Consider the following 52047-nt stretch of genomic DNA (forward strand, 5'->3'; position numbering starts at 1 on the left):
AGGTCCCGGGGGTCGACCACGTCGACCTTCATCGGTGGCTCTCCTCGTGGAGGACGGGTGTGCGGGGAACGGTCATATCGAGGGCGATGCCCATGCCAGCCGCCACGGCGGCGACGACGACGATCCCGGCCGTCGGCCACCAGGAGTTGGCGGCGAGCATCGACTCGGCGACCAGCCCGTTGAGGGCGAGGCTGACCGTCACCGCGACGACCGCGCGGGCGAGTGGTGGTGCGGTCCGCCAGGGCAGGGCCACGGCGAGGGCCGGCGCGACGAGCAGGAAGACGGTGACGAGCGCGGCGGGAACGGACGGGAGCGCGGCGAGCAGGACGGCGGTCGCCAGGACGGCGAGGCCGAGAGGAAGGGAACGACAGCGGACCGGGAGGGACCGCGTCATCACGTTCCGCTCGGGGGCGCCGCCGGCAGGGCCGCCGGCTTCGTGGCGACACCGTGCCGGTGCGCGAACGCGCGAGCCCGCTGGACGGCGAAGCCGCTGATCCCAGTCTCGTGGGTGCGCAGCAGCGTCCGCAGCACCCGGGTGCCGTCGCGGACGACGCGCAGGTTCGACTTCCCGTACCGGCGCGGCATCTCCATGCTCGGCACCTCGGTCATCCGCAGCCCCGACTGCAGCGCGGAGATCACCAGCCGGGTCTCGACCTCGAAGCCCGTCGTCGTGAGGTCGACGTAGTCGAGGTACCGCCGGTGGAACGCGATGTAGCCGTAGCAGAGGTCGGTGAGCGGAGCGCCGTAGAGCCGGCTCGCCAGGCGCATGAGCGTCTGGTTGCCGGCACGGCGCAGCCGCGTGATGTCGAGCGACCCTCCGCCGGCCATGAACCGCGAGCCCTTGACGAAGTCGTAGCCGTGGGACAGGTAGTACAGGAAGTGCGGGATCTCCTGCGGCGCCATGCTCCCGTCGGCGTCGATCATGACGATCGCCTCGCCGGTCGACGCGAGGAAGCCGGCGCGCAGCGCGTCGCCCTTCCCGATGCCCTCCTGGCGCACGACCTTGATGTCGGGCCGCACGGAGAGGGCGGTGACGATCGTGGCGTCGGTCGAGCGTCCGTCCACCAGGACGATCTCGTCGACGCAGTCCGGGACCTGCTCGAGGACCCAGGCGATGTTGCAGGCCTCGTTGCGGGCCGGGATGATCAGCGAGACCTTCGGCTGCGTCCGGCTCTCGACCACCGGGCTCTCCGCGGCGAACGCGACCACCGCCTCGCCCCGCGTGGAGGTCGGCACCGGGCGGACGTCGACGCCGAGGACGGCGTCGGTCGCTGTGTGGCCGTTCCGGTAGGTGACGTCGGCTGGTTGCTGGGACAAAGGGTGCTCCTCGGGCTGTGGGTCCGCCCGCGCGGATGTCGACTCGTTCGGTCTCGACGCGTGTCCGACGATCCGCGCCGGGCCCGACTCGTGACAGGACTCCCCCCGCGGAGCACCTGACCGGCACACGGAGTGCCGGTGTCGACGCTAGGGAAACGCAGTGCGATCTGGATCGCGCGAGCGTGCGAGTACCCCTACGCCCGATGGAGGAGGAATGGGCCCTACGGGCGGGCAGCGACCGTTCACGTTGGGTAATCAGCGTTCGGAGGAATGGCGTGCACCGTGATCAGAACTGCTCGTCGGTCGGGGGTACGGAGCGCAGCGCTCCCGCGGAGCCACCGGTCGTGCCGGCGGCCGTCCGGGCGACCCGGACGGCCTCGAGCCGGCTGTGCACCCCGAGCTTGCGGAAGATGTTCCGCACGTGGGTCCGCACGGTGTTGCCGGACATGGAGAGCGAGCGGGCGATCTCCTTGTTGCTCTGACCCTCGGACAGGCAGTGCAGGACGTCGAGCTCCCGCTCGCTGAGGAGATCCAGCGGGCCGGTGGGTGTCCGGGCCCGCCCGGCGTCGCGGCGGAGCTCCCGCAGCACGGCGGTCAGCTGCTCACCGGGGTAGTGCGCCCTCCCGTCGGCGGCAGCCCGGACGAGCTCCACGAGCTCGGCGACGCTGACCGACATCGGGACCCAGGTGATGGCTCCGGTGCGGGCCGCGGCGACGGCGTGGTTGCCGTCCGCGGAGGGCGCGAGCACGACGAGGTTGAGGCCGGCCCGGATCTCCAGCACGGCGCGGCCGACGGCCAGATCCGAGACCACGACGACCGAGGGTCGGACACGATTGATCGTCTGCTCGAGGAGGGCGCGGTCGCCGCCGTCCTCGGTGAGCACCACGAGATCGGACTCGTCGGCCAGACGGTCCGAGAGTACGTCGACGAGCAATCGCTCCTCCGCGACCACGAGGACGCGGACGGCGGACACGACGACCGAGAGTAGTTGCGCGTGGTTGATCGGTCCTCCTACAGATGGAGGAGCCAGGGCGCGGGAGATTCGGTCCGTTCCTGACTCGGCGTGCTCGTTCACGTACCGAAGAATCAAGCGGTCCGGGTTCTCACGGATCCACCTGATCGGGCTCACGTTCCGAGGGTCATTTCCGTCGATCATGACAGTTGGTTATTGACGGGACGGCCCTGTTACCTCGATCGTGTGATGCGTCGGGGAGCCGGTGACTCACCGCTACCGGTTCCGTGGGGGGAGTGCGGGAGGACTGCGCTGATGCTCGTGGTGATGGGAGATGGTCATGTCGTCTTTGCGGAGCTGCTCAGCTCTGTCCTCATGAAACGCGGCTGGCAGGTGGGCGTGCTGGCGGCGACGCCCGCTGCGGTCGTCGAGGCGGTCGAGCGTCATCGGCCGGACCTCTGTCTGGTCGATGAGGACTCGCTCGGCGCCGGGTCCGACCTGCTCGGGTCGCTGGTGTCCCGCGGCGAGGGGAGGACGAAAGTGATCGCCCTCAGTTCGGACGCGTCCCCCGAGCGCGCGGCCCGGGCGTTGCGGGCGGGCGCGGCGGGCTTCGTGACGAAGAGGGGCGGCGTCGACGACCTCCTCGCCGTGGTCGACCGCGTCGTCGTCGGCGAACGGGCCGTCGAACGGGCGGACCGGTCCGCACGCCGTCGGTGCTCCGAGAGTGCGGCGGCGGTGGCGATGGCCGCCTATCTCACGACGCGGGAGCGGCAGTGCCTCACGCTGCTCGTCGACGGCGCGAGCACCGCGCGCATGGCGGTGGAGCTGGACGTCTCCACGCTGACGGTGCGCAGCCACATCCGATCCGTGCTCGCCAAGCTCGGCGTCCACTCCCGGCTCGAGGCCGCGACGCTCGCCGTCCGCCACGGGCTGCTCCGCCACGGCGCCGAGTCGGCGCCGATGATCTCGCCGCGCTCGGCGGCACACGCCGGCTGACCCTGCCGGCACCACCCCGCAGGACCTCCAGAGCCTCAGTCGAGGGGAACCTATGTCTGTCACATCCGTGCCGCTTGCCGCCCTGACGGCGGTCATCCGCGAGCCCGACACGATCCGCCCCGTCTACGACGCCGCCCGCCGGCGCGTCCACAGCGACGTCGAGGCCTATGGCCTGCGGCGAGACCTCACCCTCGAGCACACCCCGCCCAAGGCGAAGATCGAGATCGGGGTGCGGCCCATGGAGGACCGGGACGTGGCCGCTGTGCTCGACGCGACGGCGGAGCTCACGCCCGCCGAGAAATGGGACCGGGCGACCCGGCGGCGGCTGCTCGAGGCGCAGATCGGCCGCCCGCACGTGGCGGTGACCGAGGACGACGAGGCCTGCTACACGCAATGGCTGTTCACCTCGGCCGACAACGAGGACCTCGCCCAGCACTTCGGCGGGATCTTCCCGCGCCTCGACGACGAGACGGCCCTGCTCGAGGGTGCGTTCACCCCGGTCGCGTGGCGCGGCAAGGGCGTCATGAGCGCGGCGATGTCGCGCATCGCCGAGAAGGCCGGCCCTCTCGGCGCGCGCGACGTCATCACGTTCGTGGGCCTCGACAACCCGGCGTCGCTGCGCGGCTGCGAGAAGGCGAACTTCTTCCCGTACCTGGTGCGCACGCAGCGGTTCCGCCTCGGCCGACAGCGTGTGGACTTCGAGCTCCTGGAGGGCAGCGAGAGCTCGAGCGGGTGACCGCCGCGTCGGCGTTCGGAACGATGCTGCGGGAGCGCGGTGTCGTCGAGACGTCCCGCGCAGTGGTCAACCGGACGGTCGACGCGTGGTTCGACCTCAGGCACGGAGTCGACACCGTCGGGCACCTGCCCGTCGGCGACCTCGGGTTCGAGGGTCCGCGCCGCGCGTCGGCCGTCCACTACGAGCCGACCGGACGGCGCGAGGTCCAGGACATCCTCCACCGGGTCGCCCCCGCCGGCGGCGCCTTCGTCGACTACGGCTGCGGGAAGGGCCGGTGCCTGCTCGTCGCGGCCGAGGCGCGGTTCGACCGCGTCGTCGGGGTGGAGCTGTCGCCGCACCTCGTTGAGGTCGCGCGGCGCAACGCGGCGCGGTACCGGCGTCCGCGCCTCGCACCGATCGAGGTCGTCCACACCGACGCGGCGGCGCACGTCCTCGCCGGCGACGAGACCGCGTTCTTCCTCTACAACCCGTTCGGGCCCGACGTGCTGGGCCTCGTGCTCGACGGGATCGAGCGGTCCCTCGCCGCGGCACCGCGTGCGGCGCAGGTCGTGTACGTCAACCCGGTCCACGCCGGGATGCTCGACGACCGGGACTTCCTGCGTCGGACGTCGACGATGCGCCTCCCGCGGGCTGAGGTCGCGATCTACGCGTGCCGGTGAGCGACGGGCTCGTCCCTCGCGCTGCCGCGGAATGTCCACGTCCCGGTGTCGGTACGGACCGACCTCGTCGCGCCACGCACGCACGGTGCGCGCGTCGACGGTGCCGCGCCGGGCGATGCCGATCACGGGCGCCACGGCCCCCGTGAGGACCGTAGCACCGATGACGAGGACGGCGACTCTCCTCATAGCCGTTCCCCCGGTGCGCCGCCGACACCCGAGGCGCACGCATCGTGAGGGACGGTTGTGATCGACGGGACGAACGAGACCGAACCGTGAGCCGGGATCCCTCGTTCGGCCCGCTGGGCCGACGTCAGGGGCGGGCGGCACGCTGTACCGCCTCGCTGGTGCGCCAGGACGAGGATGACGACGGGGATCATCGTGGCACGAAACTGTCGAGATCGCCGTCGATGAGCCCCTCGAACCAGATGGCCAGCGGCGCCTCGAGTACCAGAGCGAGCACGACGACCTGGAGGAGCAGCACTCCCTCGACGGCTCGCGGCCGGACGACGACCCACAGCACCAGGAACCACGCGGCGGCGAAGTAGGCGGCGAACACCATCGATTCGCCGTCGTAGCCCGACGCGGTACGGAACAGGGCGATGGCGGCGGGCGGCGTCGCGACGAGCGCGACGAAGAGCCAGGTCGTCCAGGCCCGCAGGGCGGGGTGACGCAGCCAGGCGCGGAACGGGAAGAGGACCGACAGGTCGGGCAGGCGCGGGGCGGGCGGGTTCATCGGGTTCTCCGGGCGTCGATCAGAGGCTCAGGTCGGTTCACGCCGTCGATCGACCGAGGGCGGCCTCGCCGCGGGGACGCCGGCCTCCAACGGGCCGGGACGAACCTCGCTGACTCGATCGGCCTGGCTGGACGCGGTCTTGTTCTCCTCGTTCTCCGCACGTCGCGCGACGGCCGTCCGCCCGAGCTGGTCGAGGATGAGCGGCGCGGACACACCGACGCCCAGCGCCCCGATGCCGCCCGTGATCTCGCCGTTCTGACCGAGCGCCACCGCCAGACCGGCACCCAACGCGAGCCGGATCACGCCGGTGAGCGTGAGAGCTGAGAGCTGAGAGCTCACCGTCCTGTCTCCAGGGCAGTTTGCCGACACGCTTGGTGGCACCCAGGAGGTCCGCGCAGTGCGGCGGGAGAGCGTCGTCCGCCTATGTCGCTCGCTCGATCCGCCGGATCGTCTCCCGCCCGAAGGCCGCCCAGAGCATCCGGGGCGTCACGAGCGCGTGGGGGACCGGGACGTCGGTGCGGGCCAGGTCCGGATGCCCGGCGATCGGCTCGCGCAGCGGGGCGGGCGTCCGCACCGGCCCCTCGATCCTCCCCCGCAGCATGAACATCGCCGAGCGGGTCGACGCGCCGATGGCGTTGACGACGAAGTCCCAGTCCTTGCCGACCAGCGCCGAGGTGAGGCTCGCCCAGGCCCGTCCCCGCGGGTCGTCGATGTGTTCGAACCGGTCCGACAGCCGCTCCGCGAGCCGGCCCACCCACCACGACTCCTCGAGCGAGCCGCCGATCCCCGACGTGCCCGACGGCGGCACCAGGTCGGCGCGGAAGAAGGTCAGATCGTAGGCGGTGGCCACGAGCTCGGCGCAGTAGAAGCTCGGCTCCGCGTCCGTCGCCGCCCACGCGGCGGCGATCTCGCAGGCCGCGGCGTAGAGGTCCTCGGCGTGCCCGGGCTCGTCGACGGCGATCTCGACGGCCCGCAGCGCGACCGCGACGGCGACGAGCTTGACGAGCGAGAAGGTGCCCTCCTCACCTGGCTCCGGGCGGAACTCGCCGAGGTAACGCAGTGCCCGCGCCCGCACCTCGGGGGACATCGGGATGCAGTAGAGGTCGCGGTGCTTCTGCCACAGCTCGTGGAAGGGGTCCCATCGCACGCCGCCGACGTCGAAGCCCTCGCCGTCGAGCTTGGTGGCGAGCGCGCTGGCCAGGCCGTCGGCCGGCCCGGAACCACCGTCGAGACGCACCGCGATCCCCGAGTGCGAGAAGCGCGTCCCGTCCAGGGCCTCCATGAGCTGCCCCAGCGGCTCACCGGGGATCTGGGTCACCAGGAGTAGGTCTCCCTGCCGTACCTCCCTTGGATCGATACCCCGGAAGAACGTACCATCATCATTCTCGGTCACGGTGTGTGTTCCTGGAGGCTCGTTGTCATCGTCGGACGGCATCCGCATCCGTGTGCTGGGCGAGGTTGCCATCGAGGGCGCGTCCGGTGAGATCGGGCGTCCCGGACGACGGCTGCGGACCCTCCTCGCACTCCTCGCCGCGGCGTGCCGGGGCACCGTCGCGGTGCCCGCCCTGATCGACGAGATCTGGGGCGAGGATCTTCCCGAACGCCCCGAGGGCGCGCTGCAGGTGCTCGTCAGCCGCCTGCGCCGCGAGGCCCCCGACGAGGGGACGCGGCTGCCGATCCCGCCGATCGGCGAGACCTACCGCCTCGACCTCCCGCGTGACGCCGTCGACCTCCACCGCTTCCACGACGACGCCACCGCCGCCCTGGCCGCCGACGCGTCCCGCGACACCGTGCTCGAGAAGGGCCAGGCAGCACTCGCCACCTGGCGCGGCGAACCCTTCGCCGGCACGCCCGTCGGGTCGCGCCTCGACGCCGAGCGCACCCGGGCCCGCGACCGTCGGCTGCGTCTCCTCGAGCGGATGGGCGCCACGCTGCTCGACCTCGACCGCCCGGCCGAGGCCGTCGAGCTCGTCTCCACCGATCTCGCCGCCGACCGCTCCCGCGAGCGCCTCGCCGTCGTCGCCGCCTCCGGCCTGCACCGGCAGGGCCATACCGGCGAGGCCCTCGAGGTGCTCGCCGCCACCCGGCGGTTCCTGCGCGACGAGTACGCCGTCGCGCCCGGCGCGGAGATCGAGGACCTCACCCTCCGGCTGCAGGCCCCGGCGCCCAGCCGCCCGCCACGCGCCACGCTGCTCGGCCGCGAGGACGAGCTGGTCGCCGTCCGTGCGCTCGTCGACGCGCCCGGCCACGGCGCGATCCTGCTCGTCACCGGCGAGGCCGGCATCGGCAAGACCGCCCTGATGCGCGCCGCCCGCGAGGAGGCGCAGGCCGCGGGAGCGGTGGTCGGCGGCGGGACGTGCGACGCCGGCTCGCCGCCGTGGACGGCGTGGGCGGAGACGCTCGCCGACCTCGGCGTCGACCCCGTGCACCCCGCCGAACCCGCCCCCGGGCGGGCACTGCGCGAGCGCCTCGCCGGCCTGTCGAAACCCGTGCTCGTCACCCTCGACGACGCCCACGTCGCCGACTCGGTGACCCTCGCCGCCCTGCGCGAGCTGGCCCGCCTCGGGCTGCCCGCCGGGGTCGTCGTCCTCGTCGCCGCCCGCGAGCCCGACAGCACGGCCCATCCCGCCTGGAGCGCGACCCACGCCGCCCTCGCGCTCCTCGACGCCGTCAGCGACATGCGCCTGCCCGAGCTCGCCCGCGCGGCCGTGCGCGGCCTCGTGGTCCGGGACCTCTCCGGTCTCGCCCCCGACGGCGCCGAGCGGGTCGCCGCCGCGCTCTGGGAGCGCACCCACGGGCACGCCCTGCACGTCGCCGCGCTCATCGAGTCGCTCACCGGCCTCGACGAGCCCGACGGAGAGAAGGCGTGCGACGAGCTCGCCACCGCCATCCCCGGGCGCCTGCGGCCCCTGCTCGACCACCAGCTCGCCGGGCTCGGGCCCGACGCCCGGGAGGCCCTCGAAGCGCTGGCGGTGCTCGCCCCGCTGTCGTTGTCCGAGCTCGGGGTCCTGCTGGAGACGACGCCGCGGGTGCTCGCCCAGCACCTGCGCGTCGCCGCCGACCGCGGGCTGCTCGCCGCCACCGCCGACGGGTTCGCCTTCCGGCACGCCCTGACCCGCGACGCCGTGCTCGACGCCGTCCCGCCGGCGAGCGCGCAGACGCTGCACGACGCCCGGTACCGGATCCTCGTCAGCCAGATCTCGACGGCCGCGGGCGCCGAGCCGTTCACGCTGCTGCGCCACGCCGTCGGGGCCGGGCCGCTCGTCCCGACCCGCGAGCTGGGCGACGCCCGGCTCGCGGCGGGCACGGCCGCGTACCGCCAGGGCGCGCTCGAGGAAGCCCTCGCTCAGCTCGACGCGGTGCTCGAGACCTCGTGGCCCAGCACCGTCGCGCTGCACCGGGGGCTGGTCCTCGAAGCGCTCGGACGCCATGACGACGCCGACGAGGTGCTCGACGAGGTCGTCGAGCAGGCCGCCGCGCTGATCGCCGAGCTGATCGCCGAGCAGGGCGAGGCCACGGCGGACGCTGGCGAGGTCCGTGAGGTCGCCGACGCGGTGGTCGCCGCCGTCGGGCACGACGCCATGGGGATCAGCGTCGCCGGGCGCCCCCGACGCGCCCGGCGACTCCGGCGCGTTCGGGCGCTGCCGCTCTCGGAGAGGCAGCGCGCCGAGGTGCTGCGCAGCCTCATCCTGGAGGAAGAGCAGCTCCACGGCGACGTGGGAGACCCCACCGCCCTGCCCGAGCTGCTCGCCCTCGCCGCCCAGGGGCTCGGCGACCGCCGCCTGCTCGCCGGTGTCCGCGTCCTCGAGGCCAACCACCTCGTCGACGCGCCCGTGCCCGCCACCCAGCGGCTCGCGGTCTGCGAGCAGGCCTGCCGGCTGGCCGCCGAGACCGGCGACTCCCCCCACAATGCCCTGTGGTTCGAGGCCGAGGAGCTGCGCATCGCCGCCCTGCTCGCCACCGGGCGCCAGGACGAGGCCCTCGCCGCGCGCCGCGACCTCGAGCCGCTCGCCGTCGACCGCCATCGGCCGCGGACGATGTGGATGGTCTCGCTGCTCGACGCCGGCTTGACCCTCGCCCGCGGGGACACCGCCGAGGCCGACGAGGCCGCCCTCGCCGCCCTGCACCGCGGCCAGGAGCTCGGGCTGCCCGACGCCGTCGGCGCCTACGGGGTGCACCTGCTCGTCCGGCACCTGCTCGGCGGCACCCTGCCCACGCTGCAGGGCCTGCCCGCCGGCGCGGCGGCCATGTACCCGCTCGTCGCCGCGTGGTCGGCCGCCGCCTCGGTGGACGCCGCCGTCGCCGAGGACCTCGACACCGCGGCCGGGCATCTCGCCGACTGGCACCGCAAGCGGGAGGGACGCGAGGGCGCGCTGTTCGACCGGCCCGGGCTCTGCCTCGCCGCCTGCGCGGCCTTCGCGCTCGGTGACGTCCCGACCGCCGAGGTCGTGCGCCGCGACCTGCCGCCCGACGTCGGCGCCGTCGTGGTGGTCGGCATCGGCTCGGCCACCTTCGGCCCGATCACGCTCTACCAGGGCCTCGCCGCCGCGGTGCTCGGCGAGCGCGCCGAGGCCCGCAGGCTGCTCGCCCAGGCCGCGGCCCTCGCCGACGGTCTCGGCTGGGCGCCCTGGGCCGACGCCGCGCGATCGTTCGCCCGGGTCGTCCGGGCCGGCGCCGGGCGCCCGGCGGCCGGGGTCATCGCGACCCTGCCGCCGGACGCCCGTCCGCTCGGGCTGCTCCCGCCGTCCTGACGTACCCCCCTCGTCAGGACGGACCGGGCTGTCGCCCGTGGCCCCGGACCCCGCACGGCGGCGGCCCATCCGGGCTCGCGAGACGATCGACATCGAATCGAGACCTCCCACCACCGGACGCAGGGTCCGTGACGCACAGCAGAACCTGTCCCGCTTTCACACACCTTTCGTGAGCAGGCACCGGCGGCAGGAGTAGTTAGACCTTCTGGCTCAGCAATCGAAGATCGTTAGGGGCACTGAGCGTCGTCCGAGCGCGGCAAACGGAACAGAGGGCCCGAGCCCTCGTCGGTGGCGGCGAGCTGGTCGACCAGTTCGTCCTGCAGGTCGGCGCTCATGGCGGCGGTCGCTTCGCCTGCCACGGTTGCAGCGACATCACCCATTGAGGTGAACAGCTTCGTGTAGCAATCACGCATCGTGGCAACGATCTGTGCTTGACGGGGTTCACGAGGACCTCGGTGAGTGACAGGTCAGTGAGACCGGGGGGTTGGGCCATGAGCACGACGGAGTCGGGACGGGAACCAGGCGATCGGACGCCGGTGTTCGTCGACGCCAGCGGGCGGCGGCGGCGCGGGGTGCTGGTGCTGGGCTATCTCGGGGCGTCGGCCGCGACGGCGTACCTCGCCGCCTTCGGTCTCACGCTGGGCACGACGACGGTGGCGTTGCAGCCGGTCGGCGCGACGCTGGTGCCGACCCCGTCCGCACCCGACGACGAGGCAGACGGGGGCGACGACGACGCGCCCGACGAGCCCGAGGTCGGGCCGGCGTCCGCCGAGGCCGTGACGGTCGCGACCCACCACGCCGCGCCACGCGCCGAGCGGACCAGCAACCATCACGCCCGCGCCGAGCGCCCCCGCCACGTCGTCGCACCTCGCACCGAGCCCGCCCGTCGGGTGGAGCTGCGGGTGCTCGGGGCGCCGCAGCGGGTCGTGACGACCACCCACACGACGGTCGTCACGCGCGAGACCCCGCGTGTGACCACACAGCACCGCCAGCACCGGACGCACACCACGCACAGCCACACCTCCGCGCACGGGGCGTCGAGCCACGGCTCGAGCGGGACGACCGACCCGGCGACCACCGACGTGCTCGACACCGGGCACACCTCGACATCGACGCGGGCGTGACCGTGGCCGCCCACCGCGCCGTCGCGCCCACGACGAATCGTCGTCGCCTCCTGCCCCGATCCGGCGTGGTGTTCGTCGTCGTGGGCCTGCTGCTGTTCAGCTGCCTGCTCGTCGTCGACGGGCTCGCGCGCTCGCAGGTCGGCGTCGACGCGGTCACGCAGACCACCGAGCCCGGCGCGACCGACGGCGTCCCGCCGGCGATCACCGACGGCGGCCCGGTGATCGACGCCCGCGGGGCCACCCCGGCGAGCGCGCGGATGCCGGCCAAGACCGTCGCCCTGACCTTCGACGACGGCCCCGACCCGACGTGGACCCCGCGGGTCCTCGACGTGCTGCGCCGCCACCAGGTGCCGGCGACGTTCTTCGTCGTCGGCTCGAACGCCGCGCGCCACCCCGAGCTGCTACGCGACATCCGCGCGGCCGGGTCGACGGTCGGGCTGCACACGTTCACCCACCCCGATCTGTCGCAGGCCTCGGACCTGCGCATCGACCGCGAGCTCGCCGAGACCCAGCTCGTGATCGAGGGCGCGACGGGGGAGTCGAGCTACCTGCTGCGCCCGCCGTACTCGTCGACCGCCGACGCGGTGACTGCGGATGCCCTGCGCTCGTTCGAGGCGGCCGGCCGCGACGGGTACGTCACCGTCCTGTCCGACACCGACAGCCGCGACTGGGAGCGTCCCGGCGTCGACGCGATCGTCCGCAACGCGCAGCCCGCGAACGGCGCGGGCGGCGTCGTCCTGCTCCACGACGCCGGGGGCGACCGCTCGCAGACCGTCGCCGCGCTCGACCAGCTGATCCCGGAGCTGCAGTCGCAGGGCTACCGCTTCGTCGCCCCCGAGGTCGCGGTCGGGCTGCCCGCCGACAACCGCCCGGTGGCGGCCGCCGACCACCTCGCCGGCAAGGTCGCCATCAGCCTGGTCGCGGTGGCCGGTGTCGTCGTCGACGTCCTGACCTGGCTGCTGCTGGTGGTCGGGGTGCTGGTCGTGGTGCGCCTGGTGCTGATGCTGGTCGTGGCGGTCCGGCACCACCGGCAGCGGCACCGGCCCGGGTTCTCGTGGGGCCCGCCGGTGACCGAGGCGGTGTCGGTGATCGTCCCGGCGTACAACGAGAAGGAGAACATCGCGGCGACCGTGCGCTCGCTCGTGGCCAGCGAGCACCCCGTCGAGGTGATCGTCGTCGACGACGGCAGCACCGACGGCACCGCCGACATCGTCGAGGGGCTGGCACGAAATCAGGGGCTGCCCCGCGTGCGGGTGGTGCGCCAGGCCAACGGCGGCAAGCCGGCGGCGCTCAACGCCGGCATCGCGCACGCCCGTCACGAGCTGATCGTCATGATCGACGGCGACACGGTGTTCGAGCCGACGACGGTGGGACGGCTGGTGGCGCCGTTCGCGGACCCGTCGGTGGGGGCGGTCGCGGGCAACGCGAAGGTGGCCGGTCAGCCCCAGAGCAGAGTCTTGCGCAGCCTGATCGCGCGCTGGCAGCACATCGAGTACGTCATGGGCTTCAACGTCGACCGACGCGTCTACGACGTGCTGCGCTGCATGCCGACGATCCCGGGCGCGGTCGGGGCCTTCCGGCGCCGGGTGCTGCTCGAGGTCGGCGGGGTCAGCGACGACACCCTGGCCGAGGACACCGACCTCACCATGGCGATCTGCCGGACCGGGTGGCGCGTGGTCTACGAGGAGTCCGCCCGCGCCTGGACCGAGGCGCCGGCGACGCTGCCGCAGCTGTGGCGCCAGCGGTACCGGTGGAGCTACGGGACGATGCAGTCGATGTGGAAGCACCGCCGCGCGGTGCTGGAGTCCGGGGCGTCAGGCCGCTTCGGGCGGGCGGGGCTGGCGCACCTGGCGGTGTTCCAGGTGCTGCTGCCGCTGCTGGCGCCCCTGGTGGACATCTTCCTGGTCTACGGGCTGCTGTTCCTCGACCCGGCGACGACGCTGGTGGCGTGGTCGACGGTGCAGGGGGTGCAGCTCGTCGCCGCGGTGATCGCGTTCCGGCTGGAGCGCGAGCCGCTGGGCGTGCTGTGGCTGCTGCCGCTGCAGCAGATCGTCTACCGGCAGCTGATGTACGCGGTGCTGATCCGATCGATGGTGACCGCGGTCGGCGGCATCCGCCTGGGGTGGCAGAAGCTGCGCCGCGTCGGCGGGCTGGAGGCGCACCTCCAGGCGCCGGCGGTGTTCCCGACGCCGTCCGACGGGCCCGCGGCGCCCCGCAGCCGGCTGATCGTGCTCAGCCGGCGCTGAGGGGGTTCCGATCGAATACTGCCCGTGCCCCGCCGCGATCCTCACGGCATCCCGGCTCACACCGTGAGGCCTACGAGGGCTGCGCGGCCAGCCAGCCGAGGACACCGCGGCTGATGGCCTCGGCGTATCGCGCGCGGCCGGCGGGGTCGGACACCGTGGCGGCATCGGCCGGGTTGCGCATGTTCGCGCACTCGACGAGGACGGACGGGACGCGTGAGCCGTTGAGCCCGGCGAGATCGGCGCGGGGGGCGAGGCCCTGCTCGCCGATAGAGGTGGCCCGGGTGAAGCCCTGAGCGGTCAGGGCCTCGACCATCGCGTCGGCGAGCGTCCGTGACGGCGCTTCCTGTGACGGTGACAGCGGCGGGGACGAGTACGCGACGTGGAAACCGTGCCCGGCGCTCGCCGCTCCGTCGGCGTGGAGGGACACCACGGCATCGGCGCCGACCTCGTTGCCGATCTCGGCGCGACGGTCGACGCACGGACCGACACCGGTGTCGTCGGAGCGGGTGAGCACAACCCGGACTCCCCGGACGCGCAGGCTCTCCGCGACGCGCGTGGCGAGATCCCACGCGAAGGCGTGCTCGGGGTAGCCGCCGTCGGTGTCGGCGCCGGTCGTGTTGCACGGCTTGGTGCTCCCGCGACCGTCGGGGACGGGCGCGTCGACCTGCGCGGGATGGTCGGCGTTGCCGCCGTTGTGGCCGGGGTCCAGGACGACGACGCGATCGGCGAGCGTCGCCGGTGGCGCCACGGGAGCGGCCGGCGAGCTCGCCGCGACAGCGCTCGGCGGGGAGGCCGGCGTCGGGGACCCGGTGGCGGCGCAGGCGACGAGGACACCGGCGAGCGGTGCCATCGTCAGCATCCGTGCGCGACGGCCAGGCCGGCGCCACCGGGTGTCGTGCTGCTGAGTGTCCACGCGCTCGTCCTCCCTTCCGCACGGACCGGGTGAGCGAGGTCGTCGCTGGCGTCGGCCGGGCTCCTCGATCGTCCCCGTGAACGGCTTACTGCGGGGCGCGCCACGCCACCGTGCCGACATCACGCCCGCCGTGCGCGCGGTCTTCACCCTCTCGGACGCTGCCTGCCTCGACTGTCGCCGTGTGTGATAGCTGTCAGGTCGCATGCGGCCGTTGGGGGGATGCACGTTCCGGCGGGGTGGACGAGCGTGAGTGATGCGTCGCGAACAGTGAGATTCTCGGGTCGGACCGCGGGAGACCGCCCATGACCGGCACCGACGACGAGGCAGGGCCGCGCGCGGCGACCGGGACGTCGTCGGCGCCGGCGGCCGAGCCGCTGGACATCCCCGCGCAGCGCACCGACGAACCCGATCCGGCCATGCTCGCCGCCGTCGAGCAGGCTCTCGCCGCCAAGGCGTCCGCGCGTGCCGACCAGGCGTCGGCCGAGGCGCAGAGGGAGAGCGCCCGCTGGCAGAAGGTCACCGCCGTCATCCAGGCACTGGCCACGATGGTCGCCGCGATCGCCGCGTTCGCGGCCGTCTACGCGGTCCAGTCGCAGGCTGCCGGCATCGACCAGCAGCGGATGTCGAGCGAGAACAACGAGCGGGACCAGCGGCTCACCACCGCGATGGACGCGGTCGCCCAGGGCGACACCACGGCCCGCGTCGGCGGGATCACCCTGCTCGTCCGCAACGTCCAGGAACGCCTCCGGCTCGCCGAACAGCCCGTCCCCGAGGGTGGGACCGCTGCCGTCGCCGCCGAGCGCGAGGTCCGTGCCGGGCAGGCTCGCGACGCGGTCGCCCTCTACGGCAGCGTGCTCGACCTCATGGAGATCTACCTCCGGGACCCGAGACGCACCGACGGCAACCCCGGGCAGGGCGGTGAGAACAACGCCTTCGCGCTCGGGACCGGAAGGTACGTGCTCCCGCCCGACGTGGCGTACGTCGTCGCCCACATGCGCACGATGATCGGTGACGGGGACCGCGTGGTCGCCCTCGTCGACCGGTACGGACTCGAGCGTCAGAGGCTCCCGCAACTGAGTCTCTCGGGCGCGCAGCTCTACGGGCTGCCGCTGTCCGGACTCGACCTCTCGGCGTTCGGCAACGGGCGGTACCTCGCCGGAGCCGACCTGCGGGACGCGACGCTGCGCGGTGCCGTCCTCGACGGGGTCAGCCTCGACCGGGCTTTCCTGCAGTGCGCTGACCTCGCGCCCCGCTCCGTCGGGCCCGACAGCGCGCCGAGGCAGGTGCCGACGCGCCTGTCCGAGGCGTCCCTGCGCGGGGCCGACCTCCGGGGCGCCAACCTCGAGCGGGTGGACCTGCGCGACGCCGATCTCGAGGGGGCTGATCTCCGGGGCAGCAATCTCGAGGGCGCCGACCTCACCGGGGCGGTCGTGGCGGGCACCCAGTTCAGCGAGAGCTTCGGGACGCCGGTCGGTGTGAACATCGGAGCCGGGAAGCCGGGGGCCTATGCGCAGGAGGAGGCGACCTGCCCGTCGCAGCAGGCCTACTGGCACGACCGGACCGAGGCGTCGACGCCACCGCCGCGCCCGGCGCCGTGGGCCCGTGCCGTCGGGTGACGAGCGCTCTCGGGCTCCCTCCGTCCCGGCAGGCCGGGACCGCCGATCCCGGGACGGGTCTCAGCGTCCGGGCCGTCGTTGTCGGGGGTCTGGTCTATCGTCGAACACATGAGCGAACGAGCGCTGGGGGTGGTCGAGCGGGAGGCGCTCGAGCGCGCCCGGATCGGCGAGGAGGATCGCCGACGGGCGGCGTTCGCTCGTCTCGAGCAGGTCGCCGTGCTGGAGCATCTCCGGGTGGCCGAGCAGTCGGGCGACCGCTCGACGGCGCGGCTGCTGCAGGAGATGTGGCGCATCGGGCGCGCCGAGGCCACGCGCCTGGTCAAGGAGGCCGCAGACCTGTGCCCGCGACGGTCGGTCGTCGGCGAGGTGCTGCCGCCGCGGCTGCCGTGCACCTCGGCCGCGGCCGTCGCCGGCGAGATCGGCGACGCCCACGTCGCGATCATCCGTCGGACGATGGCGCGGTTGGACCGCGTCGACGACCTGCCGGTCGAGGAGTGGGCGGACGCCGAGCGGACGCTCGCGACCGAGGCGACGGTGCTGGGGCCGAAGGGTCTCCAGGCCGCCGCCGACCGGCTGCTGGCCCATCTCGACCCCGACGGGGAGGAACCACCCGACGACGACCCCGGCCGCGACGACGAACTGCTGATCGTGCGCCGCAAGAACGGCACGGTCCTCTATCGGGGCCGGATGTCGGATCCGGTCGACGGGGAGGCGTTCCTCGAGGTGATCGACGAGCTGTCGACCCCGTCCGGGCACGAGGACGAGCGTGAGCTCAAGCGTCGCCGCGCCGACGGGCTCAAGGAGCTGATCCAGGACGCCCGCAGCCCCCATGGCATCGGGACGGACGCGCGCCGCGAAGACACCGCGCTCGACGAGCCCGACGGCGCGCGGATCCCGTCCCCGCGCCCTGCTGAGCCGGGTGAGCGCCGGGCATCCGCCGAGCGGCCGGGCCGTGCGCTGCTGACGATCACGATGGACCACCGGTGGCTGCGCGAGGCCCTCACCGGCCGTGACGGCTACGGGCTGCTGGACTCCGGGGCCCGCGTCCACCCCGCGGTGGTCCGCCGCTGGGCCTGCGACGCCGAGATCGTCCCCGTCGTGCTCGGGTCGAAGTCCGAGCCCCTCGACGTCGGACGCCTGCAGCGCACCGTCACCGACGCCATCCGCCGCGCCCTCAACCTCCGCGACGGCGGCTGCGCCTTCCCCGGCTGCTCACGACGCCCCCGCCGCTGCCACGCCCACCACATCCGCACCTGGCGCGACCACGGTCCCACCGAGATCGACAACCTGGTCCTGCTCTGCGGCTACCACCACCAACTGATCCACTACGGCCACTGGGCCGTTGCGATCGTGGACGGGCGGCCCTGGTTCACCCCGCCCGACTGGATCGACCCCGACCGAAGATCCCGCCTCGGCGGACGCCCCCGCGTCCCCGTGTGAGCTGACCAGCCACGGTCGACGGTTCGGCTCACCGTCACAAGATCATCAACTACTCACCGTTCCGAGGACCGAGCTCGGCGACGGCGCGGTCGGCCATGGCCTCCTCGCCGAGGGCGTTGGGGTGGACGACGACGGGGTTGGTCCCGCCGGCGGCGGGCTCGACCCACCGGGTGCCGATCGGCCGGCACGCGTCGTGGCCCTGCGAGGCCTCGGTGACGTCGACGTAGGTGACGTCCGTGGCCTCGGCCGCGCGCCGGACGGCGTCGTTCAGGGTCGCCTGGATGCCGTTGATGTAGGGGACGTCGCCGGACGCGACGGGCATGACGGGATAGCAGCCCCGCTCCGCGGGCAGGATCTGCAGGTAGCCGGCGATCGCGACGCGGGCGTTCGGGGCGGCCGCCTTGACCGTCTCCAGGGCGTCGACCAGCGACGGGTAGGTGACCTCGGAGATCGTGTCGGTGAACCGGTCCCCGTTCTGCTGCTCACAGGGGTTGCCGGTGCCGGCGGTCAGCGCCGCTGCCGTCGCGCAGGCCTGGATCGTGCCGATGAACACGCCGCTGTCGTTGCCGCCGATGGTCATCGTGACGACGTCGGTCGCCTCGGACAGCGCCTCGACCTGCGGCGGAACGCCGGGGTACTGGGCCTCGGTGAAGTGCCGGGTCTCGGCGGCGCCGCACGACACGTCGGTGAGCTCGTAGCTCCAGCGCGCGGCCAACACGTGACCCCAGTTGCGGGCGGACTGCAGGCACTGTGGCGGCGCTCCCGGCGCGGGCGGCAGCACACCGCTCGCCGCGCTGTAGCTGTCGCCCATGTTGACGTACTCGACGGTGCCGCCGCTCTCGTCCCCGAGTGCGACCGGGCCGCCGAGGGCGATCAGCCCGGATGCCGCGACCACCGCGACGAGCCCGCGCCGAAGGAGTCCGATGGGTGCCACGACGCGCCCTCCCGCCGGCCCGGTTCTCGTCGGCGCGGCGCGGTCGCGCCGCCGGAGGGCCGTCTGTGCCCGGACAACGAGGCATCGCCCGCGGGGTCACGCGATCGGAGTACGTTCACCCGGGTTCGTCCTGCGATCCCCTCGAGCGCGGTGCTTGGTATAGTTCGCACCTGCGTCGGACGACCGCTCCGCCGGGCGCCGGAGAACGTGATGACCGCAGCTACCCTGCATCGCCCCGACACCGGTGGAGCGGTCCGAGGCGTCGTGACGCCGCCTACGCAGCGCCTTCCGGGGCTGGGCGCGCTCGGTGGTGGGCGCTCAGCGCGGACGATGATCACATCGCCGGCGCGACCTCGAGGATGTTCTCGACGGTGAACTCGCGCTCGTCGCGGCGCAGGTGGCACCAGGCGATCAGCCAGCGGTGCAGCACCTGGTCGGGTGTCACGACGCGGCGCGAGATCGTCCCGTTGCGGTCGGAGTAGGTGATGTGGACGTCGCGCCCGTGGTCGACGGCGTCGGCGAGGAGGTCGAGCTCGGCGGGGTCGAGGCGCGGGTTGAGCGAGCCGAGCAGGGCGGCCGTGGGGGAGTCGACGAGGTGGTGGCCGACCCCGGCGGCGAGCAGCTGCGCGGCGAGGGCCGCGGGGTCCATGACCTCCCGATCGCCGGTCTCGACGGGCGTGTCGGCGACCTGCCGCTCGCGTCGTTCGACGACGAGCGCGCCGGTGTCGTCCTCGCGGACCGGGAAGTAGCCGGCGGCGCGCAGGGCGCGCAGCACGGCGTCGGGGTCGGACGGGCTCACCAGCACGGTGGGGGCCAGCCGGGCCAACCCGAGGGCGCGCAGGGACCGCGACTGCAGCACCTCCTCGGACAGCGCCTCGTCCAGCACGAGGCACGCACCCGCCGCGCGGACACGGACGTGTCCGTGGCGGCGGGCGACGTCGTTGACGAGGTACTCCAAAGGTTGCGGGAGGGGTCGCGCGGAGAGCCCGCGCAGGGCGGCGATGAGGTCGTCGGCGGACCACCCCGCGTCCAGGGCGGTCCGGACGCCGGCAGGCGAGAACCGGTGGGTGGTGGCGGGCCCGCGGGTCTCCGGCGTGGCGGCGTCGGCGAGCAGGCGGGCCACCGCCGGCGTGGGGCGCCCGGACACCATCGCGGTCAGGTCGGACTGCAGGACGACCTCGCACGTGGCGTCGACGAGGTGCTCCCCGACCGCGGCTGCGACGTCGCCGCCGTCGACCAGCGCCCGTCCCAGCGGGCCGAGGGTGTCGCCGACGACGACGCCGAGGAGCTCGGCCTCGCGGCGGGCGACCGCCACGACGGCGGCCCGGCCGGCGTCGTCGAGCGCGTGGGTGGGGCAGAACCAGGCGAGGTGCTCCTCGGTCGCGCGCAGCGAGTGGTCCCGGCCCTTCTCCAGCAGCGTGCGGCGCAGGTCGCCCGCCGTGCTGATCAGCTCGATGGGTGGGGCGACCTCCTTGCCGTCGACCTCGCGATCACCGGGCGCGTACTCGAGCCCGAACCACGTGCGAGCGAGCCGCGTCCACCGCGCCGCGGCGTCCTCCTCGCGCCAGTCGACGTAGGCGGCGGTGGGCGCGTAGCCGGCCTCGGTGAGGCCGAGCAGGCCGGCGTGCGCGGTGAGGTCGATGACCAGGCAGGCGAGGTGATCGCCGTCGAGGTCGTGGCGCTTCACCAGGCGGGTGCGTTCGCGCTTGCCGACGCCGCCGCTCTTCAGCGCGGTGACGGGGGTGTCGGCCGCGTCGTCGAGCACCGTGGTGACCGTGTCGAGCAGGCTCCGCGCGGCGGCGACGGCGCCGTCCGCAACGCGGGCCGGCGGATCCGCCGGGGCCGGGAGGTCGGGGACACCGGTCAGCGACGCGCCGATGGCCCACACCGTCACGGCGATCTCCCGCGGGATGCGGGCGACGTGTCCCTCCAGCACGAGCAGGCCGGCGTCGAGCAGGTGATGGTCGTCGGTGCTCGGGCGCAGGCCGTCGAACTCGTGCCGGCAGAGCGCACCGAGCCGTCGCCGAGCGCCGGCGGGGAGCGCCTCGATGCGGCCGCGCAGGAAGCCGGGCTCGGCCCAGGCGTCGTGGATCGCCTGGACGACCTCGGCCTTCCGGGTGGACAGCGGGATCCCGTGCGCGACGGCGACGCGGCGCATCTCGTCGGCGACGACGTGGCGGGCCATGCGGGCGATGGGCTCGTCGGCGCCGATCTCGGCGAGCCAGTGCTCGGCCAACGCCTCGGGCAGCCGCAGCGCCGTCCCGTCCGGCCACGCCAGACCCATCCCGGTCAGCACGCGCAGCGGTCGCTCGACGAGCGCGGGGACGGTGTCGAGGAGGGCCGTGATCATGTCCGGGGTCGCGTGCTCGCCGAGCGCCGCCACCGCGCGGCCGACCTCGACGGTGTCCCGGTCGAGCCGGCGCAGGGCGGCGGCGAGGGAGGCGCGCCCGCCGAGACGCGCGGCGAGCCTGCTGAGATCGCGCGGCACCGGCTCGGTGCACGCGTCCGGCCGGCGCCGCAGCAGGGCGGCCAGCGACGCCTCGTCGAGGGCGGCGAGGTGGTCGGCGAGTGAGGTGCCCACGACGTCAGTGTGGTCCCGCCGCCGACCACGGATCGCGGCGCCTCCCCTCCGTCAGCCGACGCTGAACCGGTCGCCGGCGAAGGTCCACTCCAGCGGTGTGGCCAGGTCGAACCGTCGCTGGTCGAGCAGGGTCACCAGCGTGTCCACGCGCGGGATCGACTCGCGCCAGGCCTCGGTGGTCGCGTGGTCGGCGGGGTCGCGCAGGTGCGCGCGGCGAACGTCGAGGAACTGGCGCAGCCAGACGCTGCGCTCGGGGTCCGACCCGCCCTCCTGCTTCCGGTTGGTCGCCGCGATCAGCGCGAGCAGGCCGTCGGGTCCGCCGCTGCCGTGCTGCACGGCGGTGTCGAGGACGACGAGCTGGCCGAGCGCGGTGGTCAGCCCGAGCGGGCGCGCCTGGTCCACCGCGGGCCGGAAGTAGAGGTCGTCGTAGACGGCGTCCTGGGCCTGGTTGAAGCGGGGATCGGTCCGTGACGTCCGGCGCCACGCGTCCTCGAACCCGTCGAGTCCCGAGGTGTCGTCGCCGTCGCCGCCGTCGGCGACCTGCTCGTCGATCACGGTCAGGGGCTGGACGTACCGGGTCAGCGGCGTCGATCCGCCCGCGATCGCCTCGTAGCGCCGGAGGACGAGCAGGAGGTCGTGTGTGCCGCTGGTGAATCCGGCGCGGCCGGCGGTGATCCCGCGGCCGTCGCCGAGACGCTGGGCCGCGTCGTAGGGCAGCGTCGTCGTGGAGTTCTCGAACGTGCTGATGATCGCCTCGGCGACGTGCTTGCGGTCCGGGTCGTCGAGGCCCGGCGCGCGGGGGTCCGCGGCGGGCGCCGCGCTGCTGCAGCCGGTGAGCACGGGCCACGCCGCGAGACCGGCCACGGCCAGGAAGACGCGCCGGTTCATCGGCGTGCGCGGGCGGTCGGCGTCACCGCGCGACGATAAGCGCCCCTCACCCGAAGACGCTCACCAGCGCGCCGAGCACGATGAGGGCGACCAGGACCGCGAGCAGGACGCGCGTCGCGGACGCGATCCTCGAGTGCGGGAGCCGGTGCCGGGAGAGCGCGATGAGGTCGCGCTCGGGGCCGAACGCCTCGCCCGGCGCGGCGAGCAGGGCGTCGACCACGCCGGCCGACGCGGAGACGAGGTCGGCGGGACCTCCCCGCGACCGGGCGTCGGCGAGCTTGGTGCCGGGGTGGACGGTCGCGCCGGGTGCCACGACCCAGCGCACGACCGTGCCGTGGTCGTCGAGGTACTGGCACCGGTCGTCCCGCGGCGACCCGCTCAGGGCGCGGAGCGCGGGCTCCGGTTCGGGAGCGGAGAGGGGCGCCGGGGGTGGTGGGGGCGCTGGCACCGGACGAGGTGGCGGCGGCGGGGGAGCCGGCGGCGGCCGTGGGGGCACGGGCATCGGCGCGACGGGCGCGGTCGCGTCGCGGGTCAACGCCTCGCGGGCGGCGCTCGCGAGATCGCCGGCGCTGCCGAAGCGCTCGGCGGGGTTCTTCGCCATCGCGCGGGCGATCACCGCGTCGAGGCCGGCGGGCAGGCCGGGGCGTTCGCGGGACGCCAGGGGCACCGGCTCCTTCATGTGGGCGTGCATCAGGGCGCCGAAGTCGCGTGCCGCGAACGGTCGTGTGCCGGTGAGCGCCTCGTACAGGACGCAGCCGAGCGCGTAGACGTCGACGCGGTGGTCCGCCTCGGCGGGGTGGGCGAACCGCTCCGGGGCCATGTAGGTCGCGGTGCCGACGGTCATGCCGGTGGCCGTCAGGCTCGACTCGGTGATCGACCGCGCGATCCCGAAGTCGACGAGGTAGGTGTACATCTCGTCGTCCGGATGGCCCGCGCCCTGCGGGTCGAGCAGCACGATGTTCGACGGCTTGACGTCGCGGTGGACGAGCCGTTCCCGGTGTGCGGCCTCGAGCGCGCTGGCGACCTGGCCGATCAGCCGCACCGCCCGCGGCGGCGACAGGGGCCCGTGGCGGGCGATCTCGGCGCTGAGGTCCGCGCCCTCGACCAGCGCCATCTCGAGGAACAGCCGCCCGTCGACCTCGCCGTAGTCGTGGATCGGGATGACGTGCGGGTTGCGCAGCCGCGCCGCCGCCTCGGCCTCGCGGCGGAAGCGCTCCTCGTAGACGGGGTCGGCGACCTCGCGTTTGAGCAGCTTGAGCGCCACGAGCCGATCGTTCTTGCGGGTGTCCGCCGCGCGGTGGACCTCGCCCATCCCGCCGCGGCCGAGCAGCTGCTCGAGCCGGTACGGCCCGATCATCGTCGCCACTCGTCACCTCCCCGCGGGCGCCGTCGTCCCCGGACGGCCGAGGTGTGGTCGCGGGCAGGCTACCGAGCACGTTCGGGGGACACCCCGGGCGGCCGAGCGCCCCCGACCGGTTCTTCCGTTCGGCCCTTGCGTCGCCGCCGGTCGTGTCACGATCGCGGGGGAGGTGACGCGTGGACGACCGTCGGTGGGGTTTCGCGGGTCTGGACGACGCGGAGTACGCGCGGTTCGCGCGGTCGTCGCCGTCGGCGCGGCCTTCCGGTGTCGAGCGGCGGGACGACGTCGTGGTGGTCGCCCTCGATCCCGCCGGCGTCTCCCTCGCGGACGACTGGCGCGCGCGGATCGACCCGTCGCGGCTGGGGGACGAGGTCGTGGTCGCGGCGGCGCGGGCGGTCGCCGGGGCCCTCGCTGCGCCCGTCGAGCAGCCGGCACCCGCGTCGGGCGTCCCGGATCTGTCGCCGTGGGGCGGGTCGTTCGCGCGCCTGGTCGAGGACGCGAGCCGGGACGTCGCGCGGTTCTCCGCGGCGGCGACGGCGCCGGCCGGACGGGTCGTCGAGCGGACCAGCGCGGGCGGCCACGTCAGCGCCACCGGGCGCCACGGCACCGTCACCGCGGTCACCGTCGATCCGGGGTGGGCGAGGTCGGCGCACGTCCGCCACGTCGAGGCCGAACTGCTCGACGTGCTCGCCGGCCTGCGGCGCGACGCCGTGCCCGAGGCCGTGCGGCACGGGCCGTCGCACCCGGCGACGGTGGCGCTACAGCAGCTCGCGGGCGACCCGGCGCTGGTCGCGCGGCTCGCGGGGATGGCGCCGTGAGCGCACCGGGGCCGGGGGCCGGCGACGACGGCGTGGACGTCGCGCTCGAGGCGCTGCGCGACGACGCGGCGCTCTGGCGGGGCGCGTCCGACCGGCTCGAGGTCCGGCGCATGACGCTCGAGACCGTCACCGTCGATCCGCTCGTGTTCTCGCAGTGGGGGGTGGACGCCGGTCTCGACCGAAGCTACGAGGACCTGCGGCAGCGGGTCGACCAGGTGATCGCCCAGGGCGTCGAGGCGTTCCGGGCGGTCTCCGCGTCGCTCGACGGCGCGGCGTCGGCCTACGGCCGGGAGGACGCCGAGAACGCCGGACGTCTCGGGGCGCTGCGACCGGAAGGAGGGTAGGCGCGGTGGCGGTCGTGGACGAGGTGCGGGCCGAGGTCGACGGGATCGACCAGAAGGCACGCGCGTTCTACGCCCTGGTCGACGACGTCATGGCCACGGCCGCGTCCGTCGGCGGCCCGGTCCTGGTGTCACCGGAGCTGGTCGAGGCGGTCCGCGAGGGGGTCCGCCGGGTGCAGGAGGCGCACCGGCAGGCGATCGAGGAGCTGCGGGAGCTCATCGCGCGGGCCGGCGACTCCGACCGGTTGCACCACGTCGCGGACATCTGGTCCGGGATCGGCGCGGCGCTCGGGGTGACGGCCGGGGAGGTCGGTCTCGACCGGATGCAGGCGAACATCGAGTGGCAGGGTCGCGCGGCCGAGGCCTACCAGGCGCTCGTCCCGGCGCAGGCCGGCTACGTCGGCACGGTCCGCGAGCACTGCGACGCGATGGCGACGTCGTTGCACACCTACGCCGACCAGCTCGACTCGTTCTGGACCGCGATCAAGGCCGCGGCCGTCGTCATGGCGGCCGGTCTGGTCACGGCGTTCGCCACCGCGCTCACCGCCGTCGGCGTCCCCGCGGCCTGCGTCGCGATCCTCACCGCGCTCGCCGCAGGCGCCACCATGATCGTGACGGCGGTCGTGCAGGTGAACGAGCTCTCGACGCGCATCACGACCGAGCAGCGCGCGATGGAGCAGACGATGTTCGACACCGAGGCGGGCTGGCCGGTGCCGAACACCGACGCGATGGCCGACGCCAGCGCGGCCGACGGCGACGCGTCGGACTGGAGGCCGAACCGATGACGGGACACGGGCCCCCACCTCGCGTGCCGATCGCGCCCGGGCCGGGCTGGTACTGGGTCGGCGAACCGCGAGCTTCTCAGCTGCGCCGCGAGGGCGTCGTCGTCTCCGTCGTCACCGGGGTGGCCGGGGTGGTGACGTTCGTGCTGATCATCGTGCTGGGGGCGCGGCTGCCGGCGGGCAACCCGCTCAGCGACTTCTACCTGATCTTCGGGCTGCTCGCCCCGATCACGCTGCTCGGGACGTCCCTGGGTGGCCTGTTCGTGCTGACGTGGGTGCGGGACGGCTTCGTCCGCGGCGACGGCGCCTCGCGTCTCAAGGCGGGCCCGGCCATGGGCGCCATGGGCGCCCTGTTCGCACTGATCGGCACGGCGCTCTTCGGGCTGCCCAGCCTCGCCACGCTGCCGGCCCTGGTGATCCTCACGGTGGTGGCGGTGCGGCGTCTCCACCAGTTCCGCGGGATGGACGCGTAGCGCCGGCTCCAGGCTCCCGGTCGACGCGGCCCCGCCCGTCAGCCGACGACGTAGGTGTTCTTCCCCCTCCGCTTGGCGCGGTACATCGCGGCGTCCGCCGCCGCGAGCAGGTCGGCGCCGCGGGACGTTCGGTCGTCGGCGAGGGCGGCGCCGATGCTGACGCCGAGGGTGATGGTCGGCCGGGAGGGCAGCCGGTAGGGCTCGTTCAGCGCGGACAGGACCCGCGCGGCGATCGTCCCGGCGTCCTCGGGGCGCGTGAGCGAGGGCAGGAGCACGGCGAACTCGTCGCCACCCAGGCGGGCGGCCAGGTCGACCGTGCGCGCCGCGGCCTCGAGGCGCTGCCCGGCCATGCGCAGGACCTGGTCGCCGGCCGGATGACCGTAGGTGTCGTTGACGTCCTTGAAGCCGTCGAGATCGAGGAAGAGGACCGCGAGCGGCCGCCGGGCCTCGCGGGCGGCGATCGCGTCCTCGAGCTCGGTGAGGAACCGGGCCCGGTTGGCGAGGCCCGTGAGCGGGTCCCGCAGCGCCAGGTCCTGCAGCTGCTCGGTGCGGGCACGGCGCTCGGTGATGTCCTCGACGTGGACGATCGAGTGCAGCGGCGCGCCGCTCGAGTCCCGCACCATCGCGACGGACAGACCGACCCAGACGGGGTGCCCCTCGGCGTGGCGGTAGCGCTTCTCCAGCGCGAAGTGGTCGAACTCCCCGGCGAGCATTCGGTGGAGCCGGTCGGCGCTGACCTCGAGGTCGTCGGGGTGGGTGATCTCCAGGAACGTGCGCGCGAGAAGCTCCTGCTCGCTGTAGCCCAGGATGCGGCACAGCGCGGCGTTGACCCTGATCATGCGGCTGTCCAGCCCGACGAGCGCGATGCCCGTGGGGGCGTTGTCGAGGGTGAGCCGCCAGAGCTGCTCGGCCTCCGCGAGGGCGTGGGTCGTCGCCCGCATCGCCTCCTCGTTGCGGCGCCGTTCGGTGATGTCGCGGAAGAAGGCATGGATGCTGCCGTCGCTGCCGTCGCTGCCGTCGCTGACGGTCCAGAAGGTCGCCTCGACCGGGACCCGGCGGCCGTCGCGGCAGAGCAGCTCGGTCTCCAGCGTCGTCGCGACCCGCCCGACGTACTCCTCGCGGTACTGCCGCATCTGCTCCCGGTAGGCCTCCCGGTGCTCCTGCGGCGCGAGGAGATCGAGCAGCGTACGCCCGACCGCCTCCTCCGGCGTCCACCCGAAGATCTCCTCGGCGGCGGGGTTCCAGTCGACGACCACACCCCAGGGATCGAACTCGACGTAGGCCGCCGTGGTGGAGGCGATCACGCGCTCCAGGCGACGGCGCCCGTCGCGGGCGTCCCGCTGTGCCGCCACCAGCTCGGAGACGTCCTGGACCTGGGTGAAGAAGTACTGCGGCTCGCCGTCGTCGTCGCGCATGAACGTCGTGGCCACGCGCACGTCGACGAGGTGCCCGTCGGCGTGGACGTAGCGCTTGTCGACGAACACCGACGCCTCGCCGCGCTCCATCGCCCACGCCGTCTGCTGGTCGGCGTCCTCGACGTCGTCGGGATGGGTCAGGTCCTGCAGACGCATCTGCAGCAGGGTCGCCTCGTCGTGACCGACCAGTGCGCAGAACGCCCGGTTGACCCGCAGGTACTGCCCGTCGAGACGGGTCACGGACATCCCGATCGCGGCGTCGTCGAAGCCGACCCGGAAGCGCTCGCCGATGTGTCGCACGGTCGCCTCCGACCGCCGGGCTGCTCGACCCCCCATGCCTCCAGTGTGGTCACGCTGGTCCACGGGAGCGAACGGGGTCACCGCACACCACTCGGCCGTGCGTGTACCTAGCCCTGGACCGGGGCGGAGTGCGAGCCCGCCGCGCGCGCTCGATGGAGTGATTCTCCGGCCGCGAGACGCCGGAGTGGGCACGCTCTCCTAGCGTTGCTAGTGCAAATGGGCCAGCCGATAGTCCGAATGTTGCACACGACGTCCGTCAGTGCTGCTGGCCGCCGGGGGGAATGGAACGCATGGCCGAGAACGCGGGGAGGCTGCTGGCCGAGTCGACGGCGGCGGAGGCGACGCCACCGGCCCTGGAGCTCAGGGAGCCCCCGGCCCGGGAGGCGCCCGCCGACACGTCGGAGAGATCCGCCCGTGGGACGGGGCCCGTGGGCCGGTGGTCACGGTGGGGGCTGCAGGCCTGGATGCTCGTCCTGCCCGTCGACGCGGTCATGGTCATGACCCCGGCGCTCTGGTTCCCGGAGCACATCGTCCCGCTCGCCCTCACGGCGGTGCTCACCGTCCTGAGCTTCTCGATCGGGGGCCGGTACCGCGCGAAGCTCCACCTCAGCGTGCTCGACGACCTGCCCACCATCGTGGCCCGCCTCCTGATGGTGATCGCGCTGGTCGGCGTCCTGCGGGCTCTCTGGTACCTCGCCGTCGACCCGACGGCGATCACCGCTGACAACAACGCGGGCACCATCGCACTCCTCCTGTCGCTGCCGGTGATCGTCCACGTCGTGCTGGGTCGTTTCCTCACGACCTCGGTGCTGCTGTGGGCCCGCCGCCGACGGCTCGTCGCCCACCCGACGATCCTGGTCGGCGGGGGCGTCACCGCCGCGGAGCTCGCGACCCTGCTGCGTCGGCACGCCCGTTACGGGCTCGACGTCGTGGGGTTCGTCGACGACTGCGACCAGGCCGAGGCGTCGTTCGTCGTCCCCCGTCTCGGGCCGGTGTCCGCCCTCGGGGAGGCCGTCACGGCGCACGGCGTCGACGTCCTGCTCGTGACCGGCGGCCATCGCAGCGACCTCGAGCTCCTGACTGTCCTGCGCGAGCCCGAGTGCGCGCCCTGCGACATCCTGGTCGTCCCGCGGCTGTACTCCCTGCACACGATGGCCGGGGGCGGCGACCACATCGGTTCCATCCCGATCCTGCGCATCCGCCGCCCGGCCTTCAACGGCCTGGCGCGCGCGTTCAAGCGGATCACCGGCACGGTCGTGGCCACGACGGCGCTGATCCTGTTCTCGCCGTTGATGGCGCTCTGCGCGCTCGCGGTCCGGCTCGAGGGTGGGCCCGGGGTGATCTTCCGCCAGGAGCGCGTCGGCCTGGACGGCCGGCGCTTCGAGTGCCTGAAGTTCCGCTCGATGCGGCCGGCCACGGACTCGGAGTCGGCCACGCAGTGGTCCATCGCGCAGGACGACCGGGTCGGCCCCGTCGGGCGGTTCCTGCGGCGGACCTCCCTCGACGAGCTCCCGCAGCTCTGGAACATCGTGCGGGGCGACATGGCGCTGGTCGGCCCGCGCCCCGAGCGTCCGCACTTCGTCGAGCAGTTCTCCGACCGGTACATCGACTACGGGCCCCGGCACCGGGTGCCCGTCGGGCTCACCGGGCTGGCCCAGGTCAGCGGGCTGCGGGGGGACACCCCGATCTCCGACCGGGCCCGCTTCGACAACTACTACGTCGAGAACTGGTCGCTGTGGCTCGACGTCAAGGTGCTGCTGCGGACCCTCGCGGAGGTGCTCTTTGCCCGCGGACGATGACCGCCTGTCCGTGCCCGCCGGGGGCCGCCCCGCGATGACGCCGCTCGACCAGCTGCGCATCGTGCGCACCCGCTGGCGCTGGGTCGCCGCCGGCACGCTGCTCGGCCTCGCCGTCGCGGTGCTGGCCGTGTTCGCCGTGCCACCCACCTACAGCGCTCGGATCTCGCTCTACGTCGCGGCGCAGAGCACGGGCGACAGCATGGAGGCCTACCAGGGCGCCCAGTTCTCCCAGGCCCGGGTGATCTCCTACGTCGAGCTGGTCACCCGGCCCCGGGTGACGAAGGCCGTGATCCGCGACCTGGGGCTCGACACCACGCCCGAGGACCTCGCCGAGAACGTCACCGCGTCGAGCGAGCAGGACTCGGTGCTGCTCGACGTGACGGTCTCGACCCACGACCCGCAGCAGTCGGTACGGATCGCGAACGCGATCGGCCAGGTCCTCCCCGGCGCGGTCGACGAGCTGGAACGCCCGCTGCGCCCGGGGGCGACCCCGCCGGTGAGCGTGCGTGTCGTCGAGCCCGCGGACACCGCCGAGATCACCTCGCCGCCGTGGCCGGTACCGGTGGCGTTCGGGCTGCTCGGCGGCCTGCTCGTGGGGGTGCTGCTGGCCGTCGTCCGGCACGCGACCGACACCTCGGTGAGCTCGGCCCGCGCGGTCCGGGAGGTCACCGGGCTCCCGCTGCTGGCGACCACCTACCTCGAGCCCACCACGACCGCGACCTCCGTGCCGACCCGCGACGCGCCGCACTCGCCCACGGCCGAGGCCGTTCGGCGCCTGCGCACCAACCTGGCCTACGTCGACGTCGACCACCCCCCGCGCGTCCTGGCCGTGACCAGCTCGACGTCGGCGGAGGGGAAGACGACCCTCGCGTGTGACCTCGCCGTGGCGCTCGCGGCGAGCGGGAGCCGGGTACTGCTCGTCGAGGCGGACCTGCGGCGCCCCGCCGTGGCCGAGCGCTTCGGCCTGCCCCGCGCGGTGGGGCTCACCGACGTCCTGGCCGGCCGTGTGGACGTGCGCGACGCGGTGCAGCCGACCGCCACCGGTGTCCAGGTGCTCGCCGCCGGGCCCCTCGTGCCCAACCCGAGCGAGCTGCTCGGCTCCGGGCGGATGCGCCGCCTGGTCGCGGAGATGGGCGAGACCGGTGCCCCCTGGGACCACGTCGTGGTCGACACCGCGCCGCTGCTCGCCGTCAGCGACGCCTCCGTGCTCGCGCCGCTGGTCGACGGTGTCCTGTTGCTGGGCCGGTCGGGGCGGACCTCACGCGCCGAGCTCGCCCAGTCCGTCGAGGCCCTGCACGCCGTGGCCGCGCGTGTCCTGGGCGTCGTGCTCACCCTGGCACCGGCGCGCTGCGCACCCCTCGCCACGGGCTACGGCGACCTGCCGGCGGCGGCGTCCGCTCCCGTCCCCGCCGACGAGCGCGCGTCCCCTGCGCACCACTCCTCGCACCACGCCTCGCATCACCCTGCGTCCTCACCGACCACCCCGCCGACCCCGCGGGTCCGGGCCCGCGAGCACCGCGTCGCCGACGCCGGAAGCGCGACCGGCCGCGGCGACGGCGTGCGCGTCGGACGTGCCGACCTCAGCCACGATCGGAGCCGTCCGTGACCGCGTCCTCGACCCCGGCCCCGACCCCGACCCCGACCTCAACCCCGGCCCCGGCCCCGACCGCCCGTCCGCTCCGTCTCGCCGCGCCGCGCTCGGACGCGCCGCCGGGACGCGGGCTGCTCGTGCACGAATGGCTCGCCTCGACCGGCGGGTCGGAGCAGGTCTTCGAGCGCATCGTCGCCGACTTCCCCGACGCCGACGTGCTGTGCCTGTGGGACGACCGGGCCGACCGATTCCCCGGGCGGACGGTCCGGGAGACGTGGCTGGCCCGCACACCGCTGCGGCGGCACAAGGCGCTCGCCCTGCCGCTGGCCCCCCTGGTGTGGAGCCACCAGATGCGGGGCTCCTACGACTGGGCGGTGGTCAGCACCCACAGCTTCGCCCACCACGTCCGGTTCTCCTGCGCACCGGGAATGCGCAAGATCCTCTACGTGCACACGCCGGCGCGGTACGTGTGGGAGCCCGACCTCGACGCCCGCGGCGCCGGGCGGGCCGCGCGCGCCACCAGCCCGCTGCTGCGTGCGGTGGACCGCCGACGCGCCGCCGACGCGCACACCGTCATCGCCAACAGCCGCTACGTGGCACGGCGCATCGCGCGGACCTGGAGTCGCGAGGCATCCGTCATCCACCCCCCGGTCGCGGTGGAGCGGATCGCGGCCCTCGACGACTGGCGTGGCCGGCTCACCGGGACCGAGGCGTGGGCCGCCGCCGCGCTCCCCTCCGAGTACGTGCTGGGCGCCTCGCGCTTCATCCCCTACAAGCGGCTCGACCTGGTGATCCGCGCGGGGGAAGCCGTCGGTCTGCCCGTCGTCATCGCCGGCGGCGGGCCGGAGGAACGGGCGCTGCGCGAGGCGGCCGCCACGGCCCGGGTGCCGGTGCACCTCGTCGTCGACCCGTCCGACGCCATGCTCTACAGCCTCTACCAGCGTGCCTCGGTGTTCGTGTTCCCGCCGGTGGAGGACTTCGGGATCATGCCGGTCGAGGCGATGGCCGCCGGGACCCCGGTCGTGGTCAACGTCGAGGGCGGGGCGTGCGAGACCCTCGCGGGCCGGCCGGTGGGTGCGGTGTTCGACCCGGCGTCCCCGGCCTCACTGGGCGAGGCGGTGGACCTCGCCGCCCGGGTGCCCCGCGAGTCGGTGGCCGAGCACGCGTGGCGGTTCGACGTCCGTGTCTTCGACGAGGCCCTCACCGCCACGGTGCTCGAGGCCGCCACCGGAACCTGATCCCGCGGGTCCGGCGATGCGCCTGCGTCACGTCCTCCACCCCGGGGTGCTGTTCGGAGCCCCGGTGCTGCTCAGCGCGCTGGCGTGGGCGGTCCCCGGCGCCTCCACGACGCTGCGAGGGTTCGCGCACCGCGCCGAGGTCACCCTCGGCGGGCTGGCCGTGCTCGCCGGGTGGTACCTGCTGTGCACCGGGCTCCTCGTGCTCGGCCACCGGTGCGGGGCCGGCCTGCCGCGACCGGCCGGCCTCGCGCGCTTCGACGACGACCCCGTCGGGGAGCGGCGCCTGTTCCGCCTGGTCGCCCTGCTCGCAGCGGTCGGGGTCGGGTACTCCCTCGTGCTCGCCGCGTCCACCGTCGACGTCGTCGCCGCGCTCGAGGGCAGCACGGGCAACGACCTCAAGAGCGCCCTGGGCGGCGCCGCCGGTCCCGCGACGCTGCGCTACGCGAGCGCGGTCGCCGCACCGATGGCGGTCCATCTCTGGCGGCGGGGGCTGATCGGCCCGGTCGAGACCGGGGCGAGCGTGCTGCTGCTCGCCGCGAACGCCCTGTTCGCCTCCCGGCTGGCGGTGCTCATGGCCGTGGTCGTGTACCTGTTCCTGCACGTCGCCCGGCGGCCGCGGGCGCGGGTGCGCTGGTCGGCCCTCGCGCTCGCCGCCGTGGTCCTCTTCGGTGCCCTGACCGTCCTGAACTCGCTGCGCAACGAGAACTTCTACACCGCGCAGGGCGTGGACAGCCCGCTCGCGGCGAACTCCTACCAGCTGCTGACCTACCTCGGCGCCCCGTTCCAGGTGTCGCTCGGCGTCGCCGACGCCGTCGCGAGCGGGCGCTATCCCCAGCAGTACGACGCGACCCGCGGCGCCGGGGTGTGGGTGCCGACCTTCCTGCGCGCGCCCGCGGACGTCGAGCAGAGTCCCGACGGCTACGCCCTGCGCCACGAACGCGGCGAGGACTTCCTGTTCTCCACCGACGCCAAGCCGCGTGGCGGGGAACGCTACGCCTCGACCGTCGACGTCGCGGACACGCTGACCACCAACTCGGCCTTCGCCGACGTGCTCTCCGACTACGGCTACGGGGGGCTGTTCGCGCTCGCCCTGTCCCTCGGGGTGATCGGCGTCCTGCTCGGCCATCTCTCCCGCTACCGGTCGGTGCTCGCCGCGGCGGCCGGCGTCGTCGGCTACGGCGTCGCCGAGCTCTGGCGGACCTACCTCTTCAGCCAGGGGATCGTCGTGTTCCTGCTGGTCGCCGTGCTCGGGGGCGCGGTGGTGCTCGCCTCGCTGCGGTCGCTGTCCTCGCCCGCCCTGACCTCGTCCGGAAGGCCCGCCCGATGATCTATGTCGACGACCGTCGTATCGGTGACCACGGCATCGCACGCTTCGCGCGTGAGCTGCTGTCGCGCCTCCCGGGGCGGCTCGGGACCTCCGTGCGCCGCCTGCCGGTGGGAGGCTCGGCCACGACGCCGCTGGACTGCGTCCGACCGGGGCGGCTCCGACCCGGACCGGGCGACCTGATCGTCACCCCGGGGCCGAACGCCGGTCCGGCCCGGGCACGCCAGCTGCTCACCGTGCACGACCTCATCCATCTCGACGACGGGTCCCGGCTCAAGGAGATGTACTACGCGGCCGTCGTGCGACCGCAGATCGTGCGGACGGGCCGCGTCCTCACGGTCTCCGAGTCCTCCCGCGCGGTGATCGAGGACTGGCTGGGCCACGGCGCGGCCTCGGTGCGCGTCGACGTCGTCGGCAACGGGTGCTCCCCGGCCTTCGTCGCCGAGGGCGAGGCCGAGCTCTTCCACCGCCCGACCCTGGCGCTGGTCAGCAACGCCAAGGCGCACAAGAACGTGAACGTGGTCTTCCGAGCGCTCGCCCGGTGCCCGGACCTGGGCCTGGTGGTCGTGGGGCCGTCGCCCGAGGCCATGCTCGAGCTCGCCGCCCGCGCCGGGGTGAGCGACCGGGTGGACGTCCGCAGCGGGGTCTCCGACGCCGCGCTCGCCCGCCTCTACCGCGGCAGCGCCGCGCTCGTCATGCCCTCGACCCTCGAAGGGTTCGGGCTGCCCGCGCTCGAGGCGATGTCCTGCGGCACGCGGGTCGTGCACTGGGCGGGGTGCGCCCCGGTCGCCGAGATCGCCGCCGGCACCGGGATCCCGGTCGAGGCGCCCTGCGACACCGAGGAATGGGCGGACGCGCTGGAGAAGGCGGCCACGGCCGCTCCGTTGATCATGCCGGCCGCGTGGGCCCGGCGCTACGACTGGGACCTCGTCGCGGACCGGGTGGCCCGCGCGGTGCGCGACCTCGGGGGAGCGGTGTGAGAGGTCCCCTCGTCCGGCTCCTGCTCGGGCAGGTACTGGGGCAGCTGTGCCTGGTCGTCGCGGTCCCGGTGCTCACCCGGCTGGTCGACCCGGCCGAGATGGGCCTCTACCAGGTCGGGGCGGGCATCGCGGTCGTCCTGCAACCGGCGGCGACGCTGTGCCACGAGTTCCGGATCCCGGTCGTCGAGACCCCCGACACCGCGGCGGGGCTGCGCCGCACCGGCGTCGCGGCGCTGGCGGCCGCCGTCGCCCTCGCGGGCGCGGTGGCGCTGGGGGCCGGGCTGCTCGGGGCGAGCGACACGGCCGCCGTCGCCCTGACCACGGGCCTGCTGCTGCTGGCCTACGGCGGGACCGTGCTGGACAACGCCGAGCTGATCCGGGAGGAGCGCCGCACGGCGCTCGCCGTGCGCAACCTGCTCAGCGGTGTGCTCGGAGCGGGCCTCCAGGTCACGGCCGGGCTGCTGCTCGGGTCGGCCGTCGCCCTGGGCGTGGCGGTGCTCGCGGGACGGCTCGTCGCCATCGCCGTCACCCGGTCGCGGAGCCCCCGTCTCCCGGCGAGCGGGATCCGGCTGTCCGCGCGCGAGAGCCTCGTCACCGTGGGCGCCCAGTCGATCTGGGTGCTGTCGATGCAGACCATGACCCTGCTGGCGGCGCCGTTCTTCGGGGTCGTGGCCGCCGGCTACGTCGGCCTCGCCCAGCGCATCGCCGGGGCACCCACCGGGCTGCTGGGGCAGGCGCTGGCCCAGGTGTCCCAGAGCCTGCTCGCCCCGCACGTCCGCCGGCCGCGGGGGGAGCTGCGCCGCACGGTGCTGCGGCAGATGGCGATGCTCGGCGCCGGGTCCTCGCTGGTCGCCGCGGTCCTGATCGTGGCGGCACCGCCGCTGGCGGGGACCCTGCTCGGCGAGCAGTACGCCGCGGTCGGCACCGTCACCGCGCTGCTCGCCGTCCCGTTCGCCCTGCAGATCACCACGGCGCCGCTCACCCCGCTGCTGATCATGGTGGACCGGCAGGGCGCGCTCCTGCGGCTCCAGGTGGTGCGCGCCGCCGTCGCGCTCACCGCCGTCGTCGGCGGCGCCCTCGTCACGGGTGACTTCGTCGTGACCTGCCTGCTCTACGCGATCGGCGAGACCGTCTGCTACGCCGGGTGCCTCGTCGCCGTGCTGCGCGAGGCCGGACGCCTCGACCTCGGCGCCGTCCCGGGACCCGACCGACACGCCGCGAGGGTTGCGCGGCCGACCCGGTGAGGACGCCGCCGACGGTGTCGGCGCGCCGACGGCGGGCGGCGCTGTCGGGGATGTGCCCTATCCTCGAACACGAGCGAACGCGGGCCGGGGGGCCGTCGAGCGGGAGGCGCTCGAGCGCGCCCGGTCGGACGCGGAGCGCACGCTGGCCGAGGAGGCGACCCGGCTGGGCCCCCAGGGGCTGCAGGCGGTCGCGGACCGTTTGCCGGCCCATCTCGACCCCGACGGCGAGGAACCGCCCGAGGACGACGCAGGGCGCGACGACGAGCTGCTGATCGTGCGCCGCAAGGACGGGTCGGTGCTCTACCGGGACCGCATCGGGGACCCGGTGGACGGCGAGGCCTTCTGCGACGTGATCGACGAGTTGTCGGCCCCGACCGGGCCGCAGGACGGGCGCCGCCCGGCTCGCCGGCAGACCGACGTGCTCAAGGACCTCGTCGAGGACGCTCGCAGCCCGCACGGCGTCGCCCGGAACGCGTGCCGCGAGACCCGCGACGATGATCGTCCGGACCCGGCGGGCGACACAGAGATCGTCCCGATGGTCCTCGGCAACCGTTCCGGGCCACTCGACGTCGGACGCCGCCAGCGCACCGCCCCGGATGCGATCCGCCGCGCCCTGAACCTGCGCGACGGCGGCTGCGCCTCTCCCGGCTGCACCCGCCGACCGCGCCGCTGCCCGGCCCACCATGTCGATCATTGGCTCGACGGTGGCGAGACGGCGTTGGACACCATGTGCCTGCTCTGCAGGTGGCATCACCAGCTGCTCCACCACGGGCACTGGTCGGTGACGATGGTCGACGGGCGGCCCTGGTTCGTGCCCCCCGACTGGATCGACTCGCGGCAGAGACCCATGCCGGGGGGACGCCCCCGGCTCCCCGCCTGACCACCTGTTCCGACCCCGCCCGAGGTCGACGCGTGCATGCGGTGATCACGACGTCGCCGGCGGCGGACGGGCGTTCACATGACGTGATCAGGCCGCGGACCACCGGCCGACGACCACGGCCAGCCCGCCGAGGGAGAGCGTGCCGAGGATGGTGACGACGAGGACCGGCGTCCAGCCGCCGTGTGCGAGCGGGACGAGCACCACGCCGACGGCCGTGCTGATCGCGGCGTGGGCGACGAGCGTGCGGACGACCGAACGTACCGGCACGCGGGGGAGGGCGCGCACGCGCTGGCCGCCGGCACCCACGAGTGCCGCGGTGGCGAGGCCGCCGACGAGGACGAAGCCGCGCCCGACGTTGTCGGGATCGAGGGTCGGGTAGAGCGCGAGCACGACGAGACCGAGGACGACGCCGAGCACGACCGCGCCACCGCCGAGGCCGAGGGCCTGCCGGCGGAGGGTCTCGTCGCGGGCCCGGTCGGGCGGGCGCCGCGAGGTCGGGGTCGGCGTCATCGGGGTCACTGTGCCGACTCGCGCCCGGCCGGTCACCACCGGCCACCCGAAAGCGCAGGACAGGCGTAGACCGGGCCCGGCGGCGCCCCTCTCGCCGCCGGGACCGGGGTCGCGGAGCACGGTGCACGACGCCCCCCGCGTCGTCCCCCCCACACGTCGCCCCCTGTCCTCGCCCGACGTGTGTACACCGCACTCCGCGGTCCTTCGCGACTCACTCCGCCACGTGCACCAGCACCAGCGGGAGATCGTCCGGATCGCGGAACACGAGATACGCGTACGGCTCCGGACCGCCGACGTCGACGACCCCGTCGTGGAGCACGCCGAGCCCGTCGAACCAGACCGCCCAGGTGTCGAGCTGCGACCGGCTCGACACCGACAGCGCCGCGTGCCCGCGCGGCTCGCGGCCGTCCGCGCCGTTGAGCCGGATGGCGATCCCCGACTCGGGGTCGCTCAGCAACACGCCGTCGGTGGCGTCCTGGGGGCAGTGTGTCGACCCGCGGGTCAGTCCCAGCACGCGCTCGTACCAGGCGGCGCTGCGCGGGGTGTCGCTGACCGTCGACGCGAAGTGGTGGAATCCGGTGAAGCTGGGCCGTTCGGCCGTGGTCGCCGCCGTCATCCCACCTCCCGAGCTGTGCGTACGCCCCGTGTTCGAATGTCAGCCTGTCGGGTGACATTCGGTGTCGCTACTAGGGAGTTCCCTCGGGGAGACGACGACGCCGCGTGAACTCGGTGGCGAGCTCGGTGCGCGAGCGGACACCGAGCTTGCGGTAGATGCGGGTCAGGTGCGCCTCGACGGTCTTGCGCGAGACGAACAGCGCCGCCGCCACCTCGACGTTGCTCTGGCCGTCGGCGACACCCCGGGCGATCTGGAACTCCTGGGGCGTCAGGACCTCGAGCCTCGCCTCGTCCTCGGCCCGCTCCTCGGCGGGGTGGCCGGCGGCGCGGTGCCCGGTGGCGGCGAGCTCGAGGCGGGTGCGCTCGACCCACGGGCGCGCCCCCAGCCCGGCGAACGTCGCCTCGGCGTCGAGCAGCAACGCGCGTGCCGACCCGGGCCGGCGCCAGCGTCGGCGGACCTCGGCGTGGGCGAGGACGGTCCGGGCGCGCTCGTAGGGGGCGCGGAACCGCTCGTGCGCGGCGTGCGCTTCCGCGAACCAGCGCTCGGCGTCGTCGTGGTCGTCGGCGAGCAGCCCGCGCCCGCGCGCGGCCATCGCCTCCGCGTACGCCGACCCGGTGCGCTCCGCGTCGCGCGCCACCCACGCCACCGCCGACTCGGCCGCCGCCCGGTCGCCGGCCCGCGCCGTCGCGTCGACGAGGTCGCCCGCGAAGGGGATCGAGGTCGCGCACACGGCGCCCATCTCGTCGAACGACCGCCGCGCCCGGCCGAGGTGGGCGGCGGCGGTGGCCGGTTCGCCGACGGCCAGCGCGCCCGCCCCGAGGGCGCCGGCCGCGTAGATCTCGATGCTCGTGATGCCCAACGGCCCCGCGCCCCGCAGCGCCGCCTCGGCGTGCGCGCGGCACGACGCGATCTCGCCGCGGGCGCCGTCGATGCGCGCCAGCAGCGTCGCGCCGAACGCGCGGCTCCCGGGCTGGCCGAGTTCGTCGGCCCACGCGACGGCCTCGGTGAGGTCCGCGTAGGCCGCCTGCCACCGTCCGTCCCACCAGTCCATCTCCGCGTGGGCGGTCAGAGCGAACGCCAGGATCAGGGGTGCACCGAACTGCCGCGCCGTCTGCGTCACCGTCCCGAACAGCCGGCGGGCGTCGTCGCAGCGCTCGAGGAAGCAACCGGTCTGTGCGCCGGCGACCAGGGCCTGCGCGTCCCAGAGCGGATGGGCGTCGACGGCGCGGGCCACGAACTCGTCGAACAGCGGGTGGGCGTCGGCCCAGCGCCCGACGAGCGCATATCCGTGGCTCACGGTCGCGAGCCCGGTCAGCGTGTCGTCGCCCGCGGTCCGGGCGCGGTCGGCGACGGCCTCCATCTCGCGCAGGCGGCCGGTCATGGTCAGGGGGACCGCCGCCTCGACGTAGAGGCGCGCGGCGCGGGCCCGATCGTGGGGGAGGACGGCGTCCGCCGCGCGCAGCGCCCCGTCGATGGCGCTCGCCGGGTCCAGCCAGGACAGCGCGCGGGTGCGGACCAGCTCGACGTCCGCGGCGAAGGCCTCGTCGCCGCGCAGGGTCAGGGCCTGCTCGCACCACGTCGCCGCGAGGGTGGAGCTGCCTGCGATCGCGGCGTCGGTAGCCGCGGAGAGCAGGCGCTCGGCGCGGGTCGCGCGGTCGGCGGTGAAGTCGGCGGCGCGGGCCCAGGCGCGTCCGGCGGCCTCGAGCGCGGAGCGCCGCCGGGCGGAGGTCGCGGCGTCGACGAGACGCTCGGCGACGTCGTCGTCGGGCGCCTCGGTCGACTCGGCGAGGTACCAGGCGGCGAGGTCGCGCGGGGCGTGCCGGGCCAGGCCCCGGAGGACCCGTCGGCGCAGGTCACGGGACGTGCGCGCCCCGACGAGCGGCCGCAGTAGGTCGTGGCGCAGGCACATGTGCTCGTCGTCGCGCTGCACGAGGCGGCGGCGCTCGGCGGGCAGGAGGTCGTCGGCGTCGAGGCCGAGGTCCGCGAGGACGGGCTCGAGCTCGTCGCGGCGCGTGGAGTGACTGAACGCCAGGACCGCCACGGCCGAGCGGGTGGTGGCGGGCAGCCCGTCGATCGCCCCGGACCAGGCGCGCTCCAGGGCCGATCCCGGCGGCAACGCGGTGGCGGTGTCGAGGAGGTCGGGGCCCGCTGTCCGCGCGGTCTCGACCACGGCGAGCGGGTTGCCGCCGCAGCGCTCGACGATCGTCTCGAGCACCGCGGGCGACGTGCGCACCGGCAGCGTGCGGACGAGCTCGCGGCTCTCCTCGGGGGTCAGCGGACCCAGCGCGATCGTGGGCAGGCGCCAGACCGCGGGATCGAGCGGCATCTCCTCGCGCACGCCCAGCAGCAGCGCGATCCGCTCGGGGCCGAGCCGCCGCGCGACGAAGAGCAGCACCTGCTGGGACGGCGCGTCGATCCACGGGAAGTCGTCGACGACCAGGAGCAGCGGTCGGGCGTCGGCGCCCGCGGCGAGCACACCGAGGGTGGCCGCGGAGACCGCGAGCGGGCTCCCGGCGTCGCCGGCGCGCAGGGCGAGCGCGACCTCGAGCGCCTCGCGCTGCACGTCCGGCAGCTCGTCGGCGTGCTTCAGGATCGGCAGCACCAGGTCCGCGATCGCCGCGAACGGCAGGACCGCCTCGCCCTCCACGCCGGCGGTCCGCAGCACCATGCGGGTCGTGGCGGCGGCGACCTCGTCGAGCAGCGTGGTCTTGCCGCTGCCCGGTTCGCCGCGCAGGACGGTGACGGTGCCGTCGCGACGGCGCCCGTCGGTGGCCGCGGCGAGATGCTCCCGCTCGCGGACACGCCCGATCACCGGCAGCGGCGTCGGTGGGCGATCGGACACGCGGCGGACACCTCCTTCCGGTGCGCCCATTCTCCGGTCGAGACGGCCAACCTGAGCATCCGAACGGCGGAGTGTTGGCCGTCCGCGCTGCGAGGACCGGCGCTCATCGTGCTGCCGGTGCCCGTTCGGGTGCGGAGAGCCACGTCGACCGTCACGCGATCGTGACCACGGCCGGCGACTGGGTGCTGACCTGCTGTGGGTGCTGACGTGCCGTGGGTGCTGCCCGGCCTGAGGATCTGGGCCGTCGTGGCCGTCGTGGGCACCCTCGTTCTCGCCCTGTTCGTCCGCTCGAACCCTCCGGAGGAGCACGACGACCTCTCGACGACCTGCGGACGCGGGGTCCGGCGATCGCCCCGGAGCCGCCGGAGCCGCCCGATCCGCGGTGCGGCGCCGACCTGCCCTCCCCGCGGGACGGCGAGCACGACCGCGCGTCGGAGCGGCGTCGGAACGAGGTCACTCCGAGACCAACCGGGCGATCGCCAGCAGGCCGACGACCACGATCACCGCGCGCAGGACGGTCGGGGAGAGCCGGCGCCCGAGCCGGGCGCCGAGCAGGCCGCCGACCGTCGAGCTGACCGCGAGGATCGCCACGACGGACCAGCTGATCGGCGCGATGACGGCGTAGACGGCGCCGGCGACGACGTTCACCACGGCCGCGAGCACGTTCTTGTAGCCGTTGAGTCGCTGCAGCGGCTCGGTGAGCAGCAGACCCATGACACCGACGAGCAGGATCCCCTGCGCGGCGGTGAAGTACCCGCCGTACACGCCGACCAGGAGGATCAGCGGGTAGAGCGGCCAGGTGCGTCGGGACGTCGTCGGGACGCGGTGCAGCCGCTTGGTCAGCACCGGCTGCACCACGACGAGCACCAGGGCGATCCCGACGAGGAACGGCACGATCGTCTCGAACGCGTCCTCGGGCAGCGAGAGCAGCAGGATCGTGCCGCCGATCGCCCCGAGCGCCGACATCACCGACCACGAGACGAGCTGCCGGCGTGCCCCGGCGATCTCACGGCGATACCCCCACGCGCCGGTGACCGCCCCGGGCACGAGCCCGATCGCGTTCGACGTCGTCGCCGTCACCGGGGGGTAACCGAGAGCGACGAGAACAGGGAACGTGACCAGCGTGCCGGACCCGACGACCGTGTTGATCATCCCGGCCCACACGCCGGCGACGGCGATCAGCACCGCGTGCCAGAGCGTCACGTCCGGACTCTAGGACCTGGCGCTCGCTGGAACCTCGCGGCGGGTTCCTCCCTGTTTGTGGTGCCCGTCGCAGCGGTCGGTGGTTCGTCGACCACGGAGCACCGCCCCGGGGTGCCACCCGGATGCGAGGGCCGGGTGCGCACGTGTCCTGGTTGAAGAACGTCCTGAAGGTCCGGGTCGATGTGCGCGGGCCTTGACGCCTGTCGCCGCCGGACTAGTTTCCGGCGAAATCTTTCGACGACGGGAGCGCGCCCATGCCCATCCCCACCGACCACGAGCTCTTCGATCTCGGCGACGTCGTGCTCCAGCGCGGGGCGACGCTGCGGAACGCCAAGCTCGCCTACAAGACCTACGGCACGCTCAACGCCGACAAGAGCAACGCGATCGTCTACCCGACCTGGTACTCGGGCCGGCACACCGACAACGAGTGGCTCATCGGTCCCGACAAGGCGCTCGATCCCGACGAGTGGTTCATCATCGTGCCGAACATGCTCGGCAACGGGCTCTCGTCGTCGCCCAGCAACACCCCGCCGCCCTACGACCGGGCGCGCTTCCCGCACGTCACCTTCTACGACCAGGTGGAGTGCCAGCACAAGCTCGTCAGCGAGCACTTCGGGATCTCGACGCTGCCACTGGTCACCGGGTGGTCGATGGGGGCGGGGCAGACCTACCAGTGGGCGGTCAGCCACCCGGAGATGGTGCAGCGGGCGGTGCCGTTCTGCGGGTCGAGCGTCACCAGCCCGCACAACCGCGTGTTCCTCGAGTCGATCACCGCGGCCTTGCGGGCGGACGCGGCGTTCGAGGAGGGCTGGTACCGCCGACTTCCCGAGAAGGGCATCCGGGCCTTCGCGCGGGTCTACGCGGGATGGGGCTTCTCGCAGGCCTTCTACTGGCAGGAGGAGTGGCGGCGCCTCGGCGCGTCGTCGCTCGAGGACTTCCTCGTCGACTTCTGGGAGGGTTTCTGGCTCGACGAGCGCGACCCGAACAACCTGCTCGCGATGGCCTGGACGTGGTTCCACGGCGACGTGGGGCAGACGCCGGGCTTCGACGGCGACACCGTCGCCGCGCTGAACTCGATCCGCTGCCCGGTGCTGTCGATGCCCGCCGAGAAGGACCTGTACTTCCCGCCCGAGGACGAGCAGTGGGCGTCGCAGCACATCGAGCGCGGGGAGGTGCGTGTCGTGCCGGGCGTGTGGGGGCACTTCGCCGGAGGGGGCGGCAACCCGGAGGACACGGCGGTCATCGACCAGGGGATCCGCGACACCCTGGCGCTCGCTCCGTGATCACCCGGTCGGTGGGCTGACGGCTTCCGGTCGTTCGTCGCGGGGCACGATGCGCCCCGTGAGCGACATGCCCGTCGTGCGGTGGGGGCCGCTGCGCCTCGACGTCGAGATCGGTGTCGAGGGGACGGTCGTGCTGATGACCGTGCTGGTGGTGGCGCTCGACGACGGCATCGAGGACTTCGTCGTCGCCGGGCAGATCATCCTCGGGCCGCTGATCGCGACGTTCGCGGCGCACTGGTTCGCGACGACGTTGGCGCGTCGCGCCCGCCAGGACGTGCCGCCACCGACGCGGTCGGAGCTGCGGCTTCTCGCGCGCCACTCGTCGCAGTTCCTGCTGCTCGGCGTCGTGCCGATGCTCGTGGTCGTGCTCGGGGGCGTGAGCGACTGGTACGACCCCGTCACCGCGATCGACGCCGTCATCTGGCTGGGGCTGGCGTTCCTGGTCGTCATCGGCGGGATCGGGGGGTGGCGGGCGCGGCGGCGCGTGTCCGGGGCGGTCCGGGGGGCGATCGGGGCGGGCGTGCTCGGGCTGGTCGTGCTGCTGCTGCGGCTGGTGATGGAGCACTGACACGTCACATCGATGACGCCCCGGGGAACGATGAGTGGCCCGCACACGTCTTCCTCTGCATGGTGTTCTCGGCACGGCGTGTGCTGCTCGCGGCCCTGCTCGTGGTCGCCGCGGTGATCTGGGTGCGCATCAACAAGCCCGTCGAGGGCGAGGTGCTGCTCGAACTGACCCGCCGGCACGGCGTGACGGTCGCCGACCTGCTGTCGGTGGTCATGCTCGCCATGGCCGCGGTGCTCGCATGGCCCTCGCGGCGTCCCGCCCGCCCGGAGCCTCGGCGGGACCGGGTCGCGTCGTCCCCTCCCCCGACGGTGCCGCGGCGGGCGCCCCTGCCGCCGGCGCCCGGACCGGCGCCCGCGCCGCCGCCACGCCGCTGAGCGTCGATCGCGGTCGGGCACCATCGCGGGCCGTGGGACACGAGGTCGTCGTGACGACGAGCAAGGCGCCGTCCGACACCGTGCGCGCCCAGGCGCGGGATCTCGCCGACCGGTGGGGCCTGCGCCTCGTCGAACGACACGGCGGGTCGGTCGCCGGGGCACGCGGTGACGCCGGGACCGTGCTGGTCTGCACCGCGGAGGGCCTCGTCGCCGAGTCCGGTCGGGGACGGCTGACGTTCCACCAGGGCACGGCGGCGAAACGACTGCGCGCCCTGCGCCACCGCGAGACCGACCCGCTCGTGCGGGCCGGCGAGCTACGGGCCGGCGACCGTGTCCTCGACGCCACCCTCGGCCTCGGCCGCGACACGCTCGTGGCGGCGTGGGTGCTCGGGTCCGAGGGGGAGGTGCTCGGCGTGGAGGCCGACCTCGTCCTGGCGATCCTCGCCACGGAGGGCTTCGCGGGCGAGGTGCCGCGTGCGGGCTCGGCGAGGGTGCGCGTGCGGCACGGCGACTCCCGGCAGGTGCTCGCCGACATGGCGGCGGCCGGTGAGCACGTCGACGTCGTGCTCCTCGACCCGATGTTCACCGACCCCCGCGCCTCCGACCACGGCTTCGCCCTCGCGCGCGGCCACACCGTCCCCACCCCGCTGACGCCGGACTGGGTCGAGCTCGCCCGCGCGGTCGCCGGCCGATGGGTCGTCGTCACCGCGGAACGCGCCCGTCCGTGGTTCCCCGGAGCGGGGCTGGAGCGCCTCGAGGGGACGCGGTCCGGTCGGTGGTTCCGGGTGCGGGGCGCTCCGCGCTGAACACACGACAGGGCCCCGGCCGCGTGATGCGGCCGGGGCCCTGTCAGGTCAGCTGTGCGCGCCGTCGGCCGGGTCGTCCGAGGTCGTGCGGACGGGACGGGCGGCGTCTCCGGAACGTCCGCGCCGGTGGCGGGCAGACTCGACGTCGAGACCGTCAGGGACCCCAGGAGCGGGAGGAGGCGGCGATGTCGCCGCAGGACGGAGCCGGCCGGGTCTGGCTCATCACCGGGACGAGCACCGGGTTCGGACGCGCGATCGCCCGGGCCGCGCTGGAGCGGGGCGACCGGGTCGTCGCGACCGCGCGGCGGGTCGAGGACATCGCCGACCTCGCGACCGAGACGCCGGACCGGGCTCGCATCGCGACGCTCGACGTCACCGACGACGGGCAGGTGGCGGCGGCCGTCGACGACGCGGTCGCCGCGTTCGGGCGCATCGACGTCGTGGTCAACAACGCGGGGTACGGCAGCCGCGGGGCGTTCGAGGAGTTCACCGAGGACCAGATCCGCGACCAGTTCGCCGTCAACGTGTTCGGGCCGTTCGCCGTGACGCGGGCGGTGCTGCCGGTGATGCGTGCGCAGGGCTCGGGCCACGTGATCCAGATGTCGTCGCTCGCGGGAGTGCGCTCGGCGCTCGGCGGCTCGATCTACTCGGCCACGAAGTTCGCGCTCGAGGGCATGTCCGAGGGCCTCGCGGCCGAGGTCGAGGGCTTCGGCATCAAGGTCACGATCATCGAGCCGGGCCCGTTCCGCACGGACTTCGCCGGCCGCTCGCCGGCGCGGCCCGACGCGATGCCGGAGTACTCGGCGGTGCTCGACGAGTCGCGCGAGAAGTTCGTCAAGCTCCACGGCACCCAGCCCGGCGACCCGGACCGCGCCGCGCAGGTCGTGCTCGCGGTCGCCGACCTCACCGACCCGCCCTTGCGCCTTCCGCTCGGCCCGAACGCCTTCGAGAACGTCCGGCAGACCTACCGGGCGCGCCTGGCCGAGGTCGACGCGGTGGAATCGCTGGGCAGCGACACGGACTTCGCGACGACCTGAGCGCCCGCTCTCGGCGTGTCGCGCGAGCGAGGAAAGAGCGAGAAGTGGCGATCCGGGCCCTCACGGCGTGCGGTACCGGACCTGCCAGCGACGCCGCATCGCTGGCACACCCCGGACGCCTGGCGCCCGCGGTGGCGACGCCGACGCGCCGGTGCCACCGTGGCGCGGTGATCGCCTCGGTGCGGGTCGTGGTCGGGGTGCTGCTCGCCCTCCTGGCCCTGGCCGGCTGCTCCACCGAGTACACGGAGGGCACCTCGGCGCCCGCCGCGCGCCCGGACGGGTCGCTGGAGGCCGCGCGCACCAAGCTGCGGCTCGTCCAGCAGGACTCCTGCTACACGAGCGCCGAGCTGGCCCGGCAGTGGCCGGCGTGCGGGCGGTGGGAGGAGGAGGTCCTGAACGTCGGGAACGCCGCGGCGGGCGCGCGACCCGGCGACCGGGAGATCACCGACCCGGCGGTCGCGGTGCGGTCGGGCCACGAGCACTTCGTGCGCGGCGGCTGCACGTCCACGCCCACCGATCCGACGGACTGCATCGCCGCCATCGAGCAGACGCGCGCGGCGGTCACGCGCCTGGCCCAGGGGATGGCCTCGGTGCGCTGAGCCAACCGGACCATGTGAGTGCTTTCCCGCCCTATAGGGCGGGAAAGCACTCACATGGCGCGGGACAGGAACGGGTCGAGGGTGACCGGCTGGGAGCGGTCGCGGACGCCGGTGGCGTGGTGCGCCCCCTTGGCGACGGCGGCGGCGACGCCCACGATCCCGGTCTCGCCGATGCCCTCGGTGCCCATCGGGTGACGTAGGGGTCGTCCTCGGCGAGCCACTCCACGTCGACCGTCCCGACGTCGGCGGTGGTCGCGACGTGGTAGCCGGCGAAGTCCCGGTTGACGACGTGCCCGAAGCGGTCGTCCAGCACGCTCTCCGCGTGCAGGGCGGCCGAGAGCCCCCAGGCATGCCGGGCCGGTCGACCTCAGCGGCGCGTCACGGTACTGCCGCTCCGTCTCCGAACCGGCGTCGAGCACCCGGCGCCGCCGACGACACCCGACCACCACCGTGCACGGGCCGGTGGACGAGACTGTCGGGCCGGATCGTCCAGGTCGGTCGACGTCGGGTGGCGGGCGAGCGGATAGTGGAGCCATGGCTGTGGTCGAGGTCGCCGGTGTGGGCCAGGAGCAGGGGAGCGAGGACCCGGTGCTCCTGCTGCGTGAGCAGAGCGGGGGTCGGCGGTATCTCGCGATCTGGATCGGAGCGCCCGAGGCGACGGCGCTCGCGGCCGCGGAGGTCGCGGCCACGCTGCCGCGCCCGCTGACCCACCGGCTGCTGCTCGACGCCGTCGAGGCGTTCGGTGCGCAGCTCACGGGCGTGCGGCTGACGGCGCTGGTCGACGGGCAGTTCCACGCCGAGCTCGATCTCATCACCGCCGACGGCGGGACGCGCTCGGTGCCGGCCCGCGCGAGCGACGCCGTCACGCTCGCCGTGCACCAGGGCTGCCCGATCGACGCCTCCGAGGACGTGCTCGCCGAGGCCGCGCTGCCCGCGAACGCGGTGGCGACGGTCGGCGGCACCGAGGACGAGCCCGACGAGGCGGATCCCTCGGCGACGGCGCCGTCCGCCGACGTCGAGGACGAGGTCGAAGCCCTGCGCCGCGCGCTGTCCGACGCGACACCCGACGACTTCCGAACCGAGCGGGACGAGTAGGCAGCACACCCGAGGGAACGGTGGGGGCCTCCGCACGCGGCCGTCGCGCACGAACGGCCCGACCCACCTCGGGGGTGGGTCGGGCCGTTCGGCCGCGCCTTCTAGGAACGGGTGAGCGAGGAGCCGCCCCACGGCGGCCGCGCTGAGCTCAGGGCGTCGATCGAGAGCGGTCCGCTGATCGAGGACGGGTCCGCGGAACGCGGCGCGGGAACCGCCGACGCGGCCACCTGACGATGCCGTCGATTCGCGCGCGCGATCCGCGCGGCGAGTGCCGCCTTGTCCTCCTGCTCATGGCGGGCGGCGCGTCGCTCGCGCCGGCTCAGCCGCGCCGGCGGCCCGGTCGGCGACACCGGGGCGTCGAGACGCCGTTCCACCGGAGGCGCGGGGGCGGCGCCGTCCAGCGCGGCCGCGGGCCCGAACGGGCGGATGGTCAGCGTGGTGACGTCGAGACCCGGTGGGGCGGCGTCGGGGGATCCGGCGACCGGCGCGGGGATGGTGTGCCGGACGGCGAGGGCGATCCGCCGTGGGCGGGCCTGCTCGGTCTGGTCGGGGCGGCTGTGACGTCCCATGGACTACCTCCGTGGCCCCAGCGCTCCCTCACGCTGAGCTGGTCGGCGTAGGAGACCGGGTAGCCACGGTGCGCCGGTTCACACCTGGGCGAACGTTCCGGGGACGGACGGAGGCCCCGGGCCCCCGGACGGATCCGGGGCGCTCCGCCGACGGAGCTCGCGGGCGAGCTCCGAGGATCCCGCTGAGGATCCCCACCGACGACGCCTCGGGAGCCGACGAGCCGTCGAGTGTGCTGTCGGCGGTGGGGCCGTCGTCGTGACCCAGGTCCGCCGGGGTTGCGAAAGCCATGCTGCTGCTACCGCCCGCGAGGGCGATCGCCGCTGCGGCGGTCAGGGCACCGCGGCCGGCGCGGCCGGCGCGGCCGGCGCCGCGGTCGCTCCGGAGCGTGCTCGGAGCAGTGTGTGCGCCCCTCAGACGTCCTTCTTCCACGGTCGGGGCTCGGCTTTCGGAACGCTTCGGGTGAGCGACCATCGCCCGATTCGCGGGACAGGTAACGATGTTCAGCGGATCGAGGTAAACGAGAACATCACAGAATCATCTCGGAGTGATGTCGGGCGCCAGGGGATCGCCTGGTCGGCGGGCGATTCCGGCCGGACACCACTCCGTCGAGATCGGTCCGGTCACGGAGCGGCGGGCAGGCTGACGTCTTCGCTTTCCCGTGTCCATGCGACGCGCCGGGCAAACGGGTGACACTCACACCGGTGACTGGTCCTTCGGTGGACTTCTCCTGACACTTCGGAGGTGGTGAGAGCGCGCGAGGGATCGTTCGGACGTCCGACGCCGATGGCGGAGGCGGGCCCGGAGCTCCTCGGGGTGCACGACGCGCAGGGCGCGGCGCGGTATCGCCCGCGCGCCGTCGACGACGCGCTCGAGGACGCCCTCGGCGCCGACCGCCCGCTCGTCGCCGTCACCGGCGATCGGCTCGCCGGCTCGTCACGCGCGCTGCACCGGGCACTGCGCCGGATGCTGGGCGACCGCCTGCTCCTGCCCGTCACCGACCCGCACGCCGTCGACCTCCCGGCCGCGGTCCGCGCGGCGCGCGCGACCGCGGCGCGCTGCGGACCGGTCGTGATCGCCGCCGACGACGCTCCGCCGGCGCTGCTCGACCAGGTCGACGACGCCCTCATCGGCTCGCTCGGCGGCGACGTCCGCGTCGTCCTCACCACCCGGCGGACGTTCCTCGGCGCGTACCTGGCCGCCCCGACGCGGGCCCGGCTCGAGGCTGCGTTGATCGAGATCCCGGGAGCGATCGGTGCGGAGGTCCGCCCCCTGACGCGCGCCCGCGCGGTGCTCGACCCGGTCGGATGGTCGTCGCGCGTCCCGCTCGCGCTCCTGCGCACCGCCGTGGACTGGGAGCGCCTCGGCGTCCCGGTCCCGCTCACCCCCGCCCTGCTCGCCGAGGTCGCACCGCTGTCCCTCACCGCACTCGGCGCGCCGCCCGCGGAGCGCGGCGAGCTGCGCCGGACGATCCGCGACCTCCTGCGCACCGACCACGGCGGCCTGCGGCTGCTGCGCCCGGTGCCGGGGCCGACGAGCAGGACCCGGGTCGCGGCCGACCGCGTCTTCTCGTCCCTCGCCGACGGCGACGCGGGGTGGGCCGTGTCCGAGGACCTCGCCCGCGACCTGTGGCATCGCCTCGACCCCGAACAGCGGGCCCGCGTCGCCCGCGTCGCCCTCGCCCGCGGGGAGGGGCAGCCGGCCCTGTGGCTCGCGACCCAGGTCCCGCCCGACGACTTCGAGCCCGAGGTGCTCTACCGGCTCGGCGTCACGCTCGCCGAGCGCTCCGCCGCCTACACACCCGAGCCGGGACGCTGGGACGGCGGCGCCCTGCGGTGGCTGACCGCCGCCCTCGACCGCGCCGACGCCGACCTCGTCCCGCGGGCGCAGCGGGCGATCCTCGCGGTGGAGGCGCGCCGCGACGGGCGGGCCGAGCTCCCCACGGTCCGGCTGTCCGCGGACGACGCGCGCCAGGTCATGCGGGTCTGAGGCGCACGCGGGTCCGAGGGTCACGGATCCGAGGGGCACGCGGGTCTGGGCGTCACGCCGGGTCGGGGGTGTCGACGCGCTGCACCACGCGCGCCAGCGACCGGTCGGCGAGCGTGAGCACGAGACAGACCGCGGAGGCGGCGAGCATGACGATCGCCAGCTCGTGCATGCCCGCGGTGGTGGCGCCGTCGCGGAACACGATCCCGTTGGTGGCCGAGGCGATGATCGCGCCGAGGTAGAAGAACGTGCGCATCAGGCCCGCCGAGGACCCGAGCCGGTCGGGGTCGGCCTGGTAGTAGACGGCGTTCTGGTTGGCGAGGTTGTTCAGGCCCTGCGGCAGCCCGGCGGCGAGCGAGACCGCGAGGATCAGCCACAGCACGCTCCCGGCGTCGAGGAGCAGCAACAGCGCGGCGACGACGACCTGCCCGACGGCACCCGCGACGAGCTTGCCGCGGATCTCGCGCCGACGCCCCGTCGCCGTCGAGACGAGGATCGCCGCGCCGAAGACGGGCAGCAGGACGAGCCCGGTGACCTGCGGCGACAGCCCGCGACCCTCCTCGAGCCACTGGGTGTAGCCGTAGAGGAACGCGTACGACGAGATCGCGGCCAGCAGCGAGCGCCCGTACGTCGCGAGCAGCGGGAGGTTGCCGCCGAGCAGCCGCAGGTCGAGGAAGGGCAGCGGCGCGCGCAGCTCCCACCACGCGAGCGCCGCGCCGGCCGCGACCGAGAGCACCGGCAGCCACCACAGGTCGGCCTGCAGGTGGGTGAGGAAGAGCAGCAGGGACACCAGCGTGGCGACGAACAGGACGATGCCCAGGGGGTCGATCGCGCGCGCCACCTCGCGCACACCCCGTCGTGCCGCCGCCGACCGCGGCAGGTACAGCGCGCCCAGGACGAGGCAGGCGATCGCGAGCGGGATGTTGACGGTGAACGTCACCCGCCACCCGCCCACGCCGATGAGGAAGCCGCCGAGCGTCGGGCCGATGACCGCGACCGTCTGCGTCGACACCGCCAGCACCGTGAGGACGCCCGCCGGGCTGTCGCGTCCCGTGCGGTCGGCCTCGCCGCGGATCAGCGTCATCGCCGCCGGGTAGCCGGCGCACGTCCCGAGCCCGAGCAGCACCCGGGCGATCACCAGCACCTGGATCGACGGGGCCAGCGCGCCGAGCACGCCGCCGACCCCGATGAGCGTCGCACCGGCAAGGAAGAGCCGCCGCGCGCCGAAGAGATCGACGAGACGGCCCACGACCGGCTGGCCGATCGCCGTGGCGAGGTAGAGCCCGGAGACGAGCCAGGCGGTCTGCGACGGCGGAGCGCCGAGCGCGATCCCGATGGGGATCAGCGCCACCGCGATCATCGTCGAGTTGATCGGGTTGAGGATCGCGCCGAGGACCATCGGCGCGACGAGGCGGCGGTCGAAGTGGTCCCTCGGGGCCTCGGAGTTCGGGTTGAGCCGCTGGAGTGCCGTCGTCACCGGTCCGTCACCCGGTCCAGCAGCTCCATCGCCGCGACGACCGTGACGCGCTCATCGGAGGTGAGCCGCTCCTGCAGCGCCCGCGCGAGCCACTCCTCGCGGGCGGCGCGCGTGCTGTCGATCAGCTCCCGGCCGCGCGGCGAGATCGTCAGCCGCTGGCGGCGGCCGTCGCCGGGGTCGGCCTTCCGCGTCACCAGCCCGCGCTCCTCGAGCACCGCCGTCGACGCCGCCACCGACTGCGGGCGGATCCCCTCGGCGGCCGCGAGCTCGCTGGCGGTGCGCGGGCCCTCGCGCTCGAGCCGGCTCAGCAGCGAGGTCTGCGTGAGCGTCAGCTCCCCGGCCTGGTGCGACTCGCGCAGCCGTCGGCGCAGCCGCCCGACCACCACGCGCACCTCGTGCGCCGCCCGCACCGCCGATGCGCTCAGCTCCCGGGTCTCCGCCACGACTGCCAGTCTAGACTGTTCAGTCTGGACTGAAGAGTTCATGGCCTACCGTCGCGTCGAGACGCTCCGACCTGCGTGCCCCCGGGGGGTGTCTCTATGGGGTTGTCAAGCCGCGAGGGGCTCGGGTGCTCGCGCTGGGGCGCGGTAGGGCTGGTGGTCGCGGAGCATGGCGTAGATGACGTCGGTGCGGCGGCGGGCCAGGCATATCAG

The 52047-nt window shown here is 74.4% G+C and carries 49 protein-coding genes (1 of these 49 only partly in view); 27 read left to right on the forward strand and 22 right to left on the reverse strand.

Going from position 1 to position 52047, the window contains the following annotated elements; all coding sequences use genetic code 11:
* The 4 genes from AC2A1K_RS21590 to AC2A1K_RS21605 all read right to left on the reverse strand — a co-directional run.
* On the reverse strand, positions 1-32 hold the 5' portion of the coding sequence (locus AC2A1K_RS21590; protein ID WP_483898384.1) for a GNAT family N-acetyltransferase. 1066 nt of this gene lie to the left of the window's left edge; 32 of the gene's 1098 nt are visible here — the first part of the coding sequence; its start codon is at positions 30-32; its stop codon lies beyond the left edge, outside the window.
* Positions 29-394 carry a hypothetical protein gene (locus AC2A1K_RS21595; protein WP_483898385.1) on the reverse strand — a complete coding sequence of 122 codons (366 nt, stop codon included), beginning with the start codon at positions 392-394 and terminating at the stop codon, positions 29-31. The genes AC2A1K_RS21590 and AC2A1K_RS21595 overlap by 4 nt, the downstream gene beginning before the upstream one ends.
* Positions 394-1317 (reverse strand): glycosyltransferase family 2 protein, encoded by a 924-nt coding sequence (locus tag AC2A1K_RS21600; RefSeq protein WP_483898386.1) that lies wholly within the window; start codon positions 1315-1317, stop codon positions 394-396. Before AC2A1K_RS21600 ends, AC2A1K_RS21595 begins: the two co-directional genes overlap by 1 nt.
* A 286-nt stretch (positions 1318-1603) precedes the next feature.
* Positions 1604-2290 carry a LuxR C-terminal-related transcriptional regulator gene (locus AC2A1K_RS21605; RefSeq protein WP_483898387.1) on the reverse strand — a complete coding sequence of 229 codons (687 nt, stop codon included), beginning with the start codon at positions 2288-2290 and terminating at the stop codon, positions 1604-1606.
* Between the two features lie 294 nt (positions 2291-2584).
* Between AC2A1K_RS21605 and AC2A1K_RS21610 the strand changes: the two genes are divergently transcribed.
* The 3 genes from AC2A1K_RS21610 to AC2A1K_RS21620 are packed head-to-tail and all read left to right on the forward strand — an operon-like array spanning position 2585 to position 4660.
* Positions 2585-3265, forward strand: coding sequence for a helix-turn-helix transcriptional regulator (locus tag AC2A1K_RS21610; protein WP_483898388.1), 681 nt, complete (start codon positions 2585-2587; stop codon positions 3263-3265).
* A 52-nt stretch (positions 3266-3317) separates the two neighbouring features.
* Positions 3318-4001: an N-acetyltransferase family protein gene (locus AC2A1K_RS21615; protein WP_483898389.1), complete on the forward strand. Its 684-nt coding sequence runs from the start codon at positions 3318-3320 to the stop codon at positions 3999-4001.
* Positions 3998-4660, forward strand: a complete 663-nt coding sequence (locus AC2A1K_RS21620; RefSeq protein ID WP_483898390.1) for a class I SAM-dependent methyltransferase — start codon at positions 3998-4000, stop codon at positions 4658-4660. The genes AC2A1K_RS21615 and AC2A1K_RS21620 overlap by 4 nt, the downstream gene beginning before the upstream one ends.
* 373 nt (positions 4661-5033) lie before the next feature.
* On the opposite strand, the gene AC2A1K_RS21625 is transcribed toward AC2A1K_RS21620, so the two are convergent.
* From AC2A1K_RS21625 to AC2A1K_RS21635, 3 genes are all read right to left on the reverse strand, one after another.
* On the reverse strand, positions 5034-5393 hold the full coding sequence (locus tag AC2A1K_RS21625) for a hypothetical protein (RefSeq protein WP_483898391.1): 360 nt from the start codon (positions 5391-5393) through the stop codon (positions 5034-5036).
* Between the two features lie 27 nt (positions 5394-5420).
* Positions 5421-5732: a hypothetical protein gene (locus tag AC2A1K_RS21630; RefSeq protein ID WP_483898392.1), complete on the reverse strand. Its 312-nt coding sequence runs from the start codon at positions 5730-5732 to the stop codon at positions 5421-5423.
* Between the two features lie 82 nt (positions 5733-5814).
* Positions 5815-6711 (reverse strand): hypothetical protein, encoded by an 897-nt coding sequence (locus tag AC2A1K_RS21635; RefSeq protein WP_483898393.1) that lies wholly within the window; start codon positions 6709-6711, stop codon positions 5815-5817.
* 97 nt (positions 6712-6808) lie between these two features.
* On the opposite strand from AC2A1K_RS21635, the gene AC2A1K_RS21640 reads away from it, so the two are divergent.
* Positions 6809-10144: an ATP-binding protein gene (locus AC2A1K_RS21640; protein ID WP_483898394.1), complete on the forward strand. Its 3336-nt coding sequence runs from the start codon at positions 6809-6811 to the stop codon at positions 10142-10144.
* A 227-nt stretch (positions 10145-10371) separates the two neighbouring features.
* On the opposite strand, the gene AC2A1K_RS21645 is transcribed toward AC2A1K_RS21640, so the two are convergent.
* The gene (locus tag AC2A1K_RS21645) at positions 10372-10557 is read right to left on the reverse strand and encodes a hypothetical protein (protein ID WP_483898395.1); all 186 of its coding nucleotides are present in this window, start codon (positions 10555-10557) and stop codon (positions 10372-10374) included.
* Positions 10558-10635: 78 nt separating this feature from the next.
* Here AC2A1K_RS21645 and AC2A1K_RS21650 point away from each other — a divergent pair, with 78 nt between their 5' ends.
* A complete protein-coding gene (locus AC2A1K_RS21650) occupies positions 10636-11268 on the forward strand; it encodes a hypothetical protein (protein WP_483898396.1) in 633 nt (210 codons plus the stop codon).
* Complete coding sequence (locus tag AC2A1K_RS21655; protein WP_483898397.1) at positions 11265-13514, forward strand: bifunctional polysaccharide deacetylase/glycosyltransferase family 2 protein; 2250 nt, start codon at positions 11265-11267, stop codon at positions 13512-13514. Before AC2A1K_RS21650 ends, AC2A1K_RS21655 begins: the two co-directional genes overlap by 4 nt.
* 70 nt (positions 13515-13584) lie before the next feature.
* Here AC2A1K_RS21655 and AC2A1K_RS21660 read toward each other — a convergent pair whose 3' ends face one another.
* Positions 13585-14427 carry an N-acetylmuramoyl-L-alanine amidase gene (locus AC2A1K_RS21660; protein ID WP_483898398.1) on the reverse strand — a complete coding sequence of 281 codons (843 nt, stop codon included), beginning with the start codon at positions 14425-14427 and terminating at the stop codon, positions 13585-13587.
* Positions 14428-14729: 302 nt separating this feature from the next.
* Between AC2A1K_RS21660 and AC2A1K_RS21665 the strand changes: the two genes are divergently transcribed.
* Positions 14730-16043 (forward strand): pentapeptide repeat-containing protein, encoded by a 1314-nt coding sequence (locus tag AC2A1K_RS21665; protein ID WP_483898399.1) that lies wholly within the window; start codon positions 14730-14732, stop codon positions 16041-16043.
* A gap of 108 nt (positions 16044-16151) precedes the next feature.
* Complete coding sequence (locus AC2A1K_RS21670; protein WP_483898400.1) at positions 16152-17483, forward strand: HNH endonuclease signature motif containing protein; 1332 nt, start codon at positions 16152-16154, stop codon at positions 17481-17483.
* Between the two features lie 49 nt (positions 17484-17532).
* Here the strand turns inward: AC2A1K_RS21670 and AC2A1K_RS21675 are convergent, their stop codons facing one another.
* From AC2A1K_RS21675 to AC2A1K_RS21690, 4 genes are all read right to left on the reverse strand, one after another.
* The gene (locus AC2A1K_RS21675) at positions 17533-18417 is read right to left on the reverse strand and encodes an SGNH/GDSL hydrolase family protein (RefSeq protein ID WP_483898401.1); all 885 of its coding nucleotides are present in this window, start codon (positions 18415-18417) and stop codon (positions 17533-17535) included.
* Between the two features lie 334 nt (positions 18418-18751).
* A complete protein-coding gene (locus AC2A1K_RS21680; protein WP_483898402.1) occupies positions 18752-20998 on the reverse strand; it encodes a helicase-associated domain-containing protein in 2247 nt (748 codons plus the stop codon).
* A gap of 51 nt (positions 20999-21049) precedes the next feature.
* A complete protein-coding gene (locus tag AC2A1K_RS21685) occupies positions 21050-21886 on the reverse strand; it encodes a chitosanase (protein ID WP_483898403.1) in 837 nt (278 codons plus the stop codon).
* Between the two features lie 46 nt (positions 21887-21932).
* Positions 21933-23243 (reverse strand): serine/threonine-protein kinase, encoded by a 1311-nt coding sequence (locus AC2A1K_RS21690; RefSeq protein WP_483898433.1) that lies wholly within the window; start codon positions 23241-23243, stop codon positions 21933-21935.
* Between the two features lie 179 nt (positions 23244-23422).
* Between AC2A1K_RS21690 and AC2A1K_RS21695 the strand changes: the two genes are divergently transcribed.
* The 4 genes from AC2A1K_RS21695 to AC2A1K_RS21710 are packed head-to-tail and all read left to right on the forward strand — an operon-like array spanning position 23423 to position 25660.
* Positions 23423-24064 (forward strand): hypothetical protein, encoded by a 642-nt coding sequence (locus tag AC2A1K_RS21695; RefSeq protein ID WP_483898404.1) that lies wholly within the window; start codon positions 23423-23425, stop codon positions 24062-24064.
* Positions 24061-24408, forward strand: coding sequence for a hypothetical protein (locus AC2A1K_RS21700; protein ID WP_483898405.1), 348 nt, complete (start codon positions 24061-24063; stop codon positions 24406-24408). The genes AC2A1K_RS21695 and AC2A1K_RS21700 overlap by 4 nt, the downstream gene beginning before the upstream one ends.
* A gap of 5 nt (positions 24409-24413) precedes the next feature.
* Positions 24414-25190 (forward strand): ribbon-helix-helix domain-containing protein, encoded by a 777-nt coding sequence (locus AC2A1K_RS21705; RefSeq protein WP_483898406.1) that lies wholly within the window; start codon positions 24414-24416, stop codon positions 25188-25190.
* On the forward strand, positions 25187-25660 hold the full coding sequence (locus AC2A1K_RS21710; protein WP_483898407.1) for a hypothetical protein: 474 nt from the start codon (positions 25187-25189) through the stop codon (positions 25658-25660). Before AC2A1K_RS21705 ends, AC2A1K_RS21710 begins: the two co-directional genes overlap by 4 nt.
* Before the next feature lie 38 nt (positions 25661-25698).
* Here the strand turns inward: AC2A1K_RS21710 and AC2A1K_RS21715 are convergent, their stop codons facing one another.
* A complete protein-coding gene (locus tag AC2A1K_RS21715) occupies positions 25699-27411 on the reverse strand; it encodes a PAS domain S-box protein (RefSeq protein ID WP_483898408.1) in 1713 nt (570 codons plus the stop codon).
* 254 nt (positions 27412-27665) lie between these two features.
* On the opposite strand from AC2A1K_RS21715, the gene AC2A1K_RS21720 reads away from it, so the two are divergent.
* The 7 genes from AC2A1K_RS21720 to AC2A1K_RS21750 are packed head-to-tail and all read left to right on the forward strand — an operon-like array spanning position 27666 to position 36431.
* Complete coding sequence (locus AC2A1K_RS21720; protein WP_483898409.1) at positions 27666-29174, forward strand: sugar transferase; 1509 nt, start codon at positions 27666-27668, stop codon at positions 29172-29174.
* Complete coding sequence (locus tag AC2A1K_RS21725; RefSeq protein ID WP_483898410.1) at positions 29158-30780, forward strand: tyrosine-protein kinase domain-containing protein; 1623 nt, start codon at positions 29158-29160, stop codon at positions 30778-30780. Before AC2A1K_RS21720 ends, AC2A1K_RS21725 begins: the two co-directional genes overlap by 17 nt.
* Entirely contained in the window at positions 30777-32003 is a 1227-nt protein-coding gene (locus AC2A1K_RS21730) for a glycosyltransferase (protein WP_483898411.1), read from the forward strand. The genes AC2A1K_RS21725 and AC2A1K_RS21730 overlap by 4 nt, the downstream gene beginning before the upstream one ends.
* Before the next feature lie 16 nt (positions 32004-32019).
* Positions 32020-33330, forward strand: a complete 1311-nt coding sequence (locus tag AC2A1K_RS21735; RefSeq protein WP_483898412.1) for a hypothetical protein — start codon at positions 32020-32022, stop codon at positions 33328-33330.
* On the forward strand, positions 33327-34307 hold the full coding sequence (locus AC2A1K_RS21740) for a glycosyltransferase family 4 protein (protein WP_483898413.1): 981 nt from the start codon (positions 33327-33329) through the stop codon (positions 34305-34307). Before AC2A1K_RS21735 ends, AC2A1K_RS21740 begins: the two co-directional genes overlap by 4 nt.
* Complete coding sequence (locus AC2A1K_RS21745; RefSeq protein ID WP_483898414.1) at positions 34304-35551, forward strand: oligosaccharide flippase family protein; 1248 nt, start codon at positions 34304-34306, stop codon at positions 35549-35551. Before AC2A1K_RS21740 ends, AC2A1K_RS21745 begins: the two co-directional genes overlap by 4 nt.
* A gap of 52 nt (positions 35552-35603) precedes the next feature.
* Entirely contained in the window at positions 35604-36431 is an 828-nt protein-coding gene (locus AC2A1K_RS21750; RefSeq protein WP_483898415.1) for an HNH endonuclease signature motif containing protein, read from the forward strand.
* An 87-nt stretch (positions 36432-36518) separates the two neighbouring features.
* Here AC2A1K_RS21750 and AC2A1K_RS21755 read toward each other — a convergent pair whose 3' ends face one another.
* The 4 genes from AC2A1K_RS21755 to AC2A1K_RS21770 all read right to left on the reverse strand — a co-directional run bounded on the left by AC2A1K_RS21755 (position 36519) and on the right by AC2A1K_RS21770 (position 41602).
* Complete coding sequence (locus AC2A1K_RS21755; RefSeq protein ID WP_483898416.1) at positions 36519-36941, reverse strand: hypothetical protein; 423 nt, start codon at positions 36939-36941, stop codon at positions 36519-36521.
* A gap of 211 nt (positions 36942-37152) precedes the next feature.
* Entirely contained in the window at positions 37153-37557 is a 405-nt protein-coding gene (locus tag AC2A1K_RS21760; protein ID WP_483898417.1) for a VOC family protein, read from the reverse strand.
* 70 nt (positions 37558-37627) lie between these two features.
* Positions 37628-40399, reverse strand: coding sequence for a helix-turn-helix transcriptional regulator (locus AC2A1K_RS21765; protein ID WP_483898418.1), 2772 nt, complete (start codon positions 40397-40399; stop codon positions 37628-37630).
* A 453-nt stretch (positions 40400-40852) separates the two neighbouring features.
* A complete protein-coding gene (locus tag AC2A1K_RS21770) occupies positions 40853-41602 on the reverse strand; it encodes a sulfite exporter TauE/SafE family protein (RefSeq protein ID WP_483898419.1) in 750 nt (249 codons plus the stop codon).
* A gap of 254 nt (positions 41603-41856) precedes the next feature.
* Here AC2A1K_RS21770 and AC2A1K_RS21775 point away from each other — a divergent pair, with 254 nt between their 5' ends.
* The 6 genes from AC2A1K_RS21775 (at position 41857) to AC2A1K_RS21800 (ending at position 46269) form a co-directional block, all read left to right on the forward strand.
* Positions 41857-42885: an alpha/beta fold hydrolase gene (locus tag AC2A1K_RS21775; RefSeq protein WP_483898420.1), complete on the forward strand. Its 1029-nt coding sequence runs from the start codon at positions 41857-41859 to the stop codon at positions 42883-42885.
* Between the two features lie 58 nt (positions 42886-42943).
* The gene (locus tag AC2A1K_RS21780) at positions 42944-43453 is read left to right on the forward strand and encodes a hypothetical protein (protein WP_483898421.1); all 510 of its coding nucleotides are present in this window, start codon (positions 42944-42946) and stop codon (positions 43451-43453) included.
* Between the two features lie 59 nt (positions 43454-43512).
* The gene (locus AC2A1K_RS21785) at positions 43513-43827 is read left to right on the forward strand and encodes a hypothetical protein (protein WP_483898422.1); all 315 of its coding nucleotides are present in this window, start codon (positions 43513-43515) and stop codon (positions 43825-43827) included.
* Positions 43828-43859: 32 nt separating this feature from the next.
* Positions 43860-44633, forward strand: a complete 774-nt coding sequence (locus AC2A1K_RS21790) for a class I SAM-dependent methyltransferase (RefSeq protein ID WP_483898423.1) — start codon at positions 43860-43862, stop codon at positions 44631-44633.
* Positions 44634-44818: 185 nt separating this feature from the next.
* The gene (locus tag AC2A1K_RS21795; RefSeq protein ID WP_483898424.1) at positions 44819-45670 is read left to right on the forward strand and encodes an oxidoreductase; all 852 of its coding nucleotides are present in this window, start codon (positions 44819-44821) and stop codon (positions 45668-45670) included.
* Between the two features lie 167 nt (positions 45671-45837).
* Positions 45838-46269, forward strand: coding sequence for a hypothetical protein (locus tag AC2A1K_RS21800; protein ID WP_483898425.1), 432 nt, complete (start codon positions 45838-45840; stop codon positions 46267-46269).
* Positions 46270-46319: 50 nt separating this feature from the next.
* Here AC2A1K_RS21800 and AC2A1K_RS21805 read toward each other — a convergent pair whose 3' ends face one another.
* Positions 46320-46457 (reverse strand): hypothetical protein, encoded by a 138-nt coding sequence (locus AC2A1K_RS21805; protein WP_483898426.1) that lies wholly within the window; start codon positions 46455-46457, stop codon positions 46320-46322.
* A 346-nt stretch (positions 46458-46803) separates the two neighbouring features.
* Between AC2A1K_RS21805 and AC2A1K_RS21810 the strand changes: the two genes are divergently transcribed.
* Complete coding sequence (locus AC2A1K_RS21810) at positions 46804-47364, forward strand: bifunctional nuclease family protein (protein ID WP_483898427.1); 561 nt, start codon at positions 46804-46806, stop codon at positions 47362-47364.
* 101 nt (positions 47365-47465) lie between these two features.
* Here the strand turns inward: AC2A1K_RS21810 and AC2A1K_RS21815 are convergent, their stop codons facing one another.
* Positions 47466-47933 (reverse strand): hypothetical protein, encoded by a 468-nt coding sequence (locus AC2A1K_RS21815; RefSeq protein WP_483898428.1) that lies wholly within the window; start codon positions 47931-47933, stop codon positions 47466-47468.
* Between the two features lie 784 nt (positions 47934-48717).
* Here AC2A1K_RS21815 and AC2A1K_RS21820 point away from each other — a divergent pair.
* The gene (locus tag AC2A1K_RS21820; protein ID WP_483898429.1) at positions 48718-49920 is read left to right on the forward strand and encodes a hypothetical protein; all 1203 of its coding nucleotides are present in this window, start codon (positions 48718-48720) and stop codon (positions 49918-49920) included.
* A gap of 52 nt (positions 49921-49972) precedes the next feature.
* Here the strand turns inward: AC2A1K_RS21820 and AC2A1K_RS21825 are convergent, their stop codons facing one another.
* Both AC2A1K_RS21825 and AC2A1K_RS21830 read right to left on the reverse strand, forming a co-directional pair.
* The gene (locus AC2A1K_RS21825; RefSeq protein ID WP_483898430.1) at positions 49973-51394 is read right to left on the reverse strand and encodes an MFS transporter; all 1422 of its coding nucleotides are present in this window, start codon (positions 51392-51394) and stop codon (positions 49973-49975) included.
* The gene (locus AC2A1K_RS21830; RefSeq protein WP_483898431.1) at positions 51391-51837 is read right to left on the reverse strand and encodes a MarR family winged helix-turn-helix transcriptional regulator; all 447 of its coding nucleotides are present in this window, start codon (positions 51835-51837) and stop codon (positions 51391-51393) included. Before AC2A1K_RS21830 ends, AC2A1K_RS21825 begins: the two co-directional genes overlap by 4 nt.
* Positions 51838-52047 lie beyond the last annotated feature (210 nt).

Source organism: Actinomycetospora sp. 2LY8.5 (assembly GCF_057180585.1).

Coding starts and splice junctions, on each gene's coding strand:
- AC2A1K_RS21815 (WP_483898428.1), bottom strand. CDS start 47,933: ATGGGACGTCACAGCCGCCCCGACCAGACCGAGCAGGCCCGCCCACGG.
- AC2A1K_RS21595 (WP_483898385.1), bottom strand. CDS start 394: ATGACGCGGTCCCTCCCGGTCCGCTGTCGTTCCCTTCCTCTCGGCCTC.
- AC2A1K_RS21805 (WP_483898426.1), bottom strand. CDS start 46,457: ATGGGCACCGAGGGCATCGGCGAGACCGGGATCGTGGGCGTCGCCGCC.
- AC2A1K_RS21665 (WP_483898399.1), top strand. CDS start 14,730: ATGACCGGCACCGACGACGAGGCAGGGCCGCGCGCGGCGACCGGGACG.
- AC2A1K_RS21775 (WP_483898420.1), top strand. CDS start 41,857: ATGCCCATCCCCACCGACCACGAGCTCTTCGATCTCGGCGACGTCGTG.
- AC2A1K_RS21720 (WP_483898409.1), top strand. CDS start 27,666: ATGGCCGAGAACGCGGGGAGGCTGCTGGCCGAGTCGACGGCGGCGGAG.
- AC2A1K_RS21650 (WP_483898396.1), top strand. CDS start 10,636: ATGAGCACGACGGAGTCGGGACGGGAACCAGGCGATCGGACGCCGGTG.
- AC2A1K_RS21615 (WP_483898389.1), top strand. CDS start 3,318: ATGTCTGTCACATCCGTGCCGCTTGCCGCCCTGACGGCGGTCATCCGC.
- AC2A1K_RS21610 (WP_483898388.1), top strand. CDS start 2,585: ATGCTCGTGGTGATGGGAGATGGTCATGTCGTCTTTGCGGAGCTGCTC.
- AC2A1K_RS21740 (WP_483898413.1), top strand. CDS start 33,327: ATGATCTATGTCGACGACCGTCGTATCGGTGACCACGGCATCGCACGC.
- AC2A1K_RS21645 (WP_483898395.1), bottom strand. CDS start 10,557: ATGCGTGATTGCTACACGAAGCTGTTCACCTCAATGGGTGATGTCGCT.
- AC2A1K_RS21755 (WP_483898416.1), bottom strand. CDS start 36,941: ATGACGCCGACCCCGACCTCGCGGCGCCCGCCCGACCGGGCCCGCGAC.
- AC2A1K_RS21785 (WP_483898422.1), top strand. CDS start 43,513: ATGGTGTTCTCGGCACGGCGTGTGCTGCTCGCGGCCCTGCTCGTGGTC.
- AC2A1K_RS21820 (WP_483898429.1), top strand. CDS start 48,718: ATGGCGGAGGCGGGCCCGGAGCTCCTCGGGGTGCACGACGCGCAGGGC.
- AC2A1K_RS21795 (WP_483898424.1), top strand. CDS start 44,819: ATGTCGCCGCAGGACGGAGCCGGCCGGGTCTGGCTCATCACCGGGACG.
- AC2A1K_RS21625 (WP_483898391.1), bottom strand. CDS start 5,393: ATGAACCCGCCCGCCCCGCGCCTGCCCGACCTGTCGGTCCTCTTCCCG.
- AC2A1K_RS21690 (WP_483898433.1), bottom strand. CDS start 23,243: ATGATCGGGCCGTACCGGCTCGAGCAGCTGCTCGGCCGCGGCGGGATG.
- AC2A1K_RS21685 (WP_483898403.1), bottom strand. CDS start 21,886: ATGAACCGGCGCGTCTTCCTGGCCGTGGCCGGTCTCGCGGCGTGGCCC.
- AC2A1K_RS21710 (WP_483898407.1), top strand. CDS start 25,187: ATGACGGGACACGGGCCCCCACCTCGCGTGCCGATCGCGCCCGGGCCG.
- AC2A1K_RS21810 (WP_483898427.1), top strand. CDS start 46,804: ATGGCTGTGGTCGAGGTCGCCGGTGTGGGCCAGGAGCAGGGGAGCGAG.
- AC2A1K_RS21715 (WP_483898408.1), bottom strand. CDS start 27,411: ATGGGGGGTCGAGCAGCCCGGCGGTCGGAGGCGACCGTGCGACACATC.
- AC2A1K_RS21670 (WP_483898400.1), top strand. CDS start 16,152: ATGAGCGAACGAGCGCTGGGGGTGGTCGAGCGGGAGGCGCTCGAGCGC.
- AC2A1K_RS21760 (WP_483898417.1), bottom strand. CDS start 37,557: ATGACGGCGGCGACCACGGCCGAACGGCCCAGCTTCACCGGATTCCAC.
- AC2A1K_RS21735 (WP_483898412.1), top strand. CDS start 32,020: ATGCGCCTGCGTCACGTCCTCCACCCCGGGGTGCTGTTCGGAGCCCCG.